This window comes from Agrobacterium sp. OT33, assembly GCF_017313365.1.
In the GTDB taxonomy this organism is placed as follows: domain Bacteria; phylum Pseudomonadota; class Alphaproteobacteria; order Rhizobiales; family Rhizobiaceae; genus Agrobacterium; species Agrobacterium rhizogenes_A.
Genome location: NZ_JAFLMZ010000013.1, coordinates 1 through 57,671, shown reverse-complemented (window position 1 = coordinate 57,671; position 57,671 = coordinate 1). Strand labels below are relative to the sequence as shown.

Annotated in this window: 42 protein-coding genes and 1 pseudogene; 26 read left to right on the top strand and 17 right to left on the bottom strand. The window is 60.7% G+C overall.

Annotated features, from left to right (window positions below; genetic code table 11):
- Nucleotides 1-107: 107 nt before the first annotated feature.
- The 5 genes from JZX88_RS24880 to hutC all read right to left on the bottom strand — a co-directional run bounded on the left by JZX88_RS24880 (nucleotide 108) and on the right by hutC (nucleotide 5,773).
- Entirely contained in the window at nucleotides 108-1,058 is a 951-nt protein-coding gene (locus JZX88_RS24880) for a spore coat U domain-containing protein (RefSeq protein ID WP_206915068.1), read from the bottom strand.
- On the bottom strand, nucleotides 1,055-3,493 hold the full coding sequence (locus tag JZX88_RS24875; protein WP_206915067.1) for a fimbria/pilus outer membrane usher protein: 2,439 nt from the start codon (nucleotides 3,491-3,493) through the stop codon (nucleotides 1,055-1,057). Before JZX88_RS24875 ends, JZX88_RS24880 begins: the two co-directional genes overlap by 4 nt.
- Nucleotides 3,465-4,184, bottom strand: a complete 720-nt coding sequence (locus tag JZX88_RS24870; RefSeq protein WP_206915066.1) for a molecular chaperone — start codon at nucleotides 4,182-4,184, stop codon at nucleotides 3,465-3,467. The genes JZX88_RS24875 and JZX88_RS24870 overlap by 29 nt, the downstream gene beginning before the upstream one ends.
- Before the next feature lie 21 nt (nucleotides 4,185-4,205).
- Nucleotides 4,206-4,703 (bottom strand): spore coat U domain-containing protein, encoded by a 498-nt coding sequence (locus tag JZX88_RS24865; RefSeq protein ID WP_065116604.1) that lies wholly within the window; start codon nucleotides 4,701-4,703, stop codon nucleotides 4,206-4,208.
- A 329-nt stretch (nucleotides 4,704-5,032) separates the two neighbouring features.
- On the bottom strand, nucleotides 5,033-5,773 hold the full coding sequence (hutC, locus tag JZX88_RS24860; protein WP_065116603.1) for a histidine utilization repressor: 741 nt from the start codon (nucleotides 5,771-5,773) through the stop codon (nucleotides 5,033-5,035).
- A gap of 634 nt (nucleotides 5,774-6,407) precedes the next feature.
- Here hutC and JZX88_RS24855 point away from each other — a divergent pair.
- The 11 genes and pseudogenes from JZX88_RS24855 to JZX88_RS24810 all read left to right on the top strand — a co-directional run bounded on the left by JZX88_RS24855 (nucleotide 6,408) and on the right by JZX88_RS24810 (nucleotide 24,377).
- Complete coding sequence (locus JZX88_RS24855) at nucleotides 6,408-7,445, top strand: ABC transporter substrate-binding protein (protein ID WP_174033462.1); 1,038 nt, start codon at nucleotides 6,408-6,410, stop codon at nucleotides 7,443-7,445.
- Nucleotides 7,446-7,548: 103 nt separating this feature from the next.
- Nucleotides 7,549-8,406: a proline/glycine betaine ABC transporter permease gene (locus tag JZX88_RS24850; protein WP_065116601.1), complete on the top strand. Its 858-nt coding sequence runs from the start codon at nucleotides 7,549-7,551 to the stop codon at nucleotides 8,404-8,406.
- Nucleotides 8,399-9,229, top strand: a complete 831-nt coding sequence (locus tag JZX88_RS24845) for a glycine betaine/L-proline ABC transporter ATP-binding protein (RefSeq protein ID WP_206915065.1) — start codon at nucleotides 8,399-8,401, stop codon at nucleotides 9,227-9,229. The genes JZX88_RS24850 and JZX88_RS24845 overlap by 8 nt, the downstream gene beginning before the upstream one ends.
- Nucleotides 9,222-10,721 carry a histidine ammonia-lyase gene (gene hutH, locus JZX88_RS24840; RefSeq protein ID WP_206915064.1) on the top strand — a complete coding sequence of 500 codons (1,500 nt, stop codon included), beginning with the start codon at nucleotides 9,222-9,224 and terminating at the stop codon, nucleotides 10,719-10,721. The genes JZX88_RS24845 and hutH overlap by 8 nt, the downstream gene beginning before the upstream one ends.
- Before the next feature lie 551 nt (nucleotides 10,722-11,272).
- Entirely contained in the window at nucleotides 11,273-12,547 is a 1,275-nt protein-coding gene (locus JZX88_RS24835) for a TolC family outer membrane protein (protein ID WP_286172379.1), read from the top strand.
- A gap of 594 nt (nucleotides 12,548-13,141) precedes the next feature.
- Nucleotides 13,142-13,429 (top strand): annotated as a pseudogene (locus tag JZX88_RS26475) (BapA prefix-like domain-containing protein); the annotation flags it as partial.
- A gap of 46 nt (nucleotides 13,430-13,475) precedes the next feature.
- Entirely contained in the window at nucleotides 13,476-15,866 is a 2,391-nt protein-coding gene (locus tag JZX88_RS26235) for a hypothetical protein (RefSeq protein WP_246753556.1), read from the top strand.
- Between the two features lie 26 nt (nucleotides 15,867-15,892).
- Nucleotides 15,893-17,701 (top strand): BapA/Bap/LapF family large adhesin, encoded by a 1,809-nt coding sequence (locus JZX88_RS24825; protein ID WP_371741265.1) that lies wholly within the window; start codon nucleotides 15,893-15,895, stop codon nucleotides 17,699-17,701.
- A 57-nt stretch (nucleotides 17,702-17,758) separates the two neighbouring features.
- Entirely contained in the window at nucleotides 17,759-20,011 is a 2,253-nt protein-coding gene (locus tag JZX88_RS24820; protein ID WP_206915063.1) for a type I secretion system permease/ATPase, read from the top strand.
- On the top strand, nucleotides 20,012-21,214 hold the full coding sequence (locus JZX88_RS24815; protein ID WP_065116593.1) for an HlyD family efflux transporter periplasmic adaptor subunit: 1,203 nt from the start codon (nucleotides 20,012-20,014) through the stop codon (nucleotides 21,212-21,214).
- A complete protein-coding gene (locus JZX88_RS24810) occupies nucleotides 21,204-24,377 on the top strand; it encodes a Mur ligase family protein (RefSeq protein WP_371741261.1) in 3,174 nt (1,057 codons plus the stop codon). Before JZX88_RS24815 ends, JZX88_RS24810 begins: the two co-directional genes overlap by 11 nt.
- Before the next feature lie 25 nt (nucleotides 24,378-24,402).
- On the opposite strand, the gene JZX88_RS24805 is transcribed toward JZX88_RS24810, so the two are convergent.
- The 3 genes from JZX88_RS24805 to JZX88_RS24795 form a co-directional block, all read right to left on the bottom strand.
- A complete protein-coding gene (locus tag JZX88_RS24805; RefSeq protein WP_286172268.1) occupies nucleotides 24,403-25,413 on the bottom strand; it encodes a S9 family peptidase in 1,011 nt (336 codons plus the stop codon).
- Nucleotides 25,414-25,608: 195 nt separating this feature from the next.
- Complete coding sequence (locus JZX88_RS24800) at nucleotides 25,609-26,508, bottom strand: LysR family transcriptional regulator (RefSeq protein WP_110758938.1); 900 nt, start codon at nucleotides 26,506-26,508, stop codon at nucleotides 25,609-25,611.
- A 5-nt stretch (nucleotides 26,509-26,513) separates the two neighbouring features.
- A complete protein-coding gene (locus JZX88_RS24795) occupies nucleotides 26,514-27,296 on the bottom strand; it encodes a pyrroline-5-carboxylate reductase (RefSeq protein ID WP_174033452.1) in 783 nt (260 codons plus the stop codon).
- A gap of 370 nt (nucleotides 27,297-27,666) precedes the next feature.
- Here JZX88_RS24795 and JZX88_RS24790 point away from each other — a divergent pair, with 370 nt between their 5' ends.
- The 8 genes from JZX88_RS24790 (at nucleotide 27,667) to JZX88_RS24755 (ending at nucleotide 38,165) form a co-directional block, all read left to right on the top strand.
- Entirely contained in the window at nucleotides 27,667-28,821 is a 1,155-nt protein-coding gene (locus JZX88_RS24790) for an efflux RND transporter periplasmic adaptor subunit (protein WP_110758943.1), read from the top strand.
- Nucleotides 28,822-28,824: 3 nt separating this feature from the next.
- On the top strand, nucleotides 28,825-31,965 hold the full coding sequence (locus tag JZX88_RS24785; protein WP_065116588.1) for an efflux RND transporter permease subunit: 3,141 nt from the start codon (nucleotides 28,825-28,827) through the stop codon (nucleotides 31,963-31,965).
- A gap of 115 nt (nucleotides 31,966-32,080) precedes the next feature.
- On the top strand, nucleotides 32,081-32,704 hold the full coding sequence (locus JZX88_RS24780) for a TetR/AcrR family transcriptional regulator (RefSeq protein WP_065116587.1): 624 nt from the start codon (nucleotides 32,081-32,083) through the stop codon (nucleotides 32,702-32,704).
- A 197-nt stretch (nucleotides 32,705-32,901) separates the two neighbouring features.
- The gene (locus tag JZX88_RS24775) at nucleotides 32,902-33,720 is read left to right on the top strand and encodes a hypothetical protein (protein WP_206915062.1); all 819 of its coding nucleotides are present in this window, start codon (nucleotides 32,902-32,904) and stop codon (nucleotides 33,718-33,720) included.
- A 473-nt stretch (nucleotides 33,721-34,193) separates the two neighbouring features.
- On the top strand, nucleotides 34,194-35,159 hold the full coding sequence (locus JZX88_RS24770) for a tripartite tricarboxylate transporter substrate binding protein (protein ID WP_206915061.1): 966 nt from the start codon (nucleotides 34,194-34,196) through the stop codon (nucleotides 35,157-35,159).
- A 51-nt stretch (nucleotides 35,160-35,210) separates the two neighbouring features.
- Entirely contained in the window at nucleotides 35,211-35,684 is a 474-nt protein-coding gene (locus JZX88_RS24765; RefSeq protein ID WP_206915060.1) for a tripartite tricarboxylate transporter TctB family protein, read from the top strand.
- Nucleotides 35,685-35,691: 7 nt separating this feature from the next.
- Entirely contained in the window at nucleotides 35,692-37,191 is a 1,500-nt protein-coding gene (locus JZX88_RS24760) for a tripartite tricarboxylate transporter permease (RefSeq protein WP_174033443.1), read from the top strand.
- 89 nt (nucleotides 37,192-37,280) lie between these two features.
- Entirely contained in the window at nucleotides 37,281-38,165 is an 885-nt protein-coding gene (locus JZX88_RS24755; RefSeq protein WP_065116582.1) for a GntR family transcriptional regulator, read from the top strand.
- Here JZX88_RS24755 and JZX88_RS24750 read toward each other — a convergent pair.
- Nucleotides 38,162-39,226 (bottom strand): lactonase family protein, encoded by a 1,065-nt coding sequence (locus JZX88_RS24750; protein ID WP_206915059.1) that lies wholly within the window; start codon nucleotides 39,224-39,226, stop codon nucleotides 38,162-38,164. The genes JZX88_RS24755 and JZX88_RS24750 overlap by 4 nt on opposite strands.
- Nucleotides 39,227-39,363: 137 nt before the next feature.
- Between JZX88_RS24750 and JZX88_RS24745 the strand changes: the two genes are divergently transcribed.
- The gene (locus tag JZX88_RS24745; RefSeq protein WP_206915058.1) at nucleotides 39,364-40,710 is read left to right on the top strand and encodes an MFS transporter; all 1,347 of its coding nucleotides are present in this window, start codon (nucleotides 39,364-39,366) and stop codon (nucleotides 40,708-40,710) included.
- Between the two features lie 15 nt (nucleotides 40,711-40,725).
- Nucleotides 40,726-43,341, top strand: coding sequence for an aconitate hydratase AcnA (gene acnA / locus JZX88_RS24740; protein WP_206915057.1), 2,616 nt, complete (start codon nucleotides 40,726-40,728; stop codon nucleotides 43,339-43,341).
- Between the two features lie 74 nt (nucleotides 43,342-43,415).
- Here acnA and JZX88_RS24735 read toward each other — a convergent pair whose 3' ends face one another.
- The gene (locus JZX88_RS24735) at nucleotides 43,416-44,162 is read right to left on the bottom strand and encodes a F0F1 ATP synthase subunit A (protein ID WP_142858480.1); all 747 of its coding nucleotides are present in this window, start codon (nucleotides 44,160-44,162) and stop codon (nucleotides 43,416-43,418) included.
- Nucleotides 44,163-44,497: 335 nt separating this feature from the next.
- Between JZX88_RS24735 and JZX88_RS24730 the strand changes: the two genes are divergently transcribed.
- Both JZX88_RS24730 and JZX88_RS24725 read left to right on the top strand, forming a co-directional pair.
- The gene (locus JZX88_RS24730; protein ID WP_174033433.1) at nucleotides 44,498-45,139 is read left to right on the top strand and encodes a TetR/AcrR family transcriptional regulator; all 642 of its coding nucleotides are present in this window, start codon (nucleotides 44,498-44,500) and stop codon (nucleotides 45,137-45,139) included.
- Nucleotides 45,132-45,497 carry a DoxX family protein gene (locus tag JZX88_RS24725; protein WP_206915056.1) on the top strand — a complete coding sequence of 122 codons (366 nt, stop codon included), beginning with the start codon at nucleotides 45,132-45,134 and terminating at the stop codon, nucleotides 45,495-45,497. The genes JZX88_RS24730 and JZX88_RS24725 overlap by 8 nt, the downstream gene beginning before the upstream one ends.
- A gap of 3 nt (nucleotides 45,498-45,500) precedes the next feature.
- On the opposite strand, the gene JZX88_RS24720 is transcribed toward JZX88_RS24725, so the two are convergent.
- On the bottom strand, nucleotides 45,501-46,379 hold the full coding sequence (locus JZX88_RS24720) for an alpha/beta fold hydrolase (protein WP_065116575.1): 879 nt from the start codon (nucleotides 46,377-46,379) through the stop codon (nucleotides 45,501-45,503).
- A gap of 78 nt (nucleotides 46,380-46,457) precedes the next feature.
- Here JZX88_RS24720 and JZX88_RS24715 point away from each other — a divergent pair, with 78 nt between their 5' ends.
- Nucleotides 46,458-47,051, top strand: a complete 594-nt coding sequence (locus JZX88_RS24715) for a TetR/AcrR family transcriptional regulator (protein ID WP_206915055.1) — start codon at nucleotides 46,458-46,460, stop codon at nucleotides 47,049-47,051.
- A gap of 108 nt (nucleotides 47,052-47,159) precedes the next feature.
- On the opposite strand, the gene JZX88_RS24710 is transcribed toward JZX88_RS24715, so the two are convergent.
- From JZX88_RS24710 to JZX88_RS24690, 5 genes are all read right to left on the bottom strand, one after another.
- Nucleotides 47,160-48,851 carry a flotillin family protein gene (locus JZX88_RS24710; RefSeq protein WP_206915054.1) on the bottom strand — a complete coding sequence of 564 codons (1,692 nt, stop codon included), beginning with the start codon at nucleotides 48,849-48,851 and terminating at the stop codon, nucleotides 47,160-47,162.
- A 28-nt stretch (nucleotides 48,852-48,879) separates the two neighbouring features.
- A complete protein-coding gene (locus JZX88_RS24705) occupies nucleotides 48,880-49,518 on the bottom strand; it encodes an OB-fold-containig protein (RefSeq protein ID WP_206915053.1) in 639 nt (212 codons plus the stop codon).
- Nucleotides 49,518-50,630 (bottom strand): PspA/IM30 family protein, encoded by a 1,113-nt coding sequence (locus tag JZX88_RS24700; protein WP_142842537.1) that lies wholly within the window; start codon nucleotides 50,628-50,630, stop codon nucleotides 49,518-49,520. Before JZX88_RS24700 ends, JZX88_RS24705 begins: the two co-directional genes overlap by 1 nt.
- Before the next feature lie 92 nt (nucleotides 50,631-50,722).
- Nucleotides 50,723-52,261 (bottom strand): FAD-dependent monooxygenase, encoded by a 1,539-nt coding sequence (locus tag JZX88_RS24695; protein WP_206915052.1) that lies wholly within the window; start codon nucleotides 52,259-52,261, stop codon nucleotides 50,723-50,725.
- 257 nt (nucleotides 52,262-52,518) lie between these two features.
- Nucleotides 52,519-54,336 (bottom strand): chloride channel protein, encoded by a 1,818-nt coding sequence (locus JZX88_RS24690; protein WP_206915051.1) that lies wholly within the window; start codon nucleotides 54,334-54,336, stop codon nucleotides 52,519-52,521.
- 211 nt (nucleotides 54,337-54,547) lie between these two features.
- On the opposite strand from JZX88_RS24690, the gene JZX88_RS24685 reads away from it, so the two are divergent.
- Nucleotides 54,548-54,979, top strand: a complete 432-nt coding sequence (locus JZX88_RS24685; RefSeq protein ID WP_174032634.1) for a MarR family winged helix-turn-helix transcriptional regulator — start codon at nucleotides 54,548-54,550, stop codon at nucleotides 54,977-54,979.
- A gap of 32 nt (nucleotides 54,980-55,011) precedes the next feature.
- Here JZX88_RS24685 and JZX88_RS24680 read toward each other — a convergent pair whose 3' ends face one another.
- Nucleotides 55,012-55,860, bottom strand: coding sequence for a LysR family transcriptional regulator (locus JZX88_RS24680; RefSeq protein ID WP_065116568.1), 849 nt, complete (start codon nucleotides 55,858-55,860; stop codon nucleotides 55,012-55,014).
- Between the two features lie 133 nt (nucleotides 55,861-55,993).
- Here JZX88_RS24680 and JZX88_RS24675 point away from each other — a divergent pair, with 133 nt between their 5' ends.
- Nucleotides 55,994-57,514, top strand: a complete 1,521-nt coding sequence (locus JZX88_RS24675; protein WP_206915050.1) for an MFS transporter — start codon at nucleotides 55,994-55,996, stop codon at nucleotides 57,512-57,514.
- Nucleotides 57,515-57,671 lie beyond the last annotated feature (157 nt).

Below are 57,671 nucleotides of genomic sequence, written 5' to 3'. Positions count from 1 at the left end.
TTCGGAGGGAACTGGTGGTGATCCGGTCGACGGCTAACAGGCGGTGAGGGCCCAGACGCGGCTGTCGTGATTTCACTCCGTCGCCTCCGCGTGCCACTGCACCTCGCCTAATAGCTGACGGTCACGACGACGGTGTCACTGTAATTTCCCGGTGCCGGCGTGTTCTGTGCCGGTACGCGTCCGTAAACGTTCAGTGTCTGCAGGCTGCCTGTCCCGGTGCCGCTGACGGTTTGTCCGGCCGCACTTCCCCAGACATTCGTGCGGTTGGCGTCACGATAAAGCCCGTAGATTATCGATGCACCTGCCAGCACCATCTGGCGCGTGGCCGGCGGGCTGTTGCTCAGGCCGCCATTCAGCGCGACGCTGTAATTCAGGCTGCTGGTGCAGGTGAGTGTGACGGCCCCGGCCGCATCGACTGCGGTATTGAGAACGCCGTGACTGCCGAAATTGATGTTCTGCGCCGAAACAATGCAGGTGGGCGAGACCGCAGCCGTGACGTTGAACGGCACCTGCGTGGGGTTCTGGGTGACGTCGGCGCAGTTCGGTGCAAACAAAGTGAAGGACGTATAGGTGAAATTGGTCTCGGCGCCGGCAAAGCTGGAGAGATAAGGGCCACGGGCCGCAGCGGCCTGACCGGCGTTGATCCTGCCATAAACCGTGCGGGTCGTGCTGTTGAGCAGAAGTGGCAGCGCCATGTCGATCGGCGGAGGCGATCCGAGTGCGGACTGCGTAACCGACCCCCAGGGCGTCGTGCGTCCGGAGTTCTGGTACAGCTGATAATTGAGGATGTTGCTGCCCTGGAGCATCCGGCGGATACCGCCCGATTGTCCGCCGCTGCCAGCATTGATGTTGGGGCAGATACGGATGGAAAGTGCCAGCGACAGGGGGTTGGAGCAGGTGACCGACAATGTTGCGGTTGTATCGACGGCGCTGCCGCTTGCAAGGTTGACGAAACCGAAACTCATGTCCGACATGCTGAAGCTGCAGCTTTGCGCCAGAACCGGTGATGCGGACAGGAAAGCGGCGATGGCAAGGGCAGTGCGGGTCAGAACTTTCATTGGACGCTCCTGCATATGGCCTCAAGGGTGGCGCGGGTCCTGGCGGCAGGGGGAATGGTAATCTGCGCTTCGCACTCGCCTTTCGTGGGTTGCGTGATGGAAAGCCGATGGGTTTTGCCGATATTGTCGAGATAGGCCTGTCCGTCATAACCGACGATGAAGTCGCGCTTGCCGTCGATCTTGCCGGTCGATCCGGTTTCGATGAATTCGCCGGTCTCGTCCTTCAGCGTCACCAGCGCTACCTGGCCTCCGGTTTCCACCTTGAAATCGACGATTGCGCCCGCGCGCTCTGCTGGTGTGACTCTCTGTTTTGTCCTGTCTATGCGGGCATCGACGGGAAGATTGCTGGGGTCCAGCGTGATATTGTTGACGTCATAGGACCGCAGGTTGGGAAGCAATATCTTTCCGCGGCGGTTCGTTTGGCCGATGGGGCGGTTTTCCAGCAGAATATCAACGCCGGGTGCACCTGCATCCACAACCGCAAAGGCGTCATCGATCCGGTTTCCGACAAAGACATCGCCGCCCGCCAGCGCTATCGATCCGTCGATCTGCGCATAGGCCTGCGTTGTGCGGTTGAATTGATCGACACCCGCGGCAACGCGCGCGACACTGCCGCGATAACTGCCGGACACGGAGGCGATATCGTTGCCGCCCGTCGAACCGCGCAACCGCCAGCCATAGCTTCCCTCGGCCTGCTCTTCGGATTTCCCGACCTCCGCCGTCAGGGAATATCCGTCGGCATCCGACGACATGCCGGCTGAACCGGAAACACCACCGCCGAACGACCAGGACAGCCCGGCGAAGACGCCGTAGGAATGGTTGTCCTCAAGGTCTTTATAGGCGGTAATGAAGATATTGCCGTTTTCGCCGAAGGGTCGCGTTGCGGAGAGGCCCAGCAGTCGCGACCGCCTCTCATCGAAGGTTTCCAGCTGTGTATAGGAGAAATTCAGGCTCGTTTCATCAAAGCCGAGCTGGGTGGAAAGAGAAATCTGGTCCAGCGCACGCGGCGGTCGCGCGCTCAGCAGACCGGCTATCGTCCGGGTCTTCGAAATATCGGCGGAGACGGATGCCATATCGTTGTAGTCACCGAAGGTGCGTTGTGACCGCGCGTTAAACCTTACGCCGAGCAACTCCGCTTCGACGCTTGCGGACAGCTGATAGCCGCTTTCCGCATCAAAATGGCTTGATGCGCCCGAAACCGCTGCCAATCCATAGGCCCCAAGCGTGAAGACGCCGCCAAAGCCGATATTGTAAAAATCTTCCCCACCTTCGGCGTGACCTTCGAGCGTCAGGCTGTCCAATAGCCCGTAACGCACCGTCGCCGATCCGAGCAGTCGTTCATCGTAGTCGAAAGAGGAGGTTCCGTAATTGCGCCGGGCAAAACCGAGTTCCGCGGAAAAGTCGATCAGGCCTTGCGCCAGCAGATCCGGCGACGTGTAAAAGGGCGTTTCGGATACGGTTTCGCGGCCCAGCGCGTCCCGCACCACCAGTCTTGCATTTCCCGCGCCGCTGATCACCGGAAGGTTGGTGATGGAGAACGGGCCTTCGGGCACATCCTGCGACAGGCGGCGAATATTGTTGACGTAGACATCGACGGTTGAAGGCACCGCCGCGGAGCCGGCGAATTCAGGCATCGGCATGGTGACGATATCCGGCCGCAGATCGAAGTTGCGGCGGACCTGCACTCCACCCAACCGCGTCGGACGTGTCCAGCTCAGTCCGCCGGTGATCAGGTCTCCGGCCCGATAGGTCGTCAGGCTGTCCTCATCGGAATAGCTCCAGGTGGTATCGAGGCGCTGGGTGTCGAATTGCGACAGACGGGAGGTGCTCAGAACCTGAGACGATGACAGCACGCCGAGCGGACCGAACACCCGGCTTTCAAGCAGGGCCGAGACACCATTGAAGTCGGTAATATCCGACCATTTGCTGCCGCCGGACGAGCCGTAGATCGTGTAGTTCACCAGACCTCCAAAATCGCTTGTGGCCTTTTCCTGCGCATCCCCGTCTTCCTCCTGAGGGCTCTTGCCGGATGCATCGATCACCTTGCTTGCCCGCGCTGCCATGGGCAGGGTGAAATGGATGGACTGCGTGCTTTCGTCGTAACGCGCCACCACATCCGGCAGTCTGGAAACATCGATCCAGCCATCGTCGCCTGCGGCACTTTCAACCGGAGAAATCCCGATATTTTTCAGCTGCTCCGGCTCGATGAGAAGTGATCCGGTGTCGTTTTGACGAAATGTCGCGATCAGTTCCGTTGAAACATCGTTGATGTAGACTTCAAGCTGCAATTGTCCGGCCTCTTTTGCGGCAAAGGAGGCCAGTGGCGTCGCAGGGGGCAAATCCTGCGCCACGGAGACGCTGCTCGATGAAATGATCGTCAAACCTGCAATCGTCAAAACGGCAAGGTCAGCCGCCGTTGACGCGCGCCGTCGCATTGACGGGGCCGCCTTCGCTATCCGCTGAAATCTTCAGCGTGCCGCCGGCTCTTTTGCCGCCTGTCGCCGGAACAAGGAAGCTTGCGCCGGATTTGCCGAGCACATAGCCCACGAGGCCCTGCTGCTGGGCAATCGCTTGTCCGTTGCCGCTCAGAATTTTCAGATTGGCGATCCGTATCCGTTTCTGACCCGCGTTGGAGACGGATACCCTGTAACCTTTGCCCTGCGGCGTTATCGACCAGACCGGCTCGGCATCACCTGTGGATGCGGGAGAGAAGAAAACGGGTATCGAGTGACGAACGACCAGATTGACCGTGCCGGGCTGGGGTTTTCCCGCAGCGGGCAACTCGTCCACGATGACGCGATAACTTTCTTCTGCCCTGACGGGCGCCTTGGAAAGCCGCACGATGCGGATAAGGTTCTCCGCCCCCGGTTTCAGCTGCGTCATCGGCGGGCTGGCGACAACATCCTCGGCTGCGGTATAGATGTCCGAACCGTTTTGCTGGGTCCAGCGGAATATCCGCACCTGAACATTGATCGGAGTTTTGGCGTCATTCCAAATGCGCAGGCTGGACGCCGCCGTCGGCGCCCTCAGGTCCAGGATGACGGGTGCAACGCGCAGGGATGCTGCGTGCGAAGGTGAGACACTCAAACCGGCAATAAACGCAGCCGCTAAGGTAAAAAGACGCATGCGCGATCCTCCCTATGGCGATCAGTAATTGAGCGTGGCCGTCACCGTATCGGTATAGACGCCGACCGCAGGTGTCGTCTGGGCAGGCACACGCCCATAGACCGTGAATGTTTGCGGCGCTCCTGTTCCTGTTCCAGTCTGCCGGTCCGTTCCCACGGTATCTCCCCAAACCGTGGTGTGTGCGGCAGTCGTGTAGAGCGAGTAGGAAATGGTAGCGCCTGCCGGGGATGTCATCAGGCGGTCGGCGACGGTGGCGCCCGAACCGGCACCCGCGCTCAGGCCCAGGCTGAAGGGTGTGCTGGACGTGCATTGGACGACGATCTGGCTGGTGGCATCGACATTGTCACTGATGACGCCGTTCGTGCCGAAATTCAGATTGCCGGCTGAGTTGATCTGGCATGCCGCCTGAATGGTGATCTGTACCGTGAAATTCGAGGTGGCGACCTGCGCCATGCCTGATGCCGGCACAAGGATGCACGCCGCAAGTGACAATAGGTAGCCTGATGTTGTGAACTTCATGCTCTCTCCCCAAGCTGCTGCGTTGCCGATTATCGCGGTGCGTAACGCAGAATCACCCCAATAGCGGGTAATTAGAATAATCTAATATTCGCTTCGATTAGGTTAACAAATTCTTAACGGTGGAGACCCGAAAAACCACAGGCTGAATGCGGTATGAAATACAACCTTGAAATCAGGGGGGCTGGCAATCCCATAAACGCGAAAATTATCGAAAAATAATTAATAATCAAATACTTGGATAAATCCCACAGGAGCTGGAAAGGGTAGTGGCGCACAGGCGGATGAGGGCGCCTCGTTCCGCCCGTTCAGCCGATGGTCATCTGGCATCTTTATTCCTGACTTTCGAGCCGGTAGCGGCTTCCCGGATATAATAACCGTACCGATGTTACCGCGCGGCTGGAAGACCAGGTCCGCCGCCGAACCTGCAGGCATGGCTCGTTACGGCCGATTGCCAGTAATTTGCATTCCCATGGCTGCGGCGCGGCTGCCTCGATGAATTGTTCGGTCCGGGAGATTGGTGCCAACGCCGTCAGATAGGCGTTCGGCGTCATGGAACTGAAATCCTGCCGCAGATAATCGGGGGCGACCTCGGCATTCACGAAACGGTCCTCCAGCTGGATCGGCACGTCGTCTTCATGATGCACGATGATCGAATGGAAGATTTTCGAGCCGACGTCGATTTCGAGCGCCGAGGCGAGATCGGGACCACATACCTCGGTCTGCGCCAGGATCAGGCTCGCCTGATGGGAGGAACCCCGTTCCTTGATCTCGTCGGCGATGTTTCGCACACCCATCATGCCGGCGCTTCTTTTTTTCGAGGCGACGAATGAACCGCGTCCCTGAACGCGCACGATGACGCCTTCGGTCGCAAGCTCGCGCAGGGCGCGGTTTGCCGTCATTCGGCTGACGCCGAGCATCTCCACCATCTCGTTTTCGGAAGGGACCCGGTGATGGAGAGGCCATTCGCCGCTCGCGATCTTTGCCTTGATTTGCGTTTTCACGCGCTCATAGAGCGGCAGAGAAGGATACTCGCTGGATGTGGCAAGGTCGCTTTCGATCACGGACGGCATTTAAACTCCCTAAAAATCGGCGGATTGCCTAAAATATAACCAGCATTGCGGGCACATGCAAAATATCATCTTTGCACTTGCTTGTCTCCTAAAACCATGCAAGGTTACATATACAACTTGCGAAATGTCGATGAGGGTGACGGGTCGATCTTTTGCAGGCGCATTTTTCGCGTGAATGGCTGAGGTGAGGATGTTTGCGTGCCGAGCGGTTCCGGGAAGGGAAATCAGGCCAGCGCCGCCGATACGGGAAGGAATAGCTGCGAATGCGTGGTTTGTGAGCCATTCGCGCTTCCGTCGATTTGCAGAAGGCTGCAGGGAGTACGGCGCAGGATGGCTGGATTGGCGTTATCAGGGTTTAAGATGATGACGGTTTCCCCATCGCCGCCCCTTCTCCCTGCGGTTCTGTGGCATCGAAGCCATTTCATCGAAGTTGTATAGTGAACTTGAGAGGATTTATCTTTGTTGTCCGGGTTTTGCTGATGTGGAGTCGCGACCGTGTGTCATGACAATCCGCGCCGCTGATCCGGGGGGAAAGATCGGCAGTTTCTCATCATATCATCAGGGAGATCCCGCGCCGGCACCGCATGAATTTGTGCCGACACCACGCCAACCATCAATCAAAAAGGGGAATAAGATGTTGAATGCAAAATTTAAATTCGCGCTTGCCGCCACTGCCCTGTTTGCGGCGCTGCCGATGGGCTCGGCCCATGCCGCCAGCTATTGCGGAGAAGGGAAAACCGTTACTTTCGCCGGTATCGACTGGGAGAGCGGCGCCTTCATCACCGAGGTCATGAAAGCCATTCTGTCGAAGGGATATGACTGCAAGGTCGATTCCATTCCCGGCAATTCCGTGACGCTGGAACAGGCCACGGCCAATAACGACGTCCAGATTTTTGCCGAGGAATGGATCGGCCGCTCCGACGTCTGGAACAAGGCCGCGGCCGCAGGACAGGTAACGTCTGTTGGCAAGACCTTCGTCGGCGCTTCCGAAGGCTGGTTCGTTCCCGAATATCTGATCAAGGGCGACGCGACAAAGGGTATAGAGGCAAAGGCCCCTGACCTGAAAAGTGTCGAGCAGCTTTCCGATCCCAAGATTGTCGCCCTTTTCCAGGACCCTGAAGAGCCGTCCAAGGGACGTTTCCTCAATTGCCCGTCGGGCTGGACCTGCGAGGGTGTCAATACGGCCAAGCTTCAGGCCTACAAGCTCGACCAAACCTATGTGAATTTCCGCCCCGGCACGGGCACGGCGCTGGATGCCGGGATCAGCGCCGCTTATCTCCAGGGTGAGCCGCTGCTGTTCTATTACTGGAGCCCAACCGCGATCATGGGCAAATACAAGCTCGTGCAGCTTTCCGAGCCGGCCTATACCGAAGCGTGCTGGAAGGACCTGACGAGTGCCGATGGCAAGCGTGAGGCGGGATGCGCTTTCCCGGCGGTCGAGGTTGCCTATGGCGTCAACAGTGACTTCGCCAAGGCCGCGCCGGATATCATGGAAATCCTCGGCAAGGCCACTTTCCCCCTCGAAGAGGTCAATTCCAGCCTCGCTTACATGGTTGATGAGAAGGCTGACGCGGTTGCCGCTGCAACACGCTTCCTGAAGACCAAGGGCGATATCTGGGGCGCATGGGTGTCGCCGGAGGCCAAGACCCGTATCGAGGCCGCGATCAAGTAGCAATCACGGGGCCGCATGCCGGATGGGCATGCGGCTTTTTCTTTTCCCGTCAGAGCCGTGACCGTCGGGGACGGAAGACGGCAAAGTGCGAGGACGCCACCCGATGTTTCCCGAAACTTTTCATATTTCCATTCGTGGCCCGATCAACGACTTCGTCCAGTCGCTGGTCGTCAATTACGGCTTCGTGTTCAAGGCGATTTCCCAGACCATTCTGCAGGTTATCCTGTTCATGGAATGGATATTGCGCGGCCTGCCGTGGTGGCTGGTTCTCCTCGCCTTCCTGGTGCTTGCATGGTTTGCCGCACGTAAAATCTCGCTTGTTCTCATGGTCGGCGTCATGCTGCTGGTCGTCGGCGCTCTCGGCTTGTGGGATCTGACGATGCAGACGCTGGCGCTGATGCTCATCGCCAGCCTGATCTCCGTCATCATCGGCGTTCCCGTCGGCATCTGGCTTGCCAAAAGCCAGATCATGCGGCGTATCACGCTGCCTGTCCTTGATGTCATGCAGACGATGCCGAGTTTCGTTTATCTGATCCCGGCAATCATGCTTTTTGGTCTTGGCAAGGTGCCGGCGGTGCTCGCGACCATCATCTACGCCGTGCCGCCGCTGATCCGGCTGACCGATCTCGGCATCCGTCAGGTCGATCGCGAAGTGGTGGAGGCGGCAACCGCTTTCGGCGGCAGCCCGTCACAAATCCTGTTCGGAGTGGAGTTGCCGCTGGCCACGCCCACCATCATGGCCGGTCTGAACCAGACGATCATGATGGCTCTTTCCATGGTGGTTGTCGCCTCGATGATCGGCGCGCGTGGCCTGGGCGAGCAGGTCCTGAACGGAATTCAGACACTGGATGTAGGAAAGGGTCTCGAGGCGGGTTTGGGTATCGTCATTCTCGCCATCGTCCTCGACCGTATTACACAGGGCTTCGGCCAATCCAGCCGGAAGGAGCGCGGCGATGACTGATATCGCAATCCGTAACGTTTCCAAGATTTTCGGCGGCAACTGGAAGACAGCGCTCGCCATGACGCGGGACGGCGCCGACAAGGCCGAAATATTGGCCAGGACCGGATGCAGCGTCGGCCTCGACGATGTCAGCCTCGATATCGCCGGCAGCCGCATCTTCGTCATCATGGGGCTGTCTGGTTCCGGAAAATCGACGCTTGTGCGCCATATCAACCGCCTCATCGAACCGACAAGCGGTGAAATTCTGGTTGGCGGCAGCAATGTGCTTGATCTTAACGCCAAGGACCTGCGCGATTTCCGCAACCGCCGGGTCAGCATGGTGTTCCAGAATTTCGGGCTGATGCCACATCGCAGCGTTTTGCAGAATGTCGTTTATGGCCAGCGTGTGCGCGGGCTTTCGAAGGCGGAAGCGAACCCGATCGGTATGCAGTGGATCGAGACCGTCGGGCTTACCGGTTATGAAAACAAGATGCCCCACCAGCTTTCCGGCGGCATGAAACAGCGTGTCGGGCTTGCACGGGCTCTGGCTGCCGATACCGACGTCATCCTGATGGATGAGGCATTTTCCGCCCTCGACCCGTTGATCCGCGCGGATATGCAGGATCAGCTTCTGCAGCTGGAAAAGAACCTATCGAAGACGATCGTCTTCATCACCCATGATCTGGATGAGGCACTGCGCATCGGTGCGCAGATCGCAATTCTGAAGGACGGGAAACTGGTGCAGGTCGGGACGCCGGACGATATTCTCAATCGTCCCGCCAATGACTATGTCGCCCGTTTCGTGCAGCGTCGCACCGGCGCCGAGGCCGCCCATCATGATTGAGACCGTGATCATCGATCAGGGTGCGTCGTGGCGGGATGTCGCCATGGTTGCGAAAGGCGCGCGGCTCCAGCTTGCCGATGCGGCGTGGGCGCGCATTGCCGCCGCGCGTGACATTGTCGAGGCGCTGGTGTCGAAAGGCGTACGTGGTTACGGCATCAATACCGGTGTCGGCGCCCTCTGCGATGTGATCGTGGACAGGGATCGGCAACAGGCCCTGTCGCGAAACATCCTGCTCAGCCATTCCTGCGGGGTGGGGGAACCGCTGGGGCGGGAGAAGACACGCGCCGTCATGGCCGCCCAGATCGTCAATTTTTCCCATGGCTTTTCCGGTATTCGCGTGGAAACCGTCGAGGCGCTGCTGGCCCTGCTGAATGCGGATATTCTGCCTGTCATTCCCTCGCGCGGTTCGGTCGGGTATCTCACCCATGCGGCGGCGATCGGGCTGGTACTGATCGGCGAAGGCGAGGCGATGCGTGGTGACGAAAGGCTGTCCGGCCGCCACGCACTGGCGGCGGTTGGTCTTGCGCCGCTCGTGCCGCTTGCCAAGGAGGGACTGAGCCTCGTCAACGGAACACCCTGCGCCACCGGTCTTGCCTGCCTTGCGCTGTCGCATATGGAAAACCTGCTGGACTGGGCAGATGCGGCGGCTGCGATGAGCTATGAAAATCTCGGGGCGCAGTCTGATCCCTTCGCGGCGGCGCCGCTTGCTTTGCGCGTTTCCCCGGGCCTTCAGGCTGTGGGAAACAATCTCCGTCATCTTCTGGCTGAAAGCCCCCTGCTGGCGCGCTCGGCGGGGTCGCGCACGCAGGATCCGCTCAGTCTTCGTGCCGTGCCGCAAATCCATGGCGCCATTCGTGACAGCGTCGTGCAGATAGGCGACGTGGTAAATCGCGAATTGGCAAGCGTGACCGACAATCCGGTCGTTACCGGCTCACCCGATGTGCCACAGGTGCATTCGCAGGCCCATGCGGTCGGCGCGGCATTGGGGCTTGCCATGGATGGTCTTGCCGTGGCGGCTGCGGAACTGGCGAGCATTGCGGAACGCCGGATCGACCGTCTCGTCAATCCGCTGGTCAGCGGCCTGCCGGCTTTTCTGGCGGAAGGCAGCGGCGTCTGCTCCGGCTTCATGATCATTCAATATACGGCGGCGGCGCTGGCGGCGGAAAACCGGCGGCTGGCCGCGCCCGCAAGTCTGGACGGCGGCATTACGTCTGCCCTGCAGGAAGATATCCTCACCCACGCCACGCCTGCGGCCGACAAGGCGCTCTCCATCATCGCCAATCTGGAAACCATTCTTTCGATCGAGATCATGTGCGCGGCGCAGGCCTATGACATGCAGCCGGGGGACGCCGGCATGGCGCCCGGCACCCGCGCAATCTACCGGCGTGTCCGCGCCGGCGTTCCTTTTTATCGGGATGACCGGCCGCTCAATTCTCTGCTTGCCGTCGTGGAGAGGCTGTTGCGTACGACGGGTGCCGGGATCGGAAGTTGACCACAGGCATGGATGGCGCGCTGCTGCAGATGGCATGGGGCGCTGGGCAGGTCTGTATCCGGTGCCCATGAGCCTGCCGCCGCCTGTCGTATAAATTCCCGCTCGGACAGGAAAATGGTCGCCCAAAACAGCGCCAAGTCATTGGAAAACCACGCTGCACGGGCCAGGGTTTTTGAAGCCTGAAAAACCGGTCTGCAGATATTGCAACCCCCAATATTCTATCCTGCGTTGATGAATAATCACAGGATGCAATTAACGCATCATTAACCATGTTGGCCTAGTTCTGCCTGTTAACGCCGGATTTTTATCGGCGCATCCAGGGCCATGATTCCCGTTTCGCGTATTGGCAACTTGCTCATTCTTCTCGTTTGAAGGTGGAACGTTGAATGCGGTCTCATTGGCTTCCAGCCCTTCTTTGCACCATTGCCGCCAGCGCCCTGGCGACAGGTTGCGCGAATGGTTCAAACGCTCGAAAACAGCAGGCAGGTGCCGTAAGCACGACAACGTCCGGCAGCCACGCAGGTGGTACGCATGGCGGGGATTTGCCGGGTGTGACCGGCTCCATAGCCGGCCCGGTGACATCCCAAACGCGCGAAAGGGCCGAGCACAAGGGGCCTCTGTCGCTTGAGACCGCGGTCAGAAAGGCAGTTGACTGGCACCCTGCCGTGACGGAGACGATTGGCCGGCTGCGCCAGCAGACCGAATCCGTCAACGAAGCCCGCGCCGGTTATCTTCCAAATCTCAGCTGGGGGCTGGATTCCTCCTATAATACCAATCGGTCGGATCGCTACAGCCCGGATCTGAACTTCAATGTTTCCCAGATGCTCTATGATTTCGGCAAGGTCGACAACCGGGTCAAGATTGCCACGGCCGGGATTGCGGGCCGCAAATCGCAGGTTCTGATGGCTGTGGATGATCTTGCCCGTGAGGCGGCCTATTCGGTCATTGAAATTCAGCGCAACCGTTCCTTGCGGGGTGTCGCGCGAGACCAGATCAAGGATACGAAGGCCATTCTAGAGCTGGTGAAATCACGCACGGACAAGGGCGCAAGCACGCGTTCCGACCTGCTGCAGGCTGAGGCGCGCGTTCAGGCGGCAGAGGCCACATTGCTGGAAATCGAAGGGCAATTGTCCCGATGGGAAGCGGTGCTTGCGAATTTGAGCGGCATTGCGGGACGGATCGACGTATCGGATACGATACCGGCATGGCTGTCAAAAGCCTGTGGCGCCAGGGAAATGGACTGGTCGCGTGTGCCGGCGGTCATGCAGGCAGCGGCGGATCGTGAAGCCGCGGCCGCACAGATCGATCTCGCCAAGGCCGAAGGCCTGCCGACCCTGTCTCTCGACGCGGGAATTGGCGTCGATGTTACCGAGATGAGTTCTTTCGATCCCGACTATAGCGTCGGATTGCGGGTTACGGGCAGCCTTTACAATGGTGGCGCGACAAGCGCACGACGGAACATGGCCGTGCAGGCGCTCGGCGCATCGCAGGCCGCGGAGGCGCGTGCGCGGGTCGATATCCTGCGAAACCTCACGGAAGCCAGCAGTCAGATTTCGAGCAAGGAAAGTCTGCGCCGCTCGCTTTCGACGCGTCAATCGACGATGAGACAGACCCGCGATCTCTATCGTACACAATATGTTGAACTGGGCACACGCAGCCTGCTCGATCTGCTCAATGCCGACCAGGAACTTCATGCCGCGAGGTTCGATATCAGCAACATCCAATATGACCTGCATAGGTTGAACATCGACTGCACGTTCAATGCCGGGCGGATGCGCGAAGCCTTCGCGCTCGAAGGCCAGACCGTTCAAGGCATATCGCTCTAGCCGCAACTTGTTGCGACCCCTCGTCGGTGACGGCCTATCTATTTGATTTTTGTCAATTTTTAAACGATAGGGACGTTCGCGTTCCGATTGAAGAGGGCTCTGCGTCGTCTTGCTTTCTGGCCACATATTCCCTCTTTTTCAGCCCTCTCGGGAGGGGCTGGACTTGCATTGGCCGAAGCCGAAACATCCGTGTGCAGCGCAAAAATGCCGGCTGGTTTTCCGGTCGCAAACAGGGTCTGCAGCCCGGCATTTTGGCGACGGCTGGCCACGCGCTGCGCCCTTCAGTTCCCCCGTGGATTTTGAGGGGATGTTGGCCCTGGGATTTCGGAGGAGTCCATACAACAGAATATGCTAATGCTCTCCCCGGTTGTTTTTTCCTTGCGATGTTTGGTTTTTATGCAATTATGAGGATGGGAGAGGGCCCCTGAGAGGGAAATTCCCCTGAGACAAGAGATGAGAGCCATTTGATTACAGGCTCTGTACGTCGCAGCGGTTAGCCGTTCGCAAAAATCCAGTTTCTTGAATGTTGCTTGGTGTTCCGGGCGACAGTGAATTTCTGTCGCCGATGTTGCCGCGTTGCAGGAGGACAGTTTCATGGTTGCGATAATAACCGACAAGGCCGCCGGAAGTTCTCGGACCGTGTCGCTCGACAACTTGAACATAGACAAGCCCAGCATTGTGCAGATTCGCGCCAGCCGCAACGAGGTCTCCGACTTCGTGCGCGATGGCGACGATCTGCTGCTTCGCATGCGATCCGGTGAGACAATCCGGATCGGAAATTTCTATCGCGAGGTCGATGGCGACCACAGCCAGCTGGTGCTGGAAGACGAGGACGGCAATCTCTGGCTCGGCGAACACAGTGACGGTTTGGCGGATTTCCGCTTTTCGCAGATTGAAGGCGTAGACCAACTTGTTGGCGCGTCAACGAATGACGGCTCCATTCTCGGCCTTGCTGCACTGGGCCTGCTGGCTGCCGGCGGCGCTATCGCAGGCGGAGGTGGCGGGTCTTCTGATGATGATGGCGATGCTGACGCCGATGCTGATGCGGATGCTGACGCCGACGCGGATGCTGATGCCGATGCCGATGCCGATGCGGACGCGGATGCAGATGCTGACGCCGACGCAGATGCCGATGCTGACGCGGATGCCGATGCAGATGCGGATGCTGACGCCGACGCGGATGCCGACGCTGATGCGGATGCTGACGCGGATGCCGATGCGGATGCAGATGCGGATGCTGACGCCGACGCCGATGCCGATGCTGACGCTGATGCCGACGCGGATGCAGATGCTGACGCGGATGCGGATGCTGACGCCGATGCAGACGCCGACGCTGATGCGGATGCGGATGCCGACGCGGATGCTGATGCGGATGCCGATGCGGATGCCGATGCGGATGCGGATGCCGATGCTGACGCCGATGCTGACGCGGATGCTGACGCCGATGCAGACGCCGACGCTGATGCGGATGCAGATGCGGACGCCGACGCTGATGCCGATGCGGATGCAGACGCTGACGCCGACGCAGATGCTGACGCGGATGCAGATGCGGACGCGGATGCTGATGCGGATGCGGATGCGGATGCCGATGCTGACGCCGACGCCGATGCCGATGCTGATGCCGATGCGGATGCAGACGCTGACGCCGACGCAGATGCTGACGCGGATGCTGATGCGGATGCCGATGCGGATGCCGACGCAGATGCGGATGCCGATGCCGATGCAGATGCGGATGCCGATGCGGATGCCGACGCGGATGCAGATGCAGATGCGGATGCCGACGCTGATGCTGACGCCGATGCGGATGCGGATGCGGATGCTGACGCCGATGCAGACGCCGACGCTGATGCGGATGCAGATGCTGATGCCGACGCTGATGCCGATGCGGATGCTGATGCCGATGCTGACGCGGATGCAGATGCGGATGCCGATGCGGATGCTGACGCCGACGCCGATGCGGATGCCGATGCGGATGCTGATGCCGATGCCGATGCCGATGCGGATGCTGACGCGGATGCAGATGCAGATGCAGATGCTGACGCGGATGCGGATGCTGACGCCGATGCAGACGCCGATGCGGACGCCGACGCGGATGCAGATGCGGATGCGGATGCCGATGCTGACGCCGATGCGGATGCCGATGCCGATGCGGATGCCGACGCCGATGCTGATGCCGATGCGGATGCCGACGCGGATGCCGACGCTGACGCCGACGCTGATGCCGATGCGGATGCAGACGCTGACGCGGATGCAGATGCGGACGCGGATGCTGACGCGGATGCCGACGCAGATGCGGATGCCGATGCCGATGCTGACGCCGATGCTGATGCCGATGCGGATGCCGACGCGGATGCAGATGCCGACGCTGATGCCGATGCCGATGCCGATGCGGATGCTGACGCGGATGCAGATGCAGATGCTGACGCCGATGCAGACGCTGACGCGGATGCTGACGCCGACGCAGATGCGGATGCGGATGCGGATGCGGATGCTGACGCCGATGCAGACGCCGACGCTGATGCGGATGCCGATGCGGATGCAGATGCTGACGCCGACGCAGATGCTGACGCGGATGCAGATGCGGACGCGGATGCTGACGCCGACGCTGACGCTGATGCGGATGCCGACGCAGATGCGGATGCCGATGCCGATGCTGACGCCGATGCCGATGCCGATGCAGACGCCGACGCTGATGCGGATGCAGATGCTGATGCCGACGCTGATGCCGATGCGGATGCTGATGCCGATGCTGACGCGGATGCAGATGCGGATGCGGATGCCGATGCGGATGCTGACGCCGACGCCGATGCGGATGCCGATGCGGATGCTGATGCCGATGCCGATGCCGATGCGGATGCTGACGCGGATGCAGATGCAGATGCTGACGCGGATGCGGATGCTGACGCCGATGCAGACGCCGACGCGGATGCAGATGCGGACGCCGACGCGGATGCAGATGCGGATGCGGATGCCGATGCCGATGCTGACGCCGATGCTGATGCCGATGCGGATGCCGACGCGGATGCAGATGCCGACGCTGATGCCGATGCCGATGCCGATGCGGATGCTGACGCGGATGCAGATGCAGATGCTGACGCCGATGCAGACGCTGACGCGGATGCTGACGCCGACGCAGATGCGGATGCGGATGCAGATGCGGACGCGGATGCTGACGCCGACGCTGACGCTGATGCGGATGCCGACGCAGATGCGGATGCGGATGCCGATGCTGACGCCGATGCCGATGCTGACGCTGATGCAGATGCCGATGCGGATGCCGACGCGGATGCCGATCTCGAGCCCACTGATGATGTCGTAACGGCTCAGGTGAACATTTTGCCGACGGTGACGGAAGATGTGCCGCTTGGCAGTGATACCTATCTGGCCGTCGTCAGCCTCGCCGGCCTTGATCTGCAGCTATTTGCAAATGCGATCGAGTTCGATGTCGAGACGGGTCACAAACAGGATCTGGGCTTCGATTTCAGCGGAATTCTTGGAGCCGGGGTTCTTGGTGACTACAGCCTGGTCGTGCAGAAATGGGATGCCGCCACCCAACAATGGACCGGTATCAATGGCACAGGCCCCGCCACGATCCTGTCCCTGTCGCTGTTTGGCGGAACCAGCGGAACCGTTCAGGGGCTGGATCCGGGAGAATATAGAGCCTTCATGGGGTTCACCGGCCTGCTTGGCGTGGGTGTCGGCGGTACCCTGACTTTGGAAGGTACGGATTACGACTTCACCGAAGTCGGAGGATATGAGGCCGTCGAGGTTACCGGCAACGTCATCGACAATGACAACGTGCCGGCCGGTACAAGCGTCCAGAGCGTGGATGGCCAGACGATCGATCCGGGTGGAACCACTATTCAGGGCGACTTCGGCGAGCTCGTGATCCTGCCGGATGGCTCCTATACCTATACGCCCTTCGAGAACGGTGCGGGGATCGGTCAGGTGGACCGGTTCGAATATACGGTGGTCGATGCCGCCGGCAATACCGGCACCGCGACGCTCTACGTCCAGATCGGCAGCGACAGTGTCACCATGACATGGAGCGACACCGATCCCGGCCTGCCCGCGACATTTGAATTCGCAGCCACCGGTGACGCCGCAAGTGCGTCCGTCGTGTGGGACAATGTGACCGATGACGAATTCTTCAATGCCAGCGGCTCCAACCTGCTTTCGGGCGGCCTTGGGCAGACCAGCACCTATATCAGCAACAGCTTCGTCATCACCGACAGCATGGAAGTTTCCGGCGGCGTCAGCGTGTCGGTGCTGCTTGCGGCGCTGTCCAACGGCGTGCTCTATCTCGAAAGGGAGACGACCCCCGGCACCTGGCAGACGGTGGCGAGCGATTCCTTCAACATCATCCTTGGCGGTCTCGGCATCGTGGCGTCGCTTGATCTTGCCACAATCGACTTCACCGCGGGGACCTATCGCATACGGTCGACATTGAGCGGAACGCTGGTCAACGTTTCAGCCACCGTCACCACCAATGTCGATGTCACATATACCGATCAGTATGAGGTTGGAAGTGTGGCCGGCGACGATGGTAACCTGCTCACCAACGACGAACTGGGGTCCACCTTCACGGCGTTCCAGATCTTTGACGGCACGAGCTTCGTCAAGGTGACCGGCGCAATGAGCATACAGGGCACCTACGGGACGCTCACCGTCGATGCCGACGGCAATTACAGCTATGCGCCGGACACGACGCTGGCGCATTTCACCGAGGCGCAAACGGATACCTTCACCTATCAACTGGTGCATCCCTCCGGCGCGGTGGAGCAATCCGAGCTGGTGGTTACCGTCGAGCCCTCCGGTGCAGGCGTACCGGATCAGGCGATGATGTTCGTCGCGGATGACATCGCCGGGCTCGATAGCATCGATGTCGCGGCAAGCGATGATCCACCGGCTTCTGATCGGGACAGCGATGATGATCTGTCGCAGCTGATCGAGGAGGATGGCGGCGAACTGACCGTCCCGCTCGATGGCCTCGCCTCCCTGTCCGAGCCAGACGATGCGGATGCAGACCTGACCGCCGCGGAAGAGCGTGCGGATATAACAGGCATGCCCGATCCGCTGGAGCTGCCCGTCGATCCGCTCGGGCATCTCGCAACAGAGGATGAGTGGAACTCCAACACTTCGCATGTGGTCTGAATGATTTGAGGGCGACAGGTGGACATGATCGTCCGCCTGTCGTCGCGAGGAGCATCGATGCCTGTTTCCGACATGATGGCGGAATCCTGCCCTGATACCAATGCTGCCGGTCTCGATATCGCGGGCTGGAGCGAGGCGTTCCAATATGTGGCGCGTCATTATGGCGTGCCGTTTTCTCCCGGCGGTGCACGGCAGCTTGTCGAGGCGCTGCGGGCCACCGACACTGAAGATTGCCTCACCCGCATGGCGGACAAGCTCGGGCTGCGGATCAAGCATGCGGCACCGGCGCCGCGGCTGCTGACCAGCTGGCGGCTGCCGGTGATCCTGCAGCTTGTAGACGGGGCGGTGGGTGTCGTCACCGCGCTTGCGGCAAACAAGGAGGCCTCGGTTGTTTTCAGCGGCGACGGTGGCTGCGCCACGACGCTGCCGTTGGACATCCTGCTGTCCCAGACCGATTTTGTCATCGTGGCACGGCCGCAGCGCGGGACGGCCGATGAGCGTGTGGACAGCTATATCGCACCTTACCGCGAACACTGGTTCCGCACCATCGCGTTCCGTGACATCGGCTCCTACGGCCATGTCATGCTGGCCTCGCTGGTGGCCAATGTCCTGGCGCTTGCGGGTGTCATGTTCTCCATGCAGGTTTATGACCGGGTCGTACCGGCGAAATCCTTCAACACGCTTTATGTGCTGTTCATCGGCGTACTTCTGGCTGCCCTGTTCGATTTCATCATGCGCCGCCTGCGCACCCGCATCATCGACATCGTGGGCAAGCGAACCGACATGCGCATTTCGGATCTCGTTTTCGGTCATGCCCTGCGGGTCAAGAACCAGGCGCGGCCCACATCCACCGGCACCTTCATCGCCCAGTTGCGTGATCTGGAACAGGTGCGCGAACTCCTGACTTCCACCACGGTGGCTGCGGTTGCCGACCTGCCGTTCTTTTTCCTGTTCCTCTTCATCTTCTGGATGATCGGCGGGCCGCTGGTGATTATTCCCGTCGCGGCACTGACGCTCCTGATCTTGCCGGGCCTGCTGGTGCAGCGCAGGCTACGGTCGGCCGCCAACGAGGCCATGCGGGAATCCTCCCTGCGAAACGCCATGCTGGTGGAAGCGGTGCAAGGCATCGAGGACATCAAGACGTTGCAGGCCGAAGATCACTTCCAGCAGCGCTGGAACCACTATAATGCGGTGTCGGCGGATGGGCAGCTTCGCCTGCGCTCCATCACCAACGGCCTTGCGGCGTGGAGCCACACCGTCCAGACCGGAACTTTCGCCGCCGTCGTTTTCGTCGGTGCGCCGATCGTGATGGAAGGCGACATGACGACCGGTTCGCTCGTTGCCTGCTCCATTCTGGGGTCACGCATGATGGCGCCGATGGCGCAGCTGACGCAGATTCTCGGCAGATTCCAGCAGGCGCGGGTCGGGCTCAACAGCATCGATTCCATCCTGCGCATGCCGTCTGATCATCCGGAAACCGAAACGCGGGTCAGCGCGCCAACCCTGCGCGGCGCCTACAGGATCAGGGGTGCCGCCTTTCATTACGGCAGCGGGGCCGGAAAACCGGCGCTTGCGATCGGCGATCTCGCCGTTGCCGCCGGGGAAAAGATTGCGATACTGGGCAAGAACGGCGCTGGAAAGTCCACCCTGCTTCTGGCGATGGCCGGCATGGTGGAGCCGGCGGCCGGCGAAGTGCTGCTTGACGATCTCGCGCTTTCCCAGATCGATCCCGCTGATGTCCGCCGCAATGTCGGTCTTTTGACGCAGGACACACGCCTTTTTCACGGAACGATCCGGGAAAACGTCATGCTGGGGGCGTTGCATGCGCCGGAACCGGTGCTGCTCGAAGCGCTTGCCATGACCGGTGCCGATGACTTCGTGCGCAGGCTTCCCCGTGGGCTGGATCACCCGATCCTCGAGGGCGGCAGGGGTCTTTCCGGCGGGCAGAAGCAGGCATTGCTGCTGGCGCGCCTGCTGATCCGCGATCCGGCCATCGTGCTGCTGGACGAGCCGACCGCGGCGATGGACGAGGCGACCGAGCGCCAGTTCATCGCGCGCTTCCAGTCCTGGAGCGCGGAACGAACGGTGGTCGTCGCCACCCACCGCATGCGCGTTCTCGAGTTGGTTCAGCGCATCATCGTGGTCGAAAGCGGACAGGTCGTGCTTGACGGAAACAAGGAGGAGGTTCTCAACACCCTGCGCGGTGTCAACAAGGTCGCGCCGCCGAACGGCCTTCGCCGGAAGATGCCGGAAAAGAAGCCCCCCGCCACCGTGGCCGGCTTCCCGTTCAAATCGACGGAGGAGGTCTAAATGGCGGCCATCGGCGATCGTGATTTCTCCGGCCGGGGCGGATGGGCCTTCGGTGATGACGACGGGCGAAACCTGACCCGTTCCTCCCGCGTGGTGCAGCTCTTTGTCGCCCTTTTGGTGGCCTTGCTGGTCTGGGCCTATTTCGCCAGGCTGGATGAGGTTTCCTCCGGCGATGGCCGGGTGGTTCCGACCAGCCGTGAGCAGGTTATCCAGTCGCTGGAGGGCGGCATTCTCGCCGCGCTCCATGTGCGGGAAGACCAGGTGGTTGAACCCGGGCAGATTCTTGCCCAGCTCGATCCGACCAGAAGCGAATCCGATGTCGAGGAGAGCGCGGCCAAGTATCGCGCCGCACTGGCGGCCGCTTCCCGCCTCGAAGCGGAAGTCAACGGCACCCCCCTTACCTTCCCGGCGGCTCTCAATCCCTATTCCACGCTCACAGCCGCCGAAACCGAGCTTTATACGGCCCGTCGGCGGGCGCTGGAGGAATCCCTGCATTGGGTGGAGGAGTCGCTTGCGCTTGTGCGCAGCGAACTGAAGCTCAACGAGGAACTCAGGGCCGTCGGCGCGGCAAGCAACGTCGAAGTCATCCGCCTGCGCAGGCAGATGGTGGAACTGGAACTGAAGAAGGTCGAGATCAAGTCCGAATATGTGGTGCGCGCCCGCGAGGAGCTGACCAAGGTGAATGCCGAGGTCAATTCGCTGTCGCCCGTGGTCACCGGCCGTGCGGACAGTCTCGCCCGCCTGACCCATCGCTCGCCGGTGCGTGGCATCGTCAAGAATATCGAGGTTTCGACGATCGGTGGTGTTGCGCCGCCGAATGGCAAGCTCATGGACATCATTCCGCTCGGAGACGAGCTTCTTATTGAAGCGCGCATCTCGCCGCGCGACATCGCCTATATCCATCCCGGCCAGCGTGCCAGCGTGAAGATCAGTGCCTATGACTATGCGGTCTATGGCAGTCTGGACGGGCAGGTGACGACCATCTCGCCCGATACGATCCAGGACGAGGTTGACCGGGAAATCTACTATTATCGCGTCTTCATCAAGACGGAGAAGGATGCGCTGGTCAATGCCGCGGGCCGGGAATTCCCGATCGTGCCGGGCATGGTCGCGACCGTCGATATTCATACCGGCGAAAAGACGGTGTTGGAATATCTCGTCAAGCCCTTCAACAAGGCCCGGGAGGCATTACGTGAACGTTGAGACCGGAGCGATTCTTGCGACGAAACCGCAGGACGTGAAGGAACGTCTCTCCGGCATGAGGACGTTCCTGCGCGGAAAAGTTCAGCCTTTGGAAATGCCGTTTCCAGCCGTGACGCTGTTCTTCTCCGTTTCGGACGGTGACAGGCGGGCGCGTGTCGTCAATGCCTCCGGCCCGTCGCTGGAATCGGCATGGCAAAAGGGTGCCCCCCTGCTTCTTGCCGCCATGAAAGCGGAGGGTATCGAGGGGCGCTGGATCCGGGTGGACTGGGTAGAGGTTGCGGAAGCGACCACATGGCCGCGTCTGCGTGCGTTGCTTGCAAAGGTCAAACGCAATTATTTCCGCTTCGGTATCGGGCTTGACCCGGCGTTCCGCTTCGCCTTCACGGAACAGGAACTGAACGCCAATGCGATGCTTTACGGCGGCAATACCATTGGCAACGCCGTGCTCAACGAGAAGAATTTCAGCCTTTATGCCGCAACCCGCCATGAAGACATGCCGCCATTGCGGTTTTCGGATGAGGAAGCGATTTTCCTTTTTGCCACCAGGGGCATTTTCTGCGACGAGACCGGCCGGTTGCATCCGCTCGACGGGGAAGGTCTCGATGCCGGGAGGCGCAGGATCGAGAGGCTCGACGGCGGCGTGGTGCTGTCGCTGCTGCGCGATTCATCCGCTTATCTTGCCCGGCAGGTCAATGAGGACGGCTCCTTCATCTATGGTTATCATGCCTGCTTCGACCGGCGCATAGAGGCCTATAATGCGCTGCGCCACGCCAGCACCACCTATGCCATGATCGAGGCCTGGGAGGTTACGCACGACCCGAAGCTGAAAGGTGCGATCGAGCGTGCCCTGAAATATCTCGCAGGCACCCTCGTAAAGCCGGCCAGCCTTCTGGATGGCGAGGAGGCCGCGTTTCTTGTCGAAGCCGACAATGAAATCAAGCTTGGCGGCAATGCCGTCGCGATACTGGCGCTCGTAAAATACATGACCGTCAGCGGCAAGGATGAATGGCGGGCGCTGGCGGAAAGGCTTGCGCGCGGCATCCGGCACATGCAGGACAGCAGGACCGGGGCGTTCGTGCATGTCCTTAATTTCCCTGATCTGGCCATCAAGCAAAGGTATCGCACCATCTATTACGAGGGTGAGGCGGCATTCGGGCTCATGCGCCTTTACGGCCTCACGGGGGACGCCATCTGGCTCGCGACCGTCGAGAAGGCGTTCGAGCATTTCATCGCGAAGGATCATTGGAAACACCATGACCACTGGCTCGGTTATTGCGTCAACGAACTGACGCTGTACCGGCCGGAAGAGCGCTACTTCCGTTTCGCTATCCGCAACATTGCCGGGTATCTCGACTTCGTCGAAAATCGCATCACCACCTTCCCGACATTGCTCGAACTGATGATGGCGGCGCGCCAGACCCTGTCGCGGATCGCTGCCGATCCCCAATTACGTCGGCTCCTTGACGAAATCGACCTCGCGCATTTTGAACGCGCCCTTGAAAAGCGGGCGCACCACCTGCTCAATGGTCACTTCTGGCCGGAAATGGCCATGTATTGCCGCAGGCCCGACCGTATCGCGGGTTCCTTCTTCATCCGCCACCACGCATTTCGCGTGCGGATCGATGATGTCGAACATTATCTGTCCGGTTTCGTTGCCTATCGCAGTTACCTCAGGGAACGGAGAGCGTTTCGCGAACTCGTCCGTCAATATGCGCCGCCGCGCAATCGCCCCGGTCGTCAGACGGAGAAGCCTGTGGCTTGTCCGCAGCAGAGGGAATGGACGGCGGCCGATGTCGAGGCCGCAACCGGGGGCACCTGGCTTCGCCACCCGCCCGAGGGCTGGACGGCAAAGGGACTTTGCATCTTCGCGCCAGCCATGCAGCCGGAAAGCATGGTTGTTCTGCGCGCCCGCGAGGGCGATACGGGCGTGCCGGTGCATGCCCTTGAAGGGCTGCATAAGCCGGCCTGTCTTATGACCACCGACCCCGGGCTGGTCAGCGATCGCGATGAGCCGGCACTTCAGGTGGCGGAGGGCATGCAGGCCGTTCTGGCGATGGGAGACTACGCCCGCAGCCGGATGACGGGCAATGTGCTGGCCGTGACGGGTAGCGCCGGCAAGACCACTGTTGTCGCCATGCTTGCGCATGTGCTTTCCGCCTGGGGTGCCGTCGGCAAAAGCCATCACAATGCAAACCTGCCAGCCGGAGTCGCCTGGAACCTGGCCTCGATCCCGTGGGACATGCCGCATGTCGTTCTGGAACTGGCGATTGGCAAGATGGCGATAAGCGCGCGCATGGCGCGCCCGAAGGTTGCCATCTTCACCAATGTCCTGCCGGCCCATCTGGGAGAAACCAGCACGGTTTTTGACATTGCGAGAACGAAAAGCGCGATCTTTCTCGGCATGGCGCCGGGCGATAAGGCCGTTCTCAACCGCGACATGCTGGAATGGGACACGGTGCATGATGCTGCCCGCGGGCGCGGGCTCGATATTCTCACCTACGGGACGTCGGATGCATGTCTGTTTCAATTGTTGCATTACGATATCGCCAGCGGGCAGGCCCGTGCCCGGATCAAAGAGCAGGAGATCTCCTATCGCGTTGGCGCGGCCGGACGGCACATGGCCCTGAACGGGCTTGCGATCCTTGCTGCCGTATCGGCGCTCGGTCATCCTCTGGAGCGCGCGATTGCGCAGCTCGACAGTTTTACCGCTTTGCCCGGACGTGGTGAGGAGATCGACCTGTTGCTCGACGGACGGCGGCTGACAGTGATCGATGACGCCTATAATGCCAATCCGGGTTCGATGCGCGCGGCGCTGGAGCGCCTGAACGGTCATGAAGGCGGTGGACGGCGGATTGCAGTTCTGGGCGAAATGGCGGAGCTCGGCCCCGGTGCGGCAGCCTACCACACCGAACTTGCCGCATTCATGCGGGAAAGTTTGATCGATCAGGTCTATGTTACGGGTGAGCTTTACACCGATTTCTGGGATGCGCTTTCACCGGCAAGGCGTGGTGTCCATGCGGGCTCACGGCAGGCGCTGAAGGAAATCCTCCGCGACCGGCTGACGGACGGCGATGTCGTTCTTTTCAAGGGCTCGCACAGCACCGGAATGCATGAGCTGGTGGCGTGGCTGAAGAAGAGCGCCGATGGCAGCGCCGCGGCCTGAATTGACTGGTTGAGCGAACCGGCTGCTATTTGAACTGTTCAAGGTCCATCTCATGGACGGCACGGCGGATTTCGACCTCAGACCTGCCCTGGGCGATCAGGGCGGCGGCGAGGCGGCCATGATAGGCCAGCAGATGCCGCTGGCGATCTGTCGCCTGGGCATAGATATGATGCGGCTCGAAACCGGCAGCGCGCAGTCTTCTGACATAAAAAAGCTGGCTGAAAAACGGTACGACCCGATCTTCCGGATCCGAGATGACGTAGATGTCTGGTCGGGGATCAGTCGAAATGCGCTCGATTTCCGTGATGGGGTCGTAAAATTCAGCGGCGTTGTAAAGCAGTTTGCCGGGAATTTTGCGGCGCCGTTCCCAGAAGGCGGAAACCTGCTTTACCGAGACCAGGCCGGAGGTGATGACCGCTGCCGAGACGTCCTTGCGCCTGTTCATGAGGCTTGCCACGATCTGTCCGCCGGCGGAATGGCCGGTCAGGATGAAGGACGATATATTGTATTTTTGCCTGATCTGGTCGAGTGCGCCATCCATAAGGGCGATTTCGCGCGTATGGCGGCGATTGTTGTGATTGCCCGAGGAGCCGTAGATGCCGGGTCGTGCCATGAAGATTACCGGGTGTCCGGCCTTTTTTGCCCACTCCGCCATTTCGGCCCCGATCGTGGCGGGGGACTGGCGGATGTAGGAATCGGTGATGAAACGCACGCCCTTCGCATTGCGCAGCATCACGTCGCCACCGAAATAAACGAGGACTGTCGGGTTCCCACCATCGGCCAGCGCCTGCGGATAATAACGAATGCAGTCTCCCTTGCCTTCCGCCTCGACCCACAGTCCATCGGGAACGGCGGCACAGGTCTCCGGTGACGTGAAAGAGCCGTTTAATGCCTCATAGGGGTTGAAAGCCTCGTCGTTTCGGAAGACGGTCAGTTCGCGCGGCTTCGGCAGTTCAAAGGGGCCCAGCCGCGGTGCATCGGCCAGCGCCGATTGCGATGCCCCGGGGATTGCCAGCGCGAGCAGCGCCCAACGCACGATCCACCAGGCAAGCCTCGGTTCTTCCTTCCTTGTGGAGCCTCCTTCGCCGATGACCCTGCTCCCTCCATGAATGGACGATATGAACGTCGGGGTTGCCGCAGACTGTTCGTGCAGCTTATGCGGATACGGCCGGTTCGTCCAGCACGGGAGATGGATGGACCACGGCGGACAGGTGCAGCGCTGGCCTCTTGTTTAGTCCAGCATCACCATATGCGCCGGCAGTTGTTCCTCGAAGAACTTCGAGAATGTCGCGATGCGGGGCGGGAGCTTCTGGTAGGGCGGATAATAGAGCGTCAGCCAGAGTTCCGGTGGCGACCAGCCACGCAGAACATGAACGAGCCGGCCGCTGCGGATATGTTCGGCGATATGAAATCCGGGCAGCATGGCCACTCCCGCGCCATCTGCCGCCAAATCTGCCAGAACCTCGCCATTATTGGCGCTGAATCTGCGGCCTGCCGCGATCGTGATACTAGCTCCGCTGTCTGACAGAACCCAGTTTTCCCGGCGGCTCTCTCCGCTATAGGCAAGGCAATCATCCGGTGTCAGCTCGCCCGGGTGTTCCATCTGCGTGAACCGGCTGCCCGGTGCCGCCACCAATATTCTCGGTACGGCCCTGATCTTGCGCCAGATGGTGAACTTGTCGGAAGGGGCTGACGAAATGCGGATCGCGAGATCGTAATCATCGTCGACGATATTGACCAGGCCGTCCGACAGGGAAATCTCGAAGCACATTTTCGGATATAATTCCCGGAAGCCCGACAGGATCGGCGGCAGTACGGTCTTGCCAAGCCAGGTCGGCGCGCTGATCCTTAATCTTCCCTGATCGGCCTTGTGGGCATTCCTGACGTCGCGCCGGGCATTTTCGAGCGCTTCGACCGCCGGCTGAATCTGCGCGGCGAAAATGGCTCCATCAGTCGTCAGCGACACCTGACGGGTGGTGCGGACAAACAGTTGCACCCCAAGATCACATTCCAGCGCGGCAATGGCCCGGGTGACGGCCGCTGCCGTCATGCCCAGCTCGCGCGCAACCTGTGCGAAGTTGCGTTTTTCAGCTGCCATCAGAAATGTTTTGAGCGCTTTGTGGTCGTTCATCGCTATTATTTCGTGATCCGCTCGAAGACACGGCTTAACGCCCCTTTCAGTGCGTTTGAACCGCCATTACGGTCAAAATCCTGCAAAACCTGCTCGTTGAGTCCGCCTTTGGTGGCGAATTCGCCGCTGAGATCGAGGAAACTGGTGTCCCTGTCGGCAAGCTGGGCCACTTCGGAAAGGCCGGCGAAGAGCGGAGCAAGATAGGCGCGGCCCTTTTCTTCCGGAAGGCCGTTTTCGGCCAGCCATTCAGTCGTATGCTGCATGATGCCGAAATAGGTGGCCATCAGGGCACTTGCCGCGGCGAGAAGATCGTATTCCGCCTTCGTCTCACATTCGACCGCATTGCCGAGACTGTTGAAAATGGCCGACGTATCGGCATCCGGCGGGTAAATGGCGGTGACACCCTTGCGTCGGGCGACAAAAGGCAGGGGAATTGCCTGCGTAAGGCTGACATCCGCGCCGATCCAGTCGAAAAGCGCTTCACGGCCAGTGGCGGCAATGACGCTGATGACCTTTTGTCCCTTCCGGAATTGCAGCGGGCGGATGACCTCCTCGGCGATCTGCGGCCGGATCGCCAGAACGACGGTATTGCAGCCGTCGACGATAGCCTGATTGTCGCCGGAGACGATGACCTGCAGGAAGTCGGTGGCAAGCCTGGCCGAGATATCCGTGTTGCGCGCCGATACCATGATATGCGGCACCGCCGCCGGCTTCAGAAGCAGGCCCCGCACCATTGCGTCGGTGATTGCTCCGGTTCCGATAAAACCGATTTTCTGGGGAAGGGGCATGATGACTCCACGTCGGCAGGGGCGGCCAGATCGGCCGTGTTTTACGCGGGACGATGACGATTGTCCCGCACCGGGAATGAGACATTGGGCCAGAAAACCGGCCTGTCGGCAATGTTAATTTTTCTTCCGCATCCGTCTGCGGCGAATAGCTGCTCCCCGCGGAGCGGCATATTCAACATTCTGATTTTCTTTATTTTTTGGCGCCCTGTCACAGCCAGTTTTTACACTTTGACGCAGGGCGATTGTGAGCAGCCGATGCCGAGCGGCAAAAATATTTCGCTTGATATTTACATTCAGAATGTATGTATATGCGTCGAATGATTGGACGCTGCGATGTGTCCGGCAGCTCGTTTGCATCAAAAGGTGAAAAATGGTCGAGAAAAGTCAGTGGCGGCGCGGGCGAACTGTGGTCCTTGCGTTGATCCTATCCTGCGTCCTCTATCCCGGAAGAGTGCTCGCACAGCAGCAGCCAACCCCGTCGGTCACGGTCGAAACCGCCAAGGCAGCGGACTTTACGCTGACTGCCCGTCTGCCGGGGCGTATCAAGCCGTCCACGGTTTCGGAAGTGCGGCCGCAGGTCTCCGGCATCATCCGGGAAAGGCTGTTTGAAGAAGGCGCCCGCGTGGAAGCGGGCCAGGTCCTCTACAAGATCGAGGATGAAACCTATGTCGCGGCGGTGGAATCGGCAAAGGCCAATGTCGCGCAGGCGCAGGCCAGCTACGATTTCGCCCTCGTCGATGCGCGCCGTGCCGAAGAGACGTTTGCCAACAATGTCAGCTCGGCAGCCAACCGCGACAACAAGATCGCCGAAAGAAACAAGACACAGGCGGCACTTCAGGTGGCGCGGGCACAGCTGACGACAGCGGAGATCGATCTGGAGAGAACGACGATCCGCGCGCCAATCTCCGGTATCATCGGGTTTTCGGAAACGACCGCCGGTGCGCTTGTGGCTGCGCAGCAGACGACGGCTTTGACCACGATCCGTGCGCTCGACACGATCTATGTCGATGTAACCCAGTCCGTAAACGACCTGTTGCGGTGGAATGCCGACAAAAGGCTGGGGGGCAGCCAGTCCCTGTCCGTCGCAACGATGATCCTTCCCAACGGCCAGACCTACCCGATCAAGGGCGACCTGAAGGCGGCCGAACCGAGGGTCGAGCCGACGACGGGCATGGTCACGCTTCGAATTTCATTTTCCAACCCGGATAACAGGCTTCTGCCGGGCCTCTATGTCGAGGTCGAACTGCCGCAGGCCGTCACCAAGGACGCGATCCTTGTTCCGCAAAGCGCCGTGATGCGCAATGCCAAAGGCGAGGCCTCCGTCTGGATCGTGGAGGGCGGCAAGATTGTTCCCCGTCCGGTAACGATTGTCACCGGTGCCGGCAATCGCTGGGTCACCAGCAGCGGCCTGAAACCGGGGGATCAGATCGTCATGTCCGGTTTCCAGAAGGTGGCGCCGGGTGCTTCGGTGGAAATAGAGCAGCAGCCGGTGGGCCAGCAGGCTGCCCGGGTCGGGAGTAACTGATCCATGGCGCGGTTTTTCATAGACAGGCCCATTTTCGCCTGGGTCATCGCGATCATCATCATGGGCCTCGGTGTCCTGTCGATCATGAGACTGCCGATCTCGCAATATCCCTCGATCGCCGGTCCGTCCGTGGTCATCGGCGCGACCTATCCCGGCGCATCCGCCGAGACGGTCGCGGATACGGTGGTGCAGATCATCGAGAAGGAAATGACGGGCCTTGACGGGCTGCGCTACATCGACTCGTCAACGACCTCTACCGGTCGCGCCACCGTCACGCTCACCTTCAATCTCGGCACTGATCCCGACATCGCGCAGGTTCAGGTCCAGAACAAGCTCAGCCAGGCCGAAGCGAGCCTGCCTTCGGAAGTGACACGCCAGGGCGTGACGGTTGAAAAATCGACAACCGGCTTCCTGATGGTGATCGCGCTGATCTCGGACGACGGAGCCCGAAGCGCCATCGATCTCGCCGATTATCTGAACTCCTATATGGTCGAGCCGGTGTCGAGACTGAAGGGTGTCGGCAAGGTCGAAGTGTTCGGATCGGAATATGCGATGCGAATCTGGCTCGATCCACAGAAGCTGAAATATTACGGTCTTTCTCCCACCACCGTCATCAATGCCATCAGCGCCCAGAATGCGCAGATATCGGCCGGTTCCTTCGGCGCGATGCCGGCGCCGGAAGGCCAGCAGCTCAATGCCACCGTCACCGCCCAGTCGCTCCTGAAGACGCCGCAGGATTTCGAACGCATCGTGCTGCGTGCCGATACCGATGGCGGGCTGGTGCTGCTGCGCGATGTGGCGCGGGCCGAGCTTGGAACGGAAAACTACGAAATCTCCAGTTTCTATAACGGCAAACCGTCGTCAGGCATGGCGATCCAGCTTGCATCCGGCGCCAATGCGCTTGAAACGGCGGAACTGGTGAAGGCGAAGATGGCCGATCTCGGCGCGTTTCTTCCCGCCGGCGTGAGCTATGTCATTCCCTATGATACGACGCCGTTCGTCTCGCTTTCCATCGAGGCGGTCATTCACACGCTCATCGAAGCGATTGTGCTGGTTGTGTTCGTGATGCTGATCTTCCTGCATAATTTCCGCGCGACGCTGATCCCGACGCTGGCCGTGCCGGTGGTTCTGCTTGGAACCTTCGGCATCATGGCGGCGCTCGGGTTTTCGATCAATACGCTCACCATGCTCGCCATGGTTCTGGCGATCGGTCTGCTGGTGGATGATGCGATCGTGGTGGTGGAAAATGTCGAGCGTATCATGCGCGACGAGCATCTCGATCCTGTCGCGGCCACGAAAAAATCGATGGGAGAAATCCAGGGCGCGCTCGTGGGCATCGCCATGGTGGTTTCCGCCGTCTTCGTGCCGATGGCGTTTTTCGGCGGCGCAACAGGGGAAATGTACAAGCAGTTCTCGGTGACCATCGTCGCGGCCATGGCGCTCTCGGTGCTGGTCGCCCTGATCTTCACACCGGCGCTCTGCGCGACCATGCTGAAGGCCCATGACCACAATGCGAAGTCCGGCCTCGCCAGCCGTTTCAGCAACTGGTTCGAGCGCAATTTCTCATGGCTGACGACGCGGTACGGCAATGTCGTCAGGGCTTCGGCGAAAAGGCCGTTGCGAATGTTCCTCGTCTACCTGTTACTGGTCGGCGCCATGGTCTTCCTTTATCAGAAGACGCCAACTTCGTTCCTTCCCGACGAGGATCAGGGAACCTTGATGACCATCATCCAGACGCCACCCGGTTCGACCGCGCAAAATACCGAGGCGGTTCTGGGCAAGGTGGAAAACTACTACATGAATGCCGAAGCCCAGAACGTCGAGTCTGTCTTCTCGGTTCGTGGTTTCTCCTTTGCCGGTCAGGGCCAGAACATGGGCATGATGTTCGTCAAGCTGAAGGACTGGGAAGAGCGCAAGGGCAAGGAAAACTCCGCCCAGGCCATCGCCGCGCGTGCCTTCGGGCCTCTGATGGGCGGCATCAAGGAAGCGATCGTGGTTCCGCTGGTACCGCCGGCGGTCACGGAACTCGGCAATTCCAACGGCTTTACCGCCTTCCTCCAGGCGCGTTCCGGCCAGAGCCACGAGCAGCTTCTGGAAGCGCGCAACATGCTGCTGGGTCTGGCGGCGCAAAGCCCGAAACTCATGGCGGTCCGGCCGAACGGTGTGGAGGATGCTTCCCAGTTCGAACTCAACATCGACTGGGGCAAGGCCGGCGCCGTTGGCCTCAGCGCTGCGGATGTCGGCTCGTTCCTGACCACCGTCTGGTCGAGTTCCTATGTGAACGACTTCCTTTACGAGGGGCGCATGAAGCGCGTTTACGTGCAGGGCGAGCCTTTGGCCCGCACCGGGCCGGAGGATCTTGCTCTCTGGCGGGTGCCGAATGCGAATGGCGATTTCGTCGATCTTTCGACCATCGCCAGCCAGAACTGGGTTTTCGGCCCTCAACAGGTCAGCCGTTATGACGCCCTGCCCGCCATGTCGATCGAAGGGTCGGCGGCTCCGGGTTTCTCCTCGGGTGAGGCGCTGGCGGAAATGGAGGCGCTCGCGGCGAAACTGCCGCCGGGCTTCAGCCTGCAATGGACGGGAATGTCGCTCGAGGAAAAGGATGCCGGTGCCGGCGCCCTACCTCTCTACGGGCTGGCATTGGCAACCATGTTCCTTTGCCTTGCGGCGCTCTATGAAAGCTGGACCATTCCCGTTGCGGTTCTGCTCGCCATGCCGGTCGGTATCCTCGGTGCGCTTCTGGGTGCGTGGATCGGTGGGCAGTCGAACGGCGTCTATTTCCAGGTGGGTCTTCTGACCGTGGTCGGCCTGACGGGCAAGAACGGCATCATGATCGTCGAATTTGCGCGAGAGAGAATGGCGCAGCTTGGCGAAAGCGCATTCGAGGCGGTTTGCCAGGCGGCGAAACTTCGCTTCCGGCCGATCCTGATGACCTCGCTTGCCTTTGGTCTCGGTGTCATTCCGCTGGTCATATCGACAGGCGCCGGCGCCGGCGCGCGCCAGGCAATCGGTTTTGCCACCTTCTTCGGAACGGTGACGGGGACTTTGCTGGCGATTGTTTTCGTGCCGGTCTTCTTCGTGCTGATATCGGATATCTTTCGCCGCAGGAGGGTGAAGGTGGCGGAGCCGAAAACCGCCTGAGGCCGATGAATTACCGCCCCGCCGCGACGAGCTGCGGCGGGGCGGCGGTTTGCTTTTGCCGTGCTGGTCCATGTAGAAAAGCAACGGCGCAATTCAGTCATGGGAGTTGAGAGACGTGAGGAGAACCAAGGAGCAGGCGGCGGAAACCGGTCGCCAGATCTTGCAGGCGGCGGAGACCCTGTTTCTGGACAAGGGCTACGACAATGTGAGCCTGGAAGAAATCGCTGCTCTTTCCGGCGTGACCCGCGGGGCGATCCACTGGCACTTCAAGAACAAGCACGGTCTTCTGCTCGCCCTCAGAAACGAGGCGCAGGAACCATTCAGGCGATTTGCCGATGAACTTTCCGAGGGTCGCAGCTCCGCTTCCATCGAAAAGCTCGGCGACATCATCGCCGACACTTTCAGGCAGCTGGAGCAGGATCCCCGTCAGCGCGGTCTGCTGCGGGTCATGATGCGGCTCGATATCGTTATGGCGGAAAAAGACGAGGCGGCGCAAAATACCTTTCCCGAGGAAATGCACGAATTGTTCGTGCGCATATTCAGGGCCGTCGAGCGCAACCCCGGAATGATGAAGCCATGGACACCGGAAAAGGCTGCGTCCATGCTTTATGCGGCCATAGGCGGCCTCATTACGGAATGGGCCTTGAGAAAGAGCGTCTTCACGCTTTCTCAGGACGGAAGCCTTCTGATTACAACGTTGCTGGCCGGGCTTCAGCAAAAACACCCGGATCGAAACTGAACCACTCCTGAAAAAAGTCAGGGCAGGCAAACCACGTCTGACGCGCGCTGGTGAGGAAAGATGATTAGGTTCGAATTTACAAACGTGTTGTATGTATATATAAAGACATGGCCCTTTCCACCCTTGCGGATGGGGCTGGTTGACCGGTGTGACCTCGAAAGCGAACCGGTTGGCGAATGGAGGAGGCGTTTCCGAAAATGACGCAGGATCGGGAAAATGTTCCACACCAGTCCCTTTCGCTCCGTGGCGACCTGTTCGTTTCGGGAGGCTATGCGGACTTCGCGGCCGGTCCGCCTCCGATAACCATGGCTCTGACGTATCGTCCCCCACAGTCAGGGCCTGTGATGTCCGCAGCGCCCATCGCCGGACATCGGACGGGGCACGTTTTTCCCCACCAACGTGCCCCGTCTCTTTTCCCCCGGCTCCGCCTTTTCATCCGCTGGGGACGGGAGACCGGCTCGAACCGTTTCCAGAAACCGTCCGACTGGCTGAGGATCGTCGCGCTCGGTGTGATTCTTCTTGATTTTGCCCTGTTGTCGCTCGCCAACAGGTTTCTTGAGCGGAATTTCGAGGGGTATCTGCCGGGTCTGGCACCAATGCTGGGCGGGTTGCTCTTCGCGATCATCATCATGCGGCTTGCGCGTCCGGTACCTTACCCGGACTGGATTGCCATCGGCGCCTTTCAGGCGGCCATGGGATGCGTCGTCTGTGTCGATCAGGGCCTGCTGTCCCCCGCCATTTTCCTGCTTTTCTGCGGCCTGTTTCTCGGTCTCGCATTGCTGCGGCTCTGGGTTGGCGAAACGCTCCGCCCGCGCCGGGGCGCCGCATCCCTCCTGGCGGGTGGATGGACCACACTGTTTTTTATCCTCTGGCTGGTCGTCGATCGTTGTTTCCGGCTCGGTGCCGGACCAGACATCATTCTGGCTGCGGATCTTCTTGTGGCGGGTTGCACGATGGTGTCGTTCGGACTTTCCCTGCGCTCTGAGAACGACCGTCCTGAAGGCGATAGCCGGTGAAGTCAAAGATGGCGGCTTTTTGAAGACAACCAGGCATCGTGCCAGTTGTGATGCCCGTTCTTTCCGCCACGCATCGGCTTGAGGCAAGGACCGGGCAGAATGTCGCATAGGGCCAACCGGTCTCGCGCTGAGATGCCGCGTTTCCCCAATTTTGCAACTCCGCTCCGTATTCTCCACCTGTTCCAGCAGCAAGGAAACGCCCTTCGAAACCGCTGGATCGCGAATGTCTTTCAGCGTCTGAAGCGCAGCATGGCGTCATATAAGCAGAGTGCGTCCCTGTTTCTGACCGGGGAAAAAATGCGCGAGGGGTGTCGGGCGCTTCGTTCGGTGCATCTCGGCTGCATCATGTGCACGGGAGGACCGGCAAAGGCCTGCAGGCAGAAATCGCGTTCACGCGGATATTTACTTTTGTAATTATATAATGCAAGTTCGCCGAATGCTCGGAGGGAGCATGAAGTCTGTCGGAGGAACCTATGCAAAAATTAATCGGATTTGGCTTTGCGGCCGCACTCGCTGCCGCAAGCTTCGCCGTAACACCCGTGAAGGCGCAGCAGCTGGAATTGACGATCACCGCGCCGGCCGGGGCAGGCGGCGGCTGGGATGCGGCATCGCGCTCGCTTCAGGAGGTCATGATGACGACCGGTGCCGCCAAGAGCGTACAGGTCATAAACGTACCCGGCGCCGGCGGCACGGTTGGGCTGGCGCAATTTGTCGGGCAGGCCAAGGGCAGCTCCAACCAGTTGCTCGTTGCCGGCATCACGCTGATCGGCGCCAGCATTTCCAACAGGTCGCCCGTCGATCTGACGCAGGTGACACCTCTTGCCCGCCTCACCGGCGATCCGCTCGTCATTGTCGTGCCGAAGGATTCGCCGATCAAGACGATGGCCGATCTGCAGGCGACCATCGGCAAGGACGTGGCCAAGGCCATCTGGGTCGGAGGATCGGCCGGCGGCGCCGATCATATTCTGGCGGCGCTGGTGACCAAGGCATCCGGGCAGGACCCGGCCAAGGTCAATTATGTCGCCTATTCCGGCGGCGGCGAGTCCCTTGCCGCGATGCTCGGCGGGCAGGCGACGGCAGGCGTTTCGGGTTATGGCGAATGGGAAGGTCAGATCAAGTCCGGCGACCTGCGGGCGCTCGCCATATCCTATCCCGAGCCTATCCCGGGCATCGAAGCCAAGCCGCTGAAGGCTCAGGGTTTCGACATAGAGCTGGTGAACTGGCGTGGTGTCTTCGCCGGACCGGGTGTCGAGGGCAAGGAGCTGGAGGCATTGCAGGCGGCCGTTGAAAAGACCGTCAAATCGGGCGAGTGGCAGACTGTTCTGAAAGCTCGCGGATGGACCGACTATTATGCGCCCTCGGAGGAGTTCAAGAGTTTTATCGGCTCTGAAACCGAACGCGTCCGGACCATCCTGACATCCATCGGCCTTGCCGACTGATCTGGCCAGCGCGGGAGGCGGAGAGACCGCTTCCCGCTTGCGAGGAATATCATGACATCCAAAACATCTTCACTGCGCAATCCGCCCGCGGTGGCCGTCGCCGTCATTCTGTTCGCCATAGCGGTCATCACTTACTGGGATGCGAGCCGCATGACGGCGCGTGCGACCTATGGCATGAGCGCGAATGCGGCTTCCTATTTCGTCGCCCTGCTGTTTGTCGCCCTGGCGCTCGGGCATCTGGTCAGCGCCTTCAGGCCAGCCGAACTGGAGGACGAGCCAACCGACTGGAAGGCGGTGGGCTGGATCGCCATTGCCCTGTCGGGTCTGATCGGCGCAATCTGGCTTGGCGGTGGCTTCATTCTCGGTTCGACGCTGCTTTTCGCCTTCACTGCCCGGGCATTCGGGCGCAGGGCGCTGCCGGTGGACCTCTGTCTGGGAGCGATCATCGCCGTCCTCATCTTTCTCATGTTCAACAAGCTCCTGACCCTTGCGCTGCCCCTGGGGCCGCTCGAGCGTCTGTTTTGAGGTGGTCATGGATTCGCTTCTTGCCCTGTTTCAAGGCTTTGCCACCGCGATCGAGCCGGCAAATCTGGTCTTTGCCGCCGTGGGGGTCATCATCGGCACGGCTGTCGGTGTCCTTCCCGGTATCGGCCCGGCGCTAACGGTCGCCCTTCTGCTGCCGGTGACCTTCAAGCTCGATCCCGGCGGTTCGATCATCATGTTTGCCGGCATCTATTATGGCGGCATGTATGGCGGGTCGACGACGGCCATCCTGCTCAATACCCCGGGAGAAAGTGCGTCGGTGGTGACGGCGCTGGAGGGCAACAGGATGGCGCGGGCGGGTCGCGGCGGTCCGGCGCTTGCCACGGCCGCGATCGGTTCCTTCGTCGCGGCTTTGATAGCCACTTTCGGCCTTGCATTCCTTGCGCCCATTCTCGTCAAGGTCGCCGTCCAGTTCGGTCCGTGGGATTATTTCGGGCTGATGCTGATCGCTTTCGTCACCGTTTCCGCGACATTCGGCTCATCACCGCTCAGGGGCCTCACCAGCCTTGCCTTCGGTCTCTGGCTCGGCCTGATGGGTATCGATCAACTGACCGGGCAAGCGCGCCTGACCTTCGGCGTGCCGGAACTTCTGGACGGTGTCGAGGTGACGACGCTGGCGGTCGGCCTCTTCGCCATCGGCGAAGCGCTGCTTGTCGCTTCCCGCCACCTGCATAAGCCGGAAAAGCCGATCCCCGTCAAAGGATCGATCTGGATGACGCTCGAGGACTGGAAACGGTCATGGAAACCGTGGCTGCGCGGGACCGTGATCGGTTTTCCGATCGGTGCGCTGCCCGCCGGCGGCGCGGAGATTCCGACCTTCCTCAGCTATAATATCGAGCGGAAGCTGTCGAAAAAGCCGGAAGAATTCGGCCGGGGCGCAATCGAGGGTGTCGCCGGTCCCGAAGCCGCGAATAATGCTTCGGCCGCTGGTACGCTCGTTCCCCTGCTCACGCTTGGGCTGCCCACCTCCGCCACGGCGGCGGTCATGCTGGCGGGATTCCAGCAGTATAATATCCAGCCGGGTCCACTGCTGTTTGCGCAGCATGCGGATCTCGTCTGGGGGCTGGTTGCCAGCCTCTTCATTGCCAATGTCATGTTGCTGGTGCTCAATCTTCCGCTGGTCGGATTGTGGGTGCGTCTTCTGGCCATTCCCTTGCCATGGCTATATGCGGGTATCCTCGTCTTCGCCTCCATGGGAACCATCGCGGCCAATCCTTCCGTCGTGGAACTCTTGCTGCTGACCGGGTTTGGCGTTGTCGGCTTTTTCATGCGGAAATTCGACTATCCGGTCGCGCCCGCCGTTGTCGGTCTCATCCTCGGGCCATTGGCCGACAGCGCCCTGAGGCGTTCGCTGCAGATGAGCCTTGGTGATCCGATGATCCTGTTGCAGCATCCGAGTTCGGCGACGATGATCGCCTTCGCACTGATTGCGCTGATCGCACCCTTCGTCTTCAAGGGGCTTTCTCGCTTCCGGCAGGACGAGGATTGAACGGTGAGGCGGCAGCCCGAAGGGGCTGCCGCCTGTTGCTTTGAAGCGGGGGATCATACAAAACTGGGCAAAACTACAGAGCGAGCCCCATGGTACGGAAAAGTCTTACGCCCCAGATCGTCGGAAACGTCATTGAATTCATCCAGACGAACGGCATCGGCAAGGGTGAGCACCTTCCTCTTCAAATGCTGGCGGATGCCTTTCGTGTCTCCCGTGCCCCCATCATGAGCGCGCTCAAGCAACTCGAGACCCAGGGCGTTGTGCGGGCGGAGCCGAATCGGGGTTATTTTCTGGCCGTTGATCCCGGCAGTCTCGAGGATGTGAAATCTGCGGGTGTCGAGGATGGCGAGGGTGATGAGGCGATCTATTTCCGCATCGCCGAAGATCGTCTCGCGGGCAAACTCGACGAGCGCTTGAGCGAGAACGAACTCATGCGGTTTTACGATCTGCCGCGCACCAAGCTTCTGAGAGTTCTTCGGCGCATTGCGGAAGAAGGCTGGATCGAGCGCCTGCCCGGCAATGGCTGGGCGTTCACGCAGGCCTTGACGTCGAAAAAGAGCTATGAGGACGGTTATGCGTTTCGCGCCGTGATCGAGCAGCAGGCCATGCTGCTTCCAAGTTTCGAGCCCAATGCCGAAGGGCTCAAGCGGGCGCGGGAGGTGCAGACAAGGCTGCGCGACGGCGGATATGAGACATGGTCACGCGCTGAAATCTTCAAGGCCAACAACGAGTTTCACGAGATGCTCGTCGCCTGCTCGCAGAACGAATTTTTCCTGGATGCGATCAAACGTATCAACCGTCTGCGCCGGCTCATCGAATATCACATCACCATAGACCGCAGCCGCCTGCCCCGGCAGACGGAGGAGCATCTGCAAATCCTCGACCTGATCGAACATGGGCGCCGCAACGAGGCTGCCGCTTTTCTCTATACCCACATCATGGGCGCCAGCCGCATCAAGTCTCCGAAAATCTAGCCCACGGGTTTCGTCACGATACAGACCGGGCTTCCGACGCGAAGGACCTCATGCCTCGGGATCAATCGTCCCGTATGCTGGTCGATATCGAAGGCGACGACGGTGTCGGAATCCTCGTTTGCCACAAGCATCCCGTTGCCGGGCAGAATCGTGAAAAACCGCGGTGTTCTTCCCGCTGTCGACCAATGACCGATGAGATCGAGGCGGCCGCCATCGCCAATGGCGAAGCCCGCGATCGTGTCGCTGCCGCGATTGGAGGCATAGACAAAACGTCCGTCATCCGAGATCCGGATTTCCGATGCACGGCTATTCGCGGTGAAGCTGTCCGGAAGGGAGGACAGGATTTGAAACGGTTCCAGTTTTCCGGTGTGCTGATCGAAGCGATAGCCGGTGACGGTGGAATCAAGTTCATTGATGGCATAGGCCAGCTGGCCCTGCGGATGGAACGCGATGTGCCTCGGCCCGGAGGTCTCGCGCGCTGCGCAATGGCCGATTTCCTTCAGGACGCTGCCCGCCGTATCAACGGCAAAGACAAGCACCTTGTCCGTTCCCTTGTCCGGAACGGCAATCCATTTTCCGCTGGGATCGAACTCGACCTGATGCGGTTTCGGCAGCGCCTGCTCGATGCGATGCGGGCCGATGGCGCCCGTGACATCCGCCAGATCGCAAACCGGCCCGAGACTGCCATCATCGAACCGGGGCAGGAGTGCCAGCGACGATGTGATGTGGTTTGCCACCACCATGTACCGGTTTGAAGGGTCGAAGGACAGGTGAACGGGATTGCGCCCCCTCGTCGACTGTTCATTGAGGAGGGTGAGCGTGCCCGTGTCCTTGCCAATGGCAAATGAGGAGACACGGTCGGAATCGCCGTGCACGGTATAGAGACATTGTCCGGTGCGGTCGAAGGCCAGGAATGAGGGGTTTTCGAGTTCCAGCAATTGCAGGTGAACCCACTGGAACTCCCGCGTCAGCCGGTAAACGTTCAGGCCGTCGCCACGGGCATTGCGCTTTTGCGTCGTTCTTGCCCCGACATAGGCATACAGGTCCCTCGCATGTTTCATGCCGATGCTCCTCCAGCGTCATGGGCCTTTATTAAATTGAGGCCTCGTAAATATCAATTGCATTTTATAATCACGTTATGTAAAAAATGCCGTGCCTTGGGAGGCAATTGAACAATGATGCGTTGGGGGAGGTAGCCATGACGCTCACAGATATCGGCAGACTCGAGAAGACCACGATGAGAAAGGTCTTCTGGAGGATCGTCCCCTACACCTTCATTCTTTATGTCATCTCTTATCTTGACCGCGCCAATCTTGGTTATGCCGCGCTTCAGATGAACAAGGATCTGGCCTTGTCCGCGGAAGCCTTCGGATTCGCCGGCGGCATCTTCTTCATCGGTTATTTTCTTTTCGAAGTGCCGAGCAACGTCGCTCTGCAGAAATATGGTTCGCGTATCTGGATTTCGCGTATCCTGCTGACGTGGGGAGCGGTTGCCGTCCTGACAGGTTTTGTCCAGGAGGCCTGGCAGCTTTATACGCTGCGCTTCCTGCTTGGCGTCGCCGAAGCGGGCTTTTTTCCTGGCATCATCATCTATTTGACCTACTGGTTCCGGGCCAGGGAACAGGCAACGACGGTCGCATTCTTCACGGCCGCCATTCCGGTCTCCTATCTCATGGGAGCGCCGCTCAGCACCTGGATCATGGACAATGTCAGCGGTTTCGGACTTGCCGGCTGGCGCTGGATGCTGATCCTTGAAGGGTTCCCCGCCGTTGCAGCCGGTATCTTCAACTATTTCTATATGACCGACCGGCCTGAAAAGGCGAAGTGGCTGACGGATGAGGAGCGCAACTGGCTTGTCACGGAACTGGAGGCCGATCACACAAAACGACGGCACGTTCAGCATCTTGGTCTCTGGCAGGCGATTTCCAATCCGAAGGTTTTGTTTCTCTCGGCGATTTATTTCATCTATCAGGTCGGCAATCTCGGAATCGGTCTGTGGATGCCGCAGATCATTCAGGGACTGGGACAGGATCTGACCCATTTCCAGATCGGTCTCGTCGCGATGGTGCCCTACGCTCTTGCCACCGTCGCGATGGTGCTGTGGTCGAAGAACTCGGATCGCACGGGTGACAGACAGAAACACAGCGCCGTACCGCTGCTGATCGGCGGTGTCGCGCTGGCCGCCACGGGCCTGACGCGTGATCCCTATGTCGCAATCGGTCTGATTTCCGTGGCTTTGGCGGGCATATATGCCTTCAAGTCGCCGTTCTGGTCGCTTCCGGGCCTGTTCCTGACACGCGCCACGGCCGCCGTCTCGATCGCGGCGATCAATTCCATCGGCAATCTCGGCGGCTTTGTGGGTCCTTATGCCATGGGCTATGCGAAAACGGCGACGGGAAGCCCATTGGGCGGCCTCATGTTCCTTGCGGTCCTGTTGATCATTTCGTTCTTCATGACATGGTTCATGCGTTTCCCCGGCCCCGATGCCGATGATAGTCCGACCGGGCAGCTCAAGGTCGGCCAGTCCTCTTCCCGCAGTGCCTGAACGGAACATAATAGCATGCGTACCAAACTCGATATAAACGGCCTCAGTTACGACATTGTCGATCTTCCCGCGGAGGCGGGAAGCTGCCTGGCGCGCATGCCCTATGTTCATCGCATATTGCTGGAAAACGTTCTTCGCACTGGAGGAGACGATGCGGCCCGCGCGAAAGCCGCGATGATCGACTGGCTTGAAACGGGTAGCAGCGAGGTTGAAATTCCGTTTCTGCCGAACCGGGTCCTGATGCATGACACGACCTGCGGCCCGGCTCTCGTTGATATTGCCGGAATGCGCTCGGCGCTTGCGGAGGCGGGGGGCGATCCGGCCCTTCTCAATCCGGTCGTTCCGGTGGATGTGTCGACCGATCATTCCGTCGCGGTGGATGTCTTTGCCACCTCATCCGCGCTTCTTCGCAATATGGAGCGCGAATATGAGCGGAATGCGGAACGATATAGTTTCATGAAATGGGCAACGAATACGCTTGCCGATTTCCGGACCCATCCTCCCGGCACTGGCATCATGCATACGCTCAACCTCGAACGGCTGGCGACTGTTGTGACCGCGCAGCGCCGCGACGGGACATTATGGGCCATGCCGGACACGTTGATCGGTACGGACAGCCATACGCCGATGATCAATGGCATCGGGGTGCTTGCCTGGGGTGTCGGTGGGCTGGAGGCCGAAAGCGTCTTTTTCGGCATGCCCGTCGCCCTTCGTGTGCCGGATGTTGTCGGGGTCCGGCTGACGGGGGCGCTGAAAGAGGGCGTGCTTGCCACGGACCTCGCGCTCGTCGTCACGCATCTGCTGCGCCAGATCGATCTGCAGGATAAATATGTGGAATTTTACGGGCCGGGTGTTTCCGGCCTGACGGCGGGCGACCGCGCGGTCATCGCCAACATGACTCCGGAATTCGGAGCGAATAGCGGTTATTTTCCGATTGACCGCCAGTCGATCGATTATCTGCTCAAGACCGGGCGGGCACCGGATCATGCCGCCTTGGTGGAGGCCTATGCCAGACGTGTTGGAATATGGTTCGATCCCGACGCCAATCCCCGCTATACCGCGACCCTCGATCTTGATCTCTCCAGTGTCGAGCCAAGCCTTGCCGGGCCACGCCGCCCCCAGGACAGGATTTCCGTGAGTGCAACGCGCAAGGCGATTGCCGCGATGAGGAAAAAAGGCGCGCTTTCTCTCGAAGGTGAGCCGAACGACGGGGCTGTCGCAATCGCCGCGATAACCAGCTGCACAAACACATCCGATCCCCGGCTCCTGATCGCCGCCGGGCTTCTGGCGCGCAAAGCCAACGCCCATGGCCTGCGTCCGCCGCATTGGGTCAAGACCTCCACCGCTCCCGGATCACCGACCGCGGAGCATTATCTTGCCCGCGCCGGTCTGCTGGCCGATATGGAGGCTGTCGGCTTCGGCATCGTCGGTTACGGCTGCACGACCTGCATCGGCAATTCCGGTCCGCTCACCAGCCCGGTTGCGAAGGCGATGGCGGAGCGGGACATTCTTCCCGTCGCGGTTCTTTCCGGCAACCGCAATTTCCCCGGCCGGGTTCATCCCCAGCTGGAAGCCGGGTTTCTGGCCTCGCCGCCCATGGTCGTGGCCTTCGCGCTGGCCGGTACGGTCGAGCTCGATATCATGAATGATCCTCTCGGCATCGCAGAAGACGGTACTCCCGTCACGCTTCCGATGATCTGGCCGACCGCTGCCGAGATCGATGCGGCCGTGGAGAGGGCGTCGCGGATCGCGGATTTCGCCCCCGCCTATGATGCCGCCGAGGCAAGCAAAGCCTGGAAGGAGCTTCCCGCGCCCACAACGACGCTTTTTCCCTGGGATGAAAAGTCGACCTATATCCGGCGGCCACCTTTCGCCGGCTTCGGCAATGGGACGAGGCTTGGCGCCTATGACGCCCATCCGATCCTTGCGCTTGGCGACGATATTACGACCGACCATATCTCGCCCGCCGGTGCCATTCCCGCAGCGGGCGATGCGGGGCGCTACCTCATCGGGCACGGTGAAAATCCGCTTGATCTGAATGTCTTTTCTTCACGGCGCGGCAATTGGGAGGTCATGATACGCGGCCTCTTCACCAACAAGACGGTGCGCAATCTTCTGGGGGCCGGCATTCCCGCCGGCTCGACCATCCATGCCGGAACGGGCGACATGCTTTCTCTCTGGGATGCGGCCCAGCGATACGAAGCCGAAGGCAGATCGGTCGTTGTCGTGGCGGGAGAGCGTTACGGAATGGGCTCCTCCCGCGACTGGGCGGCCAAGGGCGTTGCGCTTCTGGGTGTTCGGGCGGTGCTGGCGACGAGTTTTGAGCGCATTCACCGCTGGAACCTGATCGGTATGGGTGTCCTGCCGCTTCGGCTTCCGGAAGGGCTGGACCCCGTGCAGCTCAGGCTGACCGCTCGCGACATGATCAGTGTCGATGCCGATGCCCTGTCGATCGCGCCCCGCTGTGCGGTACCCGTAACGATCACGCGGCCCGACGGGGCTTCGATTTCCTTCGAGGCGTCTGCGGCGATCGAAACGAGGGCGGAGATCGCCATTTTGCGTGCCGGCGGGGTTTTGCCCCTGATCCTTGAACGTTTGCACCGGCCTTCCGGGGAGCGTCAGCGCGCCTGATGTCCCTTTTTCGGGCAAGGGGCATCAGGCATGGCGGTGGATATTCCATTCGAAACCGGACTGCGGGCGGCGTGTCAGTGTCCCGGATGCAGGGCGTCGTTGAGATACATGCAGGTCAGCATGGTGAACACGTAGGCCTGAATGGCGGCCATCAGAAACTCCAGTGCGGTGATCGCCACCGTCATGAAGAGCGGCGCGATGGCGCCGATCACGCCGAGGGCATTGACGCTGGCAAGCGAGACGACAAAGCCTGCAAAGACCTTCAGGGTGATATGACCGGCGAGCATCACCGCAAACAGGCGAACGGAGTGGCTGACCGGGCGCGACATGTAGGAGATGATTTCAATCGGCACGATGATGGGCGCCAGAATTGCCGGGATGCCGGCGGGTTTGAACAGGCCGAAAAATCCGATGCCGTGCTTGAACAGGCCGTAGAGCGTGACGGTGCCAAACACCATCATGGCCAGGCCGAATGTGACGATGATCTGGCTGGTTACGGTGAAGGCATAGGGAAACATGCCGATCATGTTTGCGAACAGGATGAACATGAAAAGCGAGAATACGAAGGGGAAGAACCGCATCCCCTGTTCGCCGGCATTGTCCCGCAATGTCCTGGCAACGAACTGGTAAAGCAGTTCAGCGCCTGATTGCCAGCGGCCAGGCACGAGGCGGGCCTTGCCCGTTGCCAGAAGCAGGAATGAACTGGCCAGTGTGACGGTGAGGAACATGTATGCCGAGGCATTGGTGAAACTGAGGTCGATATCCCCGACTGTGATTTCAACGATAGGTCTGACTTCGAATTGCTCGATGGGGCCGGCCATGGGAGATCCTTCAGTAAATTTCGGCAATGACGGGGATACGCCGGTATCCGGGGTCGCGGCTGGGCCGGACGCAGGAAGACCGTGCGTGTAATGGAAGGTCGGAGACAGGGAGGGCGTTCGGTAAATCGGTCATCCTGATCCCAAGATTGAGAGTCAGGGCCGTCCCCGGAACGTTTCAAGGCGCGGGTCGTCCCGCGCGAGGGCTTTCTAGCCAAATCGGGAGCGAGTGGCAATCGTTTTCGGGCAAATGCATCAGCGCGAACCGGTAAGTCGCAGACATCTTGCGTAAAATGGTACGGTATCATACCATACCATAAAGCGAGCGGGAATCGGACATGACGGAAGACCATTTGCCAACGGCGCGCGGTGTGGCGCGGATACAGGCCCTGATGGATGCTGCCGCCAACCTCTTTCTCGATCAGGGATATGAGGCGGTATCGCTGGACACGCTCATCGCAAAGGCCGGTGGATCGCGCCGAAACATCTATGAGCATTTTGGCGGCAAGCAGGGGCTGTTCGTGGATGTCATCACACGGCTCTGCAACGAACAGGCTGCACCGCTTCGCCAGCTCGATGTCGGCAGCGGAGAAATCGGTCCGGCGCTTGTCATGTTTGGCGAGAGGCTGCTTGAGGTGGTGCTGCAGCCACGCACATTGGCATTGCAGCGCCTGATGATTGCCGAGGGGCAACGTTTTCCCGAGCTTGCGCAGGCAATCCTGCGTTCCGGTCATGATACGGGCGTTGAGATTCTTGCTGACTGGCTGCGTCCGCGCTTACCGGAATTGCGCGGAAATCTCCCGCCGGAAAAGCTTGCCGAGCAGTTTATCGGGCTTGTTGTTACCGGTCCGCAACTGCGTGCGCTCGTCGGGGCCATAAGCTTGCCGCTTCCGGCCGGCGAAGTCTCCCGTCTCGCGCATGACGCCGTTTCCACCTTCCTTCATGGCACTCAGCCCGCAATCAGGAGCCCTCATGCGTAACCTGCCCTGGAAATCCATCCTTGCCTGGCTTTTGTCCGCCTTTTTCGTTCTCGGCGGGATCGGCAATATCTTCGCATCCGAAACGATCCTCGCCGATTACAGACGCTGGGGTTATCCCGACGGGTTCAACTATCTCACCGGGACTCTGGAATTTGCGGCGGCTCTTCTCATCGCATATCGGCCGACACGGCTGGCGGGTGCGGCGCTTGCCAGCGTGGTGATGGTTGCGGCAGCCGGTACCGTCCTGTCGAATGGAGAGTTCGGTCACGCCATTGCGCCGCTGGTGGTGTTGAGCGTTGCGCTGATCGTCGGCTTTCAGGCGCGCAAAACCGCCTGCGATGGATTGAATGGTGGCTGACTACTAAAACCGCGACCCGGTGGGCATCTCCTCCAGCCCTAATATTGCCGGCCATGCCGCTGCGGCACGTTCCGACATGACCTCGATATGGCGCAGGGACGTAAGGCCGAATTCTTCCGGCCGCAGGGTTCTGCGGCTAAGGCTTCCCGGCGGAAAAGCGTCGGCATAACGCCAGACGGCGGCAGGCGGAACCACGACATCGTCTGCCATCGTCATCATGCGCAGATCGAAACGGGTGGCCGAGAAATCCGGTTCCGGCAGCGATTTGCCGATATCGCCACGGAAGAAATTCCGGTTCGTGCACCAGCGGCGCCATTGCCAGTAAATTCCGGCGGGCAGATCCGCGCCCAGAAGCAGCCTGCGTCCGGGCAGATAGCCCGTCAGGGCAGTGGCGAGCGGGCCCAGCAGATACCAGAACGCGATCACCGCCGGTCGATAACTCCACGGGTGGTCGCTGACATGGGCGAAGCCGGAGCCGACGGTGATAACTCGTTCAAGCCGCTCGTCATGACGCCGAAAGGGAAATGTCAGTCCGCCGAGGGAATGGCCGAGCAGCCAGATTGGCCCGTGCGGCGCAATCTGGCGCAGCGCCGTTTCTGCCGCCATCTGGTCGGCAACTCCCCAGTCGGCCATCGTCGCGCGGCTCTCGCGCATCGGGCGTCGCCGCGATGCGCCGAAGTCGCGGTAATCATAGGTCAGGACGCCGATGCCCTGTCTTGCCGCCCACGTGGCGAAGGCACGATAATAGCGCGCGGGAACGCCGGTGGCGCCGTGAAGGACAAGGTGAGCAGCTACAGGTCCCACAGGCGGAAAAAACCGCCCGGCAAGCATGTTGCCCTCCGAAGCGATACTGATTTCCCGGCTTTCTGCAATGTCCGTCATCCGTACCTCGCTCCCTTTGGACCGATTGGTCTAATAACATTGCTGGACCGAACGGTCTACAGTGTTTAGAACATGGGGATGGATGAAAGCAAAAACCGCCATACCCTGATCCGGGCCACCTCCGCGCTGTTTCGGCGGCGCGGTTATGCGGGTGTTGGGCTGGCTGAGATACTTGCCGAAGCGGGCCTGCCGAAAGGCTCGCTCTATTATCATTTTCCCGGCGGCAAGGAGCAGCTCGCCGCCGAGGCGACACGGTGGGCGGGCCGGAAGATCGCCGAGTTGATCGATGCGAGTTTCAATGATGCGGAGAGCTTCGCCATCGGTTCGGTGGCGCTCTGCCGCGCAATAGCCCGCCTTTCGCAGGACAACGGCCGGATCATGGGTTGCCCCGTGCTCAGCATCATTCAGGCCGGGGATGAAAAGCCCGATTTGCGCCAGATCGGTGCGGATGTGCTGGGTGACTGGCTGGCCCGGATCGCTGCCCAGGCACGGCGGTTCGGAAATCAGCACCCGGAGGCTGATGCCGAGAAACTGGTAATCGGGCTTCAGGGCGCATGGGTTATTTCGCTGGCGCGTCAGAACATGACCGCGTTCGATACGCTGGAGCACGGCCTGCGGCAGTCTCTCCAGGACTGTTTCCGCGAATGGCGGGACCCGACTGCGGGGCTGTAATCCTGTGTGTGGCAGGCAGGGCCATCAAGACAAGTCTGGAACAAAAAGCGCGGCCACCGCCAGGGTGACCGCGCTTGGTGTCATCGCCGGAAGGAATGCCGGGCTTCCTTACGTTTCCTTCGCTGGTTGCCTTTCCGGCGCTGGGCGATCCGTGGCATTCGTAATCGATGCCGCGAGCAGGGCCTGTGTCGGGTCGGCGCCCTTGAAGCCGGCCTGTGCGAGGATTTCATCGAGAACCGGCTTCTGCGCGGTGAAGCTCAGCAGTTGGCTTGAAAGGTCGCCCAGGCCATTGCCACTTTGCCCGTCGCTGCCGCCACCGAGTGCGCCCGCCAGATTTCCGGCGCTGAAGATGCGGATGTCGGAAATTTTCTCGATCGGCTTCATCGCTTCGGCCAGCGCCTCGGGGATGATGGCGATCCTTGCGCGGGCAAGTTCGAATTCGATGATGTCGCCGGAAAGCGCATTGCGTGCATCGTTTTTCGCACGCTCCGCCTGCGCCTCGGCATCACCGAGCGCGATGACGCCTTCGGCGCGGATTTTGGCGGCCTGCGCCTCGGCTTCAGCGCCGATCTTGGCGGCGGCGGCAAGGTTTTCCGCAGCTTCGCGTTCGGCTTCCGCCTTCACGGTGATCGCCGTCGCTTCCTGTTCGGCCGCCTTGCGGGCGTCGATCACGGCAATGCGCTTGGCGCGTTCGGCGATTTCCACTTCGCGCGCGGTTGCCACCTGTTCTTCGGCGGTGATGGCGGCGGCCTTGGCTTCATCCGCCTTGGCACGTGCGGCTTGTTCCTGCTCCACCTTCTGGGCAACGGCGATCGCCGCTTCGATCCGGGCGGTTTCGGTGATCTTGCGGGCTTCCGCCTCGCGCTCGGCGATGCCGCGCTCGGCCTCGATGCGGGCGGTCTCGCGCGCCTGACGGGCTTCCGCATCCCGCTCGGCAATGCCGCGTTCGGTATCGAGCTTTGCGGTCTCCTCGTTCAGACGGGCCGCCTGTTCGGCGCGTGCGGCTTCGGCGCGGGTTTCCGCTGTTTTGTTGGCGATATCGCGTTCCTGCGTCAGTTCCGCATCGCGCTGTTCGCGCTCGATCGTCAGGCGGCGCAGCACGGCTTCGCGGTCCTTGGTGGCGATTTCGACTTCGTTGTCGCGGACGATCTGGTTGCGCTCGCGTTTACGCTCCTCGGTGATCCGCGTCAGCGCCGTCAGGCCCTCCGCATCGAAGGTGTTGTTGGGGTTGAAATGCTTGATGTCGGTCTGGTCGAGCCGTGTCAGCGACACCGATTCCAGCTCCAGACCGTTGGACTGCAGGTCATGGGCGACGGCCGCCTGCACGGATTTGACGAATTCGGCGCGCTGTTCCTGCAGGTCGCGCAGCGACATGGTCGCGGCAACCGAGCGCAGGCCGTCGACGAACTTCGCCTCGACCAGGGATTTCAGCGCATCGGCATCATTTGTCCGGTCGCCAAGCGTCTGGGCGGCGAGCGCGATATTTTCGGCGTCCGGCTTCACGCGCACATAAAATTCGGCGGTGATATCGGCGCGCATGCGATCCTTGGTGATCAGCGATTCATGTTCGGATCTCTTCACTTCCAGCCGCAAGGTGCTGAGCGAGACCCAGGAATAGGAGTGGAAGATCGGCAGAATGATTGCGCCGCCGTCGAGTACGACTTTTTTGCCGCCAAGGCCGGTTCTGACATAGGCCTTGTCGCGCGTCGAGCGCGTATAAAGCGATGTCATGATGATGCCGATGACGACGATCGCCGTGACGATGGCACCGGCAATCAGGCTCAAAGAAAAGAAGTCCATGGTGAATTAACCCCTGTTGTGCCTGCTATTATGAATTTTTCAGATCCGGCGGTGCGGGGATGACCTGGAAAAGCCCATCCGCCCCATCGACGATCAATACCTGCGCACCCGTATCGATCGTGTGACCGGATGCGGCCTGCGCGCGCAGGAAGTGAATATTGTCATGCCGGTCCTTGACCCGCACGGTGCCGGGCTTGCCCTGATCAAGCGGCCCGATGGTGACGACGCCCGTGAGCCCCAGAAAGTCGGCCTGCTCGAGCGCGTTGGTCTCATCGTGTGGAATGACCTTTGCAACAGCAAGGCTGAGCGACCGCGTGGCCGGAATGGCCGCAGCAACCGCGCCGGTCATGGCCAGAGGGAGCGGCAAGGGTCCGAGAAGTACCGTGGAAGCGACCCCCTGAATGAAGAAACCGGTAACGGCAAAAACCGAAAGCAGAATGACCGCGAGAACAAGCAGCGGCACGCCGCCGGCGTTGAGCCAGGACATCCAGCTTCCCAGCAATCCCGCTTCGGTATCGCCCGGCGCATGGTAGCTGAAACTGTCGTCCAGCAGACCGGAGGCCGATACGCCGAGCAGGACCGAGACGAGTTCGACAATGCCGAGACCGGCGACCGTCAGCAGGGCGATCCAGAAGGGCGCGGTGCCTGGCTGGACAATGCCCTCCATCAGCGTTCGCCCTCCCGGAAAGCCTTGAGCCGCGCTTCGATGGCACTCTGGCGCTGCATGCGGCCCAGCTCCTCCACCTCGGCTGCGCCGGTATTGGGCTTGGCCGGTGTGCCGGTCACTCTTTCGATCGCTTCCAGCGCCTCGGCCAGACGGCGGTCATTGCGCTGGGACGGGGTGGCGTCCACGCTGGCAGGTGCGGCGCGTTCGGCACGCTTGGCATCTTCGAGCCGTTTTTGCGCATCCGCCTTTGCAGAGGCGATGCTGCGCAAGGTGGTTTCCGCCTCGGCAATTTCGGCGGCATTCTCGAGGATTGCCTTGTTCAGCGCTTCGCGCTGCGCCTCCAGATCGATCTGCAGCCCGGTTGCGGCCCGGGCCAGATCTTCGCGGCCGTTTTCCAGCCCGATCCTGATCTTGTCGTCGAGGTCGCTGATCTCTTCATCGAGGTCAGCGGCCTTGGATTTGAGGCGATGGCCGGCGGCAACCGCCACGCCCAAGGCCGTTCGTGCTTCCTCGGCGATCTTGGCAATTTCCCGCACGGCCTGTTGTGCAACGGCGACCGGATTGGACGCCTCGGCCGCGTCGACGGCGTTGTTCATGACACCGGCGATGACACGCCCGAGCCGCCCGAGAATACCTTCATTGTTCATCGAAGCCTCCCTGTTCGGTTGGAAGCCGGTTTTTATGCCGGCATGGATGCTGATGGTCTCGCCCTCGAAAACGAGGCGCGCTTCTGAAAAGTCATTCCAGCCGTCGTGATAACCACGAACGGTGTAGGGCACGACGACGCGGCCCGAGAGGGTGGCGATGCTGAGGCTGTCAGGCCCCTTTACCGAAAACAGCTTGCTGTCGAGCGGGATGTCGCGCACCGGCTCCTGCGGATCACGCTGGCTATGGTCGCGCAAAGCCAGCGTCACCATGCGGGATGGCAGGCCTGTCTTGACCCTTATCTCCTCGTAAGCCGCGGCATGCAGCGCCACGAGGTTGGCGCCTTCGGTCTGATCGAGGATTGCCATCGCACGTCGATAGGCAAGCAGCGTTTCTTCAAGGGAAGATCGGTCTTCCCTTGAAAGATTGAGTACCAGAACGACGTTGGACAGAAGTTTCGTGCTCATGTGAAATACATAAAGCACTCCATTGGTGCTTTCAAGGGGCGACGCCAGTTTTTTCAACCCTGCATAAGCTGATTTCCCGCTTCAGATGTAATTTATAATGTACCGAACCACCGGCCAGCAGCTTCTGTAAGTTCCTCCTTGTCAGGAGTTGACGCCGTGGCCCAGGCGACGATGCCATCGGGACGCACGAGTACGGCGCGTAAGTCGAGGTGGTTGACGGCATTGCCAGCTACATAAGCAATCCGCCCGTTCCAACGGCCTGCAAGCGCCTCAAGCGATGCATCCGCGTCAAAGTCCAAAAGCAGAGCTTTGCCTTCTCTCAGAAGTTCGCCGGTCTTCCTTCCATCGGTCAGTGCGAAATCCGGAACGCTGCGGCCGACAAGCGGGTGTTGGCCGCCAAGCTCATAGTGCAGGGAAACACCCCAGACACGCTCGGCGAAATATGTCGCGCCATCGCGGGTTTCGATGAGATCGCGGATGATGGCTTCCAGCGCCCTGGTACTCGAGCTTGGGCGCATGAGAGCGACCTGCGCGCGTGACCAGTCGAGGACCTGTGCTCCCACCGGATGCCGCTCGCCGGTATAGGTGTCCAGCAATCCGTCCGGAGCATTGCCGTGGATCGTCGTAGCAAGTTTCCAGCCAAGATTGAACGCGTCGCCCAGCCCGAGATTAAGCCCCTGTCCGCCAAGCGGAGAGTGTATATGCGCGGCATCGCCGGCCAGCAATATTCGGCCGTTGCGATAGGTCGTGGCCTGATAGGCGCGATCCGTCCATGTCGTTGCAAGGCTGAGGCCCGTGACCCTGACGTCGCTGCCGGAAACATGCCGCAGGACAGTCTGAACATGCTCCGGCGTTATCGGCTGGGTTCGGTGGAAACGACCGCCGTCGAAATCGACCATCGCGATGGTTCCGGGCTTTTGATAGGTGTACATGCCGGTCGACGTGTAGTGACGGCCCGGAGCGAGCTTTTCAGGGTCAGCCATTTCGACCTTAACGGAATAGCCGGTGAATTCGGGATCGGTACCGACGAAATCGAAGCCGCCCGCTTTGCGCACCGTGCTGCGGCCGCCATCGCAGCCAACAAGCCACCGTTCGTGAAATATCTGGCCACCCGCGTAAACGGTCACACCCACATCCGACTGTTCGAAACCATCAACGCCGGCGCCCCGTCTGATCTCAGCCCCTATGTCGGTTGCGCGTCTCTCCAGAACGGCTTCGATCTCCTCCATGCTGGAGGCCATGGTAACAGGCGTTGAATCCGGAAGTCGGTAAGTCCATTTCGACGTGTCGATATTATCGTGGAAGAACGGGATGCCAGCGAAATGGCCGCCCGGTCGGCGCTGCTGCTGCATCCAATGCGCAGTCAAGCCATGGTTGCCGTTTGGCTGCTCTTTCGTTGGCTGATTTTCGGTTATGTCCTCGAGCAGGCCACGGCGATGGAAACTTTCGATGGTGGGCACGGAAAGGCCGCGCATGCCGAAGGGGAGTGTCTTCAGCGGAGAGGAAGGGTCGGGGGCCTGCTCCAGCACCAGTACCGAAACCCTGGCCAGGCGTAGCTCACAGGCGAGAAACAGACCGACAGGACCGGCGCCGGCAATCACGACATCGTAAATCTGAGGGGTATTTGACATGAAATGCTCCTTGGTCGTTCGACCGGAGCAGCTCATCGTTTTGAGAACCACACGGACGAACAATTTGACGCCCTGACAGCGTCGTTGTTCGTCGTGGGACTCATGCACGCGGCATGGACAGAGCTTTCGTTTTCGAAAGGACTTGGGCTAGACCACACCAAGTCGTGCCTTTTTCGACATTTGTTCTATAAAGCCGGAGCGGCCGGTCGGCAAGGCGGATGCTTGCTTTCCGGCCATGGCTGTTCAGATGAGCCTTATCAGTCTGCTCTTGCGGGGCCGGTTTTGCGTGGTCCGAGATAGGGCTTGCGCTCGTTCTCCAGCGTATTGGCCGCATGGCGAAGCCGCAGCAGATCCTTGCGGGCCACGAGACCAACAAGGCGACCGGTTTCCGCATCGACGACAGGGATGCGGCCCGTGTCGGTCGCAAGCATCAAATCCGCGACATAACCGATGGTGTCTTCTGGATGCGCCACGGGAGCCGAGGTGTCGGAAACGCGCTCGTCGAGGCTCTGATCGGCAAGCGCCGGGTTCTGCTGCCATTGCAGCGCATCGCCGCGTGAAACGATGCCTTTCAGCACGCCCTGCCGGTCGACAACAGGATAAATCCGATGCGTGTTTTCGGTGGTTGCGAAGAAAGCGGAGGCATCGCCGACGCGCATATCCGCCGGCAACGTATCGACCGTATCGATCATGATGTCGCGGGCGCGGGTATATTCGAAGGGGTCGATGCCGTATTCGCGGGTAATATGCTGGCCGCGCCGCGCGATCTTTTCCGTCAGGATCGAGCGGCGTAACAGAAGGACCGTTACCGCATAGGCGGAGATGGTGGCGGCGAGCAGCGGCAGCAGGGTTGAGACGTCACCTGTGAGTTCGACCGCAAAGAAGGTGCCGGTGAGCGGCGCACGCATCGTCCCGCCCATCATCGCTGCCATGCCCAGAAGCGCCCAGAAACCGGGATCGCCGGGCAGCGCCAGACCGACCAGCCAGCCAAGTGCGCCGCCAAGGATGAGGAGGGGTGCGAGCACGCCGCCCGATGTGCCTGACGAAAGCGATATGAGCCAGATGGCGGATTTGACCAGCAATATTGTCAGGACCGCCTGCGGCAGCAGCCGGCCGTTCAGAAGGCCGTCGATAATGTTGTAACCGACCCCAAGCGCGCGCGGCTCGATCAGGCCACCGAGGCCAACGGCAAGGCCGCCAATTGCCGGGCACCACATCCAGTGGATCGGCAGCGCCTCGAAGGCATCCTCGATCCGGTAGAGCAGGGTCGTCAGAAGGCCCGATTGCAGGCCGGCGATGATGCCCACCATGGCGCACAGACCGATCCCCCACCATGGCAGGTCCATGTGGAATTGCCGGGGAAAGAGCGCGCCGGCTTCAAAAAGGAAAGGACGCCAGCACGCCGAAATGCAGGTGGCAAGGGCGACGGGAATAAAGCTTCTCGGTTTCCATTCGAACAAGAGCAGTTCGACGGCGAGTGTCAGGGCGGCGATCGGCGAGCCGAAGATGGCGGTCATGCCGGCTGCCGCACCTGCGACGAGAAGGGTCTTGCGTTCGGCGGCGCTCAGGTGAAAACACTGGGCGAACAGCGATCCGATCGCGCCGCCGGTCATGATGATCGGCCCTTCCGCACCGAACGGCCCGCCGGTGCCGATGGAGATTGCCGAGGAGAGTGGCTTCAGGACGGCGACCATCGGCGACATGCGACTGCCGCCGATGAGTATGGCTTCGATCGCTTCGGGAATGCCGTGGCCGCGGATTTTTTCCGATCCGAACCGGGCCATCAGGCCGATGACGAGGCCGCCAAGCAAGGGGATTGCCACCATCCACAACGAACGTGGCGCTTCGGCGGGAGAGCTGGCTGCCATGCTCAGCTGTCCGAACCAGGCGAGATTGGTGACAAGCGCGATCAGGCTCACCAGCAGCTTTGCGGCGAAAGCGCCGCCGGTGCCGACGATCAGCGCCATGCCGATAAGGGCCAGAACGCGGCGGTCGGTCGTAAAATCGCCTGCTTCACGCCGGGCAAGGCCGCCCGTGAAGTCGTGTAGCCGGCGGTGAGGCGGGGTTTTCGGCATGGCATTTCCCGTTGCTGTGATGTGGATGGCGGCGTCAATATATCGTAATACGATATAAATCAACATGAGTATGGGAAGTGGCGCGCCGATCAGCCGCTCCGCACTGGCGGAGCAGGCCGTCCTGCGCTAAGCCGGACGTATGGCGCCGGGAAGATATTTCCGCCGTGGGCGCCTTGAGCAGGATGAATCGCAGAGAGCGGGAGTGTGGAAAATGCCAAAGGACAGGCTGAGCGATGCCGACTACGAGGCCCTTTCCAACCTGCGCTACACGCTGCGCCGCTTCATGGATTTCAGCACCTCTGCAGCGCAAGAGGAGGGGCTTCCGGCCCAGCAACATCAGGCGTTGCTTGCCATCCGCGGGCATCGCGATGAAGAGGCAATGACCGTCGGCAGGCTTGCCGAACGGTTGCTGATCGCACCCCATTCGGCAACGGAACTGGTGGGCCGGCTGGTCACCGCCGACTATGTCACCCGGCACGCTGACCCCGCTGATCGCCGCCGCCAGACGCTGGCGCTGACGGACAAGGCGCAGGCCGTTCTGGAACGGCTGACCGCTATCCATCTCACCGAAATCCGCGAGATGGCGCCACGGTTGATCGATATTCTCAAGACATTGGAAGAGGCGCGCGAGCCGCTGAAATAGGCAGCGTTATCTGTTGCTGTCCGGGGACTGCGTCAGGGCCGATGTTCCCGGAAAGCCGCGGCAAGCGTGCGCAACGCCTCGCGGGATCTGCTGTCGGTGAGGGTGGAGAACATCACGACCTCGGTGGAGGGCAGCGACGGCAGGCCGAAGCGCTGGCTGACCTCGACCGTGCCGGGCGGTGCAAGACGGCAGGAAAAGGCGGAAATGGCGAGACCGGCGGAGACCGCGGCCGTAACCATCGATGAGGTGCCGCCAAGAAATACCTCCGTCCAGGCAATGGCGGCCGAATCCAGTGCGCGGGCGGCAATGTCGCGCACGCCGCAGGCAGGTGAAAGCGCTGCCAGTCGCAGGGGCTCGCCCTGCCGGTGTTCGAACTGCGGAGCGGCGTACCAGCCGAAATGCTCCGCCCCCAGCACCTCGCCGTCGCGCCGGTCGTCTTCACGCCGGATGATCGCGGCGTCGATTTCTCCACGGTCGAATGCGTCCAGCAGCACACGGGAATTGTCCATGCGCACTTCGATCGTCAGCCCCGGATCATGGGCATTAAGCCGCGCCAGAAGGGTTGGCACCTCCGGCCCCGCAACATGGGCGGCAATGCCAAGGCCGAAACGGCGGCGCGGGGATGAAAGGCCGGCAAGGGCGCGATCATGCGCGGCGAGGAATTCGCGGGCGGGCGCCAGAAACACCGCACCTTGCGCCGAAAGCCGCACGGACCGGGGCGTGCGCTCAAGCAGCCGCTGGCCCAGCCGGTCTTCCAGCCGCTTGAGCTTGACGCTGATGGCGCCCTGCGTGGTTCCCAGCGCTTCGGCAGCGCGGGTGAAGCTCTGCATATCGGCAATGGTGACAAAAGCCTCGACGGCATCCACATCCAGCGTGCGCATATCGGTAATTCCAATTTGTTGTCTCTGAAATAGCCAATCATCCAATTCAGTTATGGTCAAGCTTTGGCTAGTTTGCGTCCGGTTCCGCAGACCGGATTTCGCTTTTGCGATCCGACCCATGAAAGGCTGAAGAATGACCCTTGCCGTTACCGCACCCGCAGGCAGCAGAAGCGCGATGGCGCTCGCTGCCGTTTGTCTTTCCGCCCTGATGTTCGGACTGGAGATTTCCAGCGTCCCGGCAATCCTGCCGACACTCGAACAGGTGCTGCATGCGGATTTCCGGCAGCTTCAGTGGATCATGAACGCCTATACGATCGGCGTGACGGTGGTGTTGATGGCGACAGGCGCGCTGGCAGACCGCTTCGGGCGCAAGCGCGTCTTCATTGCCAGTATTGCCGCTTTTGCGCTTTCGTCCCTTGCCTGCGGAATGACGGAAAATGTGGTGGTGCTGATTGCGGCGCGTTTCCTTCAGGGGCTGAGCGGCGGTGCGATGCTGGTGTGCCAGATCGCCATCCTGTCGCACCAGTTCCGCACGGCCGGTGAGCGTGGCATGGCATTCGGCTGGTGGGGCATCGTCTCCGGCGTGGGGCTGGGCTTTGGCCCGATTATCGGTGGGGCCACCGTCGCGCTGTGGAGCTGGGAATGGGTGTTCCTCGTTCACGTGGCGCTCAGCGCCGGCACTTTGCTGCTCGCAGTGGGCGGCGTGCGGGAATCGCTTGATCCGGAAGCGACCCGTCTTGATCTTGCCGGCATCGCCACGCTGTCGCTGGCCGTGTTTCTCCTTGCCTTTTTCATCACCCAAGGCCCTGAACTCGGCTTTGCCAGTCAGGCCGCGCTTTTGATCCTCGCTGGGTCCGTCGCAAGCTTCATTGCCTTTCTCATCGTGGAAAAGCTCACGCCAAGGCCGATGTTCGATTTTTCCGTGTTCCGCATCCGGCCGTTTTCCGGGGCCATCATCGGCTCGGCGGCGATGAACATCAGCTTCTGGCCCTTCATGATCTATCTGCCGATCTGGTTTCAGGCGGGTCTCGGTTATGACAGCGTCACCGCCGGTCTTGGCCTGCTTGCCTACACGCTGCCGGCGCTGGTGATGCCGCCGCTGGCGGAGCGCCTGTCCCTGCGTTATCAGCCTCGTCTTGTCATTCCGGCCGGGCTTTTCACCATCGGTCTCGGTTTCATGCTGATGAAACTGGGCAGCGGCATCGAAAATGCCAACTGGCTCACCATGCTGCCCGGCTGCATTCTTTCCGGCATCGGGCTTGGTTTGACCAATACGCCGGTCACCAACACGACCACGGGTGCGGTGCCGCCGGCGCGTTCCGGCATGGCGTCCGGCATCGACATGAGTGCGCGCATGATCTCGCTCGCCATCAATATTCCGGTCATGGGCTTCATTCTGGTGGAGGGCGTCCGCTCTTCGCTTCAGGCAAATCTGCCATCCGGCACGGATATGAACGCGTTGCAGTTGCTCGCTGAAAAGGTTGCGGCGGGAACTGCCGGTTCGTCGGCGCAGGGCCTGTCGGAGGTGCTCGTCCATCGGGCGCTGGCGGATGGCTTCGGCCTGGTCATGCTTTATGCCGGTATCAGTGTCTGGCTGCTTTCCGCCATCAGCTTCGTGGTCTTCGGCCCGGTGCGAAAACCCGCCTGCGATTAATGTACCGCAGGCGAATGAGGCGCACCCCCACCGGTTTTGCCGATAGGGGTGCGCGCTGGTCCTTGCGGGTTCCGCCGCTATTATTTCAGCTGCGTCACGGTCAGCTTGCCGTTCACCCGCTCGGCGACGAATTGCACTTTCGCGCCTTCCTGCAATT

What these genes read in the sequence shown, in the direction of transcription:
- JZX88_RS24770 (WP_206915061.1), top strand. Translation starts at nt 34,194, where the DNA reads ATGCAAAAATTAATCGGATTTGGCTTTGCGGCCGCACTCGCTGCCGCA.
- JZX88_RS24800 (WP_110758938.1), bottom strand. Translation starts at nt 26,508, where the DNA reads ATGAACGACCACAAAGCGCTCAAAACATTTCTGATGGCAGCTGAAAAA.
- JZX88_RS24735 (WP_142858480.1), bottom strand. Translation starts at nt 44,162, where the DNA reads ATGGCCGGCCCCATCGAGCAATTCGAAGTCAGACCTATCGTTGAAATC.
- JZX88_RS24865 (WP_065116604.1), bottom strand. Translation starts at nt 4,703, where the DNA reads ATGAAGTTCACAACATCAGGCTACCTATTGTCACTTGCGGCGTGCATC.
- JZX88_RS24760 (WP_174033443.1), top strand. Translation starts at nt 35,692, where the DNA reads ATGGATTCGCTTCTTGCCCTGTTTCAAGGCTTTGCCACCGCGATCGAG.
- JZX88_RS24700 (WP_142842537.1), bottom strand. Translation starts at nt 50,630, where the DNA reads ATGAGCACGAAACTTCTGTCCAACGTCGTTCTGGTACTCAATCTTTCA.
- JZX88_RS24745 (WP_206915058.1), top strand. Translation starts at nt 39,364, where the DNA reads ATGACGCTCACAGATATCGGCAGACTCGAGAAGACCACGATGAGAAAG.
- JZX88_RS24870 (WP_206915066.1), bottom strand. Translation starts at nt 4,184, where the DNA reads ATGCGTCTTTTTACCTTAGCGGCTGCGTTTATTGCCGGTTTGAGTGTC.
- JZX88_RS24695 (WP_206915052.1), bottom strand. Translation starts at nt 52,261, where the DNA reads ATGTCAAATACCCCTCAGATTTACGATGTCGTGATTGCCGGCGCCGGT.
- JZX88_RS24685 (WP_174032634.1), top strand. Translation starts at nt 54,548, where the DNA reads ATGCCAAAGGACAGGCTGAGCGATGCCGACTACGAGGCCCTTTCCAAC.
- JZX88_RS24730 (WP_174033433.1), top strand. Translation starts at nt 44,498, where the DNA reads ATGACGGAAGACCATTTGCCAACGGCGCGCGGTGTGGCGCGGATACAG.
- hutH (WP_206915064.1), top strand. Translation starts at nt 9,222, where the DNA reads ATGATTGAGACCGTGATCATCGATCAGGGTGCGTCGTGGCGGGATGTC.
- JZX88_RS24850 (WP_065116601.1), top strand. Translation starts at nt 7,549, where the DNA reads ATGTTTCCCGAAACTTTTCATATTTCCATTCGTGGCCCGATCAACGAC.
- hutC (WP_065116603.1), bottom strand. Translation starts at nt 5,773, where the DNA reads ATGCCGTCCGTGATCGAAAGCGACCTTGCCACATCCAGCGAGTATCCT.
- JZX88_RS24715 (WP_206915055.1), top strand. Translation starts at nt 46,458, where the DNA reads ATGGATGAAAGCAAAAACCGCCATACCCTGATCCGGGCCACCTCCGCG.
- JZX88_RS24775 (WP_206915062.1), top strand. Translation starts at nt 32,902, where the DNA reads ATGACGCAGGATCGGGAAAATGTTCCACACCAGTCCCTTTCGCTCCGT.
- JZX88_RS24675 (WP_206915050.1), top strand. Translation starts at nt 55,994, where the DNA reads ATGACCCTTGCCGTTACCGCACCCGCAGGCAGCAGAAGCGCGATGGCG.
- JZX88_RS24720 (WP_065116575.1), bottom strand. Translation starts at nt 46,379, where the DNA reads ATGACGGACATTGCAGAAAGCCGGGAAATCAGTATCGCTTCGGAGGGC.
- JZX88_RS24750 (WP_206915059.1), bottom strand. Translation starts at nt 39,226, where the DNA reads ATGAAACATGCGAGGGACCTGTATGCCTATGTCGGGGCAAGAACGACG.
- JZX88_RS24765 (WP_206915060.1), top strand. Translation starts at nt 35,211, where the DNA reads ATGACATCCAAAACATCTTCACTGCGCAATCCGCCCGCGGTGGCCGTC.
- JZX88_RS24855 (WP_174033462.1), top strand. Translation starts at nt 6,408, where the DNA reads ATGTTGAATGCAAAATTTAAATTCGCGCTTGCCGCCACTGCCCTGTTT.
- JZX88_RS24705 (WP_206915053.1), bottom strand. Translation starts at nt 49,518, where the DNA reads ATGGAGGGCATTGTCCAGCCAGGCACCGCGCCCTTCTGGATCGCCCTG.
- JZX88_RS24785 (WP_065116588.1), top strand. Translation starts at nt 28,825, where the DNA reads ATGGCGCGGTTTTTCATAGACAGGCCCATTTTCGCCTGGGTCATCGCG.
- JZX88_RS26235 (WP_246753556.1), top strand. Translation starts at nt 13,476, where the DNA reads ATGACGGCTCCATTCTCGGCCTTGCTGCACTGGGCCTGCTGGCTGCCG.
- JZX88_RS24725 (WP_206915056.1), top strand. Translation starts at nt 45,132, where the DNA reads ATGCGTAACCTGCCCTGGAAATCCATCCTTGCCTGGCTTTTGTCCGCC.
- JZX88_RS24755 (WP_065116582.1), top strand. Translation starts at nt 37,281, where the DNA reads ATGGTACGGAAAAGTCTTACGCCCCAGATCGTCGGAAACGTCATTGAA.
- JZX88_RS24795 (WP_174033452.1), bottom strand. Translation starts at nt 27,296, where the DNA reads ATGCCCCTTCCCCAGAAAATCGGTTTTATCGGAACCGGAGCAATCACC.
- JZX88_RS24710 (WP_206915054.1), bottom strand. Translation starts at nt 48,851, where the DNA reads ATGGACTTCTTTTCTTTGAGCCTGATTGCCGGTGCCATCGTCACGGCG.
- JZX88_RS24845 (WP_206915065.1), top strand. Translation starts at nt 8,399, where the DNA reads ATGACTGATATCGCAATCCGTAACGTTTCCAAGATTTTCGGCGGCAAC.
- JZX88_RS24680 (WP_065116568.1), bottom strand. Translation starts at nt 55,860, where the DNA reads ATGCGCACGCTGGATGTGGATGCCGTCGAGGCTTTTGTCACCATTGCC.
- acnA (WP_206915057.1), top strand. Translation starts at nt 40,726, where the DNA reads ATGCGTACCAAACTCGATATAAACGGCCTCAGTTACGACATTGTCGAT.
- JZX88_RS24880 (WP_206915068.1), bottom strand. Translation starts at nt 1,058, where the DNA reads ATGAAAGTTCTGACCCGCACTGCCCTTGCCATCGCCGCTTTCCTGTCC.
- JZX88_RS24820 (WP_206915063.1), top strand. Translation starts at nt 17,759, where the DNA reads ATGCCTGTTTCCGACATGATGGCGGAATCCTGCCCTGATACCAATGCT.
- JZX88_RS24690 (WP_206915051.1), bottom strand. Translation starts at nt 54,336, where the DNA reads ATGCCGAAAACCCCGCCTCACCGCCGGCTACACGACTTCACGGGCGGC.
- JZX88_RS24815 (WP_065116593.1), top strand. Translation starts at nt 20,012, where the DNA reads ATGGCGGCCATCGGCGATCGTGATTTCTCCGGCCGGGGCGGATGGGCC.
- JZX88_RS24790 (WP_110758943.1), top strand. Translation starts at nt 27,667, where the DNA reads ATGGTCGAGAAAAGTCAGTGGCGGCGCGGGCGAACTGTGGTCCTTGCG.
- JZX88_RS24875 (WP_206915067.1), bottom strand. Translation starts at nt 3,493, where the DNA reads ATGCGACGGCGCGCGTCAACGGCGGCTGACCTTGCCGTTTTGACGATT.